The 56,771-nt window shown below is 63.2% G+C and carries 58 protein-coding genes, 1 tRNA gene and 5 pseudogenes (2 of these 64 only partly in view); 58 read left to right on the plus strand and 6 right to left on the minus strand.

What is annotated here, in order from left to right:
* Window positions 1-362: the 3' portion of a transcription elongation factor GreA gene (greA, locus tag U5S82_19335; GenBank protein MDZ7753736.1), read on the plus strand. Its footprint begins 115 nt before the window's first position; only the last 362 of its 477 coding nucleotides appear in the window; the start codon falls outside the window, past its left edge; it ends in the stop codon at window positions 360-362.
* A 25-nt stretch (window positions 363-387) separates the two neighbouring features.
* On the opposite strand, the gene U5S82_19340 is transcribed toward greA, so the two are convergent.
* Window positions 388-663 (minus strand): YhbY family RNA-binding protein, encoded by a 276-nt coding sequence (locus U5S82_19340; protein ID MDZ7753737.1) that lies wholly within the window; start codon window positions 661-663, stop codon window positions 388-390.
* Here U5S82_19340 and rlmE point away from each other — a divergent pair.
* The 3 genes from rlmE to glmM all read left to right on the plus strand — a co-directional run bounded on the left by rlmE (window position 662) and on the right by glmM (window position 4,793).
* A complete protein-coding gene (gene rlmE / locus U5S82_19345; protein MDZ7753738.1) occupies window positions 662-1,282 on the plus strand; it encodes a 23S rRNA (uridine(2552)-2'-O)-methyltransferase RlmE in 621 nt (206 codons plus the stop codon). The two genes, U5S82_19340 and rlmE, sit on opposite strands and share 2 nt — an antisense overlap.
* A 48-nt stretch (window positions 1,283-1,330) precedes the next feature.
* Window positions 1,331-3,256 carry an ATP-dependent zinc metalloprotease FtsH gene (gene ftsH, locus U5S82_19350; GenBank protein ID MDZ7753739.1) on the plus strand — a complete coding sequence of 642 codons (1,926 nt, stop codon included), beginning with the start codon at window positions 1,331-1,333 and terminating at the stop codon, window positions 3,254-3,256.
* Between the two features lie 184 nt (window positions 3,257-3,440).
* Window positions 3,441-4,793: a phosphoglucosamine mutase gene (gene glmM / locus U5S82_19355; protein ID MDZ7753740.1), complete on the plus strand. Its 1,353-nt coding sequence runs from the start codon at window positions 3,441-3,443 to the stop codon at window positions 4,791-4,793.
* A gap of 31 nt (window positions 4,794-4,824) precedes the next feature.
* Here glmM and U5S82_19360 read toward each other — a convergent pair whose 3' ends face one another.
* On the minus strand, window positions 4,825-5,244 hold the full coding sequence (locus U5S82_19360; protein ID MDZ7753741.1) for a thioredoxin family protein: 420 nt from the start codon (window positions 5,242-5,244) through the stop codon (window positions 4,825-4,827).
* 190 nt (window positions 5,245-5,434) lie between these two features.
* On the opposite strand from U5S82_19360, the gene tpiA reads away from it, so the two are divergent.
* The 30 genes from tpiA to U5S82_19510 all read left to right on the plus strand — a co-directional run bounded on the left by tpiA (window position 5,435) and on the right by U5S82_19510 (window position 31,488).
* Window positions 5,435-6,184, plus strand: coding sequence for a triose-phosphate isomerase (tpiA, locus tag U5S82_19365; GenBank protein ID MDZ7753742.1), 750 nt, complete (start codon window positions 5,435-5,437; stop codon window positions 6,182-6,184).
* Between the two features lie 4 nt (window positions 6,185-6,188).
* A complete protein-coding gene (gene secG / locus U5S82_19370; GenBank protein MDZ7753743.1) occupies window positions 6,189-6,641 on the plus strand; it encodes a preprotein translocase subunit SecG in 453 nt (150 codons plus the stop codon).
* Window positions 6,642-6,673: 32 nt separating this feature from the next.
* Window positions 6,674-6,758 (plus strand) — tRNA-Leu (locus tag U5S82_19375).
* Window positions 6,759-6,894: 136 nt separating this feature from the next.
* Window positions 6,895-7,251 (plus strand): NADH-quinone oxidoreductase subunit A, encoded by a 357-nt coding sequence (locus U5S82_19380; GenBank protein MDZ7753744.1) that lies wholly within the window; start codon window positions 6,895-6,897, stop codon window positions 7,249-7,251.
* Window positions 7,242-7,718 carry an NADH-quinone oxidoreductase subunit B family protein gene (locus tag U5S82_19385; GenBank protein MDZ7753745.1) on the plus strand — a complete coding sequence of 159 codons (477 nt, stop codon included), beginning with the start codon at window positions 7,242-7,244 and terminating at the stop codon, window positions 7,716-7,718. Before U5S82_19380 ends, U5S82_19385 begins: the two co-directional genes overlap by 10 nt.
* Before the next feature lie 130 nt (window positions 7,719-7,848).
* Window positions 7,849-8,556 carry an NADH-quinone oxidoreductase subunit C gene (locus U5S82_19390; GenBank protein MDZ7753746.1) on the plus strand — a complete coding sequence of 236 codons (708 nt, stop codon included), beginning with the start codon at window positions 7,849-7,851 and terminating at the stop codon, window positions 8,554-8,556.
* Window positions 8,549-9,802 (plus strand): NADH-quinone oxidoreductase subunit D, encoded by a 1,254-nt coding sequence (locus tag U5S82_19395; protein MDZ7753747.1) that lies wholly within the window; start codon window positions 8,549-8,551, stop codon window positions 9,800-9,802. Before U5S82_19390 ends, U5S82_19395 begins: the two co-directional genes overlap by 8 nt.
* Window positions 9,802-10,299, plus strand: coding sequence for an NAD(P)H-dependent oxidoreductase subunit E (locus U5S82_19400; GenBank protein MDZ7753748.1), 498 nt, complete (start codon window positions 9,802-9,804; stop codon window positions 10,297-10,299). Before U5S82_19395 ends, U5S82_19400 begins: the two co-directional genes overlap by 1 nt.
* Before the next feature lie 5 nt (window positions 10,300-10,304).
* Window positions 10,305-11,585, plus strand: a complete 1,281-nt coding sequence (gene nuoF / locus U5S82_19405; protein MDZ7753749.1) for an NADH-quinone oxidoreductase subunit NuoF — start codon at window positions 10,305-10,307, stop codon at window positions 11,583-11,585.
* 121 nt (window positions 11,586-11,706) lie between these two features.
* Window positions 11,707-14,088, plus strand: a complete 2,382-nt coding sequence (gene nuoG, locus U5S82_19410; protein MDZ7753750.1) for an NADH-quinone oxidoreductase subunit NuoG — start codon at window positions 11,707-11,709, stop codon at window positions 14,086-14,088.
* Window positions 14,089-14,112: 24 nt separating this feature from the next.
* Window positions 14,113-15,249: an NADH-quinone oxidoreductase subunit NuoH gene (nuoH, locus tag U5S82_19415; protein ID MDZ7753751.1), complete on the plus strand. Its 1,137-nt coding sequence runs from the start codon at window positions 14,113-14,115 to the stop codon at window positions 15,247-15,249.
* Window positions 15,246-15,734 (plus strand): NADH-quinone oxidoreductase subunit NuoI, encoded by a 489-nt coding sequence (gene nuoI / locus U5S82_19420; GenBank protein MDZ7753752.1) that lies wholly within the window; start codon window positions 15,246-15,248, stop codon window positions 15,732-15,734. Before nuoH ends, nuoI begins: the two co-directional genes overlap by 4 nt.
* An 85-nt stretch (window positions 15,735-15,819) precedes the next feature.
* Window positions 15,820-16,440, plus strand: coding sequence for an NADH-quinone oxidoreductase subunit J (locus U5S82_19425; GenBank protein ID MDZ7753753.1), 621 nt, complete (start codon window positions 15,820-15,822; stop codon window positions 16,438-16,440).
* A complete protein-coding gene (nuoK, locus tag U5S82_19430) occupies window positions 16,437-16,742 on the plus strand; it encodes an NADH-quinone oxidoreductase subunit NuoK (protein ID MDZ7753754.1) in 306 nt (101 codons plus the stop codon). The genes U5S82_19425 and nuoK overlap by 4 nt, the downstream gene beginning before the upstream one ends.
* Window positions 16,743-16,758: 16 nt before the next feature.
* Complete coding sequence (gene nuoL, locus U5S82_19435) at window positions 16,759-18,714, plus strand: NADH-quinone oxidoreductase subunit L (GenBank protein ID MDZ7753755.1); 1,956 nt, start codon at window positions 16,759-16,761, stop codon at window positions 18,712-18,714.
* Between the two features lie 15 nt (window positions 18,715-18,729).
* Window positions 18,730-20,247, plus strand: coding sequence for an NADH-quinone oxidoreductase subunit M (locus U5S82_19440; protein MDZ7753756.1), 1,518 nt, complete (start codon window positions 18,730-18,732; stop codon window positions 20,245-20,247).
* A 112-nt stretch (window positions 20,248-20,359) separates the two neighbouring features.
* Window positions 20,360-20,740 carry a four helix bundle protein gene (locus U5S82_19445; GenBank protein ID MDZ7753757.1) on the plus strand — a complete coding sequence of 127 codons (381 nt, stop codon included), beginning with the start codon at window positions 20,360-20,362 and terminating at the stop codon, window positions 20,738-20,740.
* Window positions 20,741-20,768: 28 nt separating this feature from the next.
* Entirely contained in the window at window positions 20,769-22,202 is a 1,434-nt protein-coding gene (gene nuoN / locus U5S82_19450) for an NADH-quinone oxidoreductase subunit NuoN (protein MDZ7753758.1), read from the plus strand.
* A gap of 227 nt (window positions 22,203-22,429) precedes the next feature.
* On the plus strand, window positions 22,430-23,095 hold the full coding sequence (locus U5S82_19455) for a hypothetical protein (GenBank protein MDZ7753759.1): 666 nt from the start codon (window positions 22,430-22,432) through the stop codon (window positions 23,093-23,095).
* Window positions 23,096-23,317: 222 nt separating this feature from the next.
* Window positions 23,318-23,821: a hypothetical protein gene (locus tag U5S82_19460; GenBank protein MDZ7753760.1), complete on the plus strand. Its 504-nt coding sequence runs from the start codon at window positions 23,318-23,320 to the stop codon at window positions 23,819-23,821.
* Window positions 23,822-24,061: 240 nt separating this feature from the next.
* Window positions 24,062-25,501, plus strand: a complete 1,440-nt coding sequence (locus tag U5S82_19465; GenBank protein MDZ7753761.1) for a hypothetical protein — start codon at window positions 24,062-24,064, stop codon at window positions 25,499-25,501.
* On the plus strand, window positions 25,471-25,860 hold the full coding sequence (locus U5S82_19470; protein MDZ7753762.1) for an HlyD family secretion protein: 390 nt from the start codon (window positions 25,471-25,473) through the stop codon (window positions 25,858-25,860). The genes U5S82_19465 and U5S82_19470 overlap by 31 nt, the downstream gene beginning before the upstream one ends.
* A gap of 340 nt (window positions 25,861-26,200) precedes the next feature.
* Window positions 26,201-27,169 carry a hypothetical protein gene (locus tag U5S82_19475; protein MDZ7753763.1) on the plus strand — a complete coding sequence of 323 codons (969 nt, stop codon included), beginning with the start codon at window positions 26,201-26,203 and terminating at the stop codon, window positions 27,167-27,169.
* Window positions 27,076-27,465, plus strand: a complete 390-nt coding sequence (locus U5S82_19480; GenBank protein ID MDZ7753764.1) for a hypothetical protein — start codon at window positions 27,076-27,078, stop codon at window positions 27,463-27,465. Before U5S82_19475 ends, U5S82_19480 begins: the two co-directional genes overlap by 94 nt.
* 10 nt (window positions 27,466-27,475) lie before the next feature.
* Window positions 27,476-28,033: a glycosyltransferase family 2 protein gene (locus U5S82_19485; protein MDZ7753765.1), complete on the plus strand. Its 558-nt coding sequence runs from the start codon at window positions 27,476-27,478 to the stop codon at window positions 28,031-28,033.
* Window positions 27,999-28,589, plus strand: a complete 591-nt coding sequence (locus tag U5S82_19490; protein MDZ7753766.1) for a glycosyltransferase family 2 protein — start codon at window positions 27,999-28,001, stop codon at window positions 28,587-28,589. Before U5S82_19485 ends, U5S82_19490 begins: the two co-directional genes overlap by 35 nt.
* Before the next feature lie 518 nt (window positions 28,590-29,107).
* Window positions 29,108-29,284, plus strand: a complete 177-nt coding sequence (locus U5S82_19495) for a hypothetical protein (protein MDZ7753767.1) — start codon at window positions 29,108-29,110, stop codon at window positions 29,282-29,284.
* 337 nt (window positions 29,285-29,621) lie between these two features.
* Window positions 29,622-30,176, plus strand: a complete 555-nt coding sequence (locus tag U5S82_19500) for a rhodanese-like domain-containing protein (GenBank protein ID MDZ7753768.1) — start codon at window positions 29,622-29,624, stop codon at window positions 30,174-30,176.
* 123 nt (window positions 30,177-30,299) lie between these two features.
* The gene (locus U5S82_19505) at window positions 30,300-31,109 is read left to right on the plus strand and encodes a bacteriohemerythrin (protein ID MDZ7753769.1); all 810 of its coding nucleotides are present in this window, start codon (window positions 30,300-30,302) and stop codon (window positions 31,107-31,109) included.
* A complete protein-coding gene (locus U5S82_19510) occupies window positions 31,030-31,488 on the plus strand; it encodes a GGDEF domain-containing protein (protein ID MDZ7753770.1) in 459 nt (152 codons plus the stop codon). The genes U5S82_19505 and U5S82_19510 overlap by 80 nt, the downstream gene beginning before the upstream one ends.
* A gap of 216 nt (window positions 31,489-31,704) precedes the next feature.
* On the opposite strand, the gene U5S82_19515 is transcribed toward U5S82_19510, so the two are convergent.
* Entirely contained in the window at window positions 31,705-31,917 is a 213-nt protein-coding gene (locus U5S82_19515) for a hypothetical protein (GenBank protein MDZ7753771.1), read from the minus strand.
* 1,170 nt (window positions 31,918-33,087) lie between these two features.
* On the opposite strand from U5S82_19515, the pseudogene U5S82_19520 reads away from it, so the two are divergent.
* The 22 genes and pseudogenes from U5S82_19520 to U5S82_19625 all read left to right on the plus strand — a co-directional run bounded on the left by U5S82_19520 (window position 33,088) and on the right by U5S82_19625 (window position 50,392).
* Window positions 33,088-33,249 (plus strand): annotated as a pseudogene (locus U5S82_19520) (nickel-dependent hydrogenase large subunit).
* A 219-nt stretch (window positions 33,250-33,468) separates the two neighbouring features.
* Window positions 33,469-33,579, plus strand: a pseudogene (locus U5S82_19525) (rubredoxin).
* Window positions 33,576-34,094, plus strand: a complete 519-nt coding sequence (gene hybE / locus U5S82_19530; GenBank protein MDZ7753772.1) for a [NiFe]-hydrogenase assembly chaperone HybE — start codon at window positions 33,576-33,578, stop codon at window positions 34,092-34,094. Before U5S82_19525 ends, hybE begins: the two are co-directional and overlap by 4 nt.
* A gap of 16 nt (window positions 34,095-34,110) precedes the next feature.
* A complete protein-coding gene (locus tag U5S82_19535) occupies window positions 34,111-35,286 on the plus strand; it encodes a nickel-dependent hydrogenase large subunit (protein MDZ7753773.1) in 1,176 nt (391 codons plus the stop codon).
* Window positions 35,287-35,367: 81 nt separating this feature from the next.
* Window positions 35,368-35,709, plus strand: a complete 342-nt coding sequence (gene hypA / locus U5S82_19540) for a hydrogenase maturation nickel metallochaperone HypA (GenBank protein MDZ7753774.1) — start codon at window positions 35,368-35,370, stop codon at window positions 35,707-35,709.
* A complete protein-coding gene (gene hypB / locus U5S82_19545; GenBank protein MDZ7753775.1) occupies window positions 35,709-36,614 on the plus strand; it encodes a hydrogenase nickel incorporation protein HypB in 906 nt (301 codons plus the stop codon). Before hypA ends, hypB begins: the two co-directional genes overlap by 1 nt.
* A gap of 10 nt (window positions 36,615-36,624) precedes the next feature.
* Window positions 36,625-36,855: a HypC/HybG/HupF family hydrogenase formation chaperone gene (locus tag U5S82_19550; protein ID MDZ7753776.1), complete on the plus strand. Its 231-nt coding sequence runs from the start codon at window positions 36,625-36,627 to the stop codon at window positions 36,853-36,855.
* Between the two features lie 13 nt (window positions 36,856-36,868).
* On the plus strand, window positions 36,869-38,023 hold the full coding sequence (gene hypD / locus U5S82_19555) for a hydrogenase formation protein HypD (GenBank protein ID MDZ7753777.1): 1,155 nt from the start codon (window positions 36,869-36,871) through the stop codon (window positions 38,021-38,023).
* Window positions 38,020-39,069: a hydrogenase expression/formation protein HypE gene (hypE, locus tag U5S82_19560; GenBank protein ID MDZ7753778.1), complete on the plus strand. Its 1,050-nt coding sequence runs from the start codon at window positions 38,020-38,022 to the stop codon at window positions 39,067-39,069. The genes hypD and hypE overlap by 4 nt, the downstream gene beginning before the upstream one ends.
* On the plus strand, window positions 39,069-40,781 hold the full coding sequence (locus tag U5S82_19565; protein ID MDZ7753779.1) for a hydrogenase maturation protein: 1,713 nt from the start codon (window positions 39,069-39,071) through the stop codon (window positions 40,779-40,781). Before hypE ends, U5S82_19565 begins: the two co-directional genes overlap by 1 nt.
* Window positions 40,782-40,870: 89 nt before the next feature.
* A pseudogene (locus U5S82_19570) lies at window positions 40,871-41,398 on the plus strand (nickel-dependent hydrogenase large subunit).
* A gap of 289 nt (window positions 41,399-41,687) precedes the next feature.
* Window positions 41,688-41,795, plus strand: a pseudogene (locus U5S82_19575) (toxin).
* Window positions 41,792-42,106, plus strand: coding sequence for a CopG family antitoxin (locus U5S82_19580; GenBank protein ID MDZ7753780.1), 315 nt, complete (start codon window positions 41,792-41,794; stop codon window positions 42,104-42,106). Before U5S82_19575 ends, U5S82_19580 begins: the two are co-directional and overlap by 4 nt.
* Window positions 42,107-42,171: 65 nt before the next feature.
* On the plus strand, window positions 42,172-42,453 hold the full coding sequence (locus U5S82_19585; GenBank protein ID MDZ7753781.1) for a type II toxin-antitoxin system RelE/ParE family toxin: 282 nt from the start codon (window positions 42,172-42,174) through the stop codon (window positions 42,451-42,453).
* A 14-nt stretch (window positions 42,454-42,467) separates the two neighbouring features.
* Window positions 42,468-42,782: a HigA family addiction module antitoxin gene (locus U5S82_19590; GenBank protein MDZ7753782.1), complete on the plus strand. Its 315-nt coding sequence runs from the start codon at window positions 42,468-42,470 to the stop codon at window positions 42,780-42,782.
* Between the two features lie 201 nt (window positions 42,783-42,983).
* A complete protein-coding gene (locus U5S82_19595; GenBank protein MDZ7753783.1) occupies window positions 42,984-43,430 on the plus strand; it encodes a transposase in 447 nt (148 codons plus the stop codon).
* Between the two features lie 1,031 nt (window positions 43,431-44,461).
* The gene (ltrA, locus tag U5S82_19600; GenBank protein ID MDZ7753784.1) at window positions 44,462-45,679 is read left to right on the plus strand and encodes a group II intron reverse transcriptase/maturase; all 1,218 of its coding nucleotides are present in this window, start codon (window positions 44,462-44,464) and stop codon (window positions 45,677-45,679) included.
* Between the two features lie 123 nt (window positions 45,680-45,802).
* Complete coding sequence (locus U5S82_19605; GenBank protein MDZ7753785.1) at window positions 45,803-46,819, plus strand: hypothetical protein; 1,017 nt, start codon at window positions 45,803-45,805, stop codon at window positions 46,817-46,819.
* Between the two features lie 160 nt (window positions 46,820-46,979).
* Window positions 46,980-47,711 (plus strand): hypothetical protein, encoded by a 732-nt coding sequence (locus U5S82_19610; GenBank protein ID MDZ7753786.1) that lies wholly within the window; start codon window positions 46,980-46,982, stop codon window positions 47,709-47,711.
* Between the two features lie 106 nt (window positions 47,712-47,817).
* Window positions 47,818-49,071 carry an ISL3 family transposase gene (locus tag U5S82_19615; protein MDZ7753787.1) on the plus strand — a complete coding sequence of 418 codons (1,254 nt, stop codon included), beginning with the start codon at window positions 47,818-47,820 and terminating at the stop codon, window positions 49,069-49,071.
* Window positions 49,072-49,106: 35 nt separating this feature from the next.
* Window positions 49,107-49,409 carry an ATP-binding protein gene (locus U5S82_19620; protein ID MDZ7753788.1) on the plus strand — a complete coding sequence of 101 codons (303 nt, stop codon included), beginning with the start codon at window positions 49,107-49,109 and terminating at the stop codon, window positions 49,407-49,409.
* Window positions 49,409-50,392, plus strand: coding sequence for a response regulator (locus U5S82_19625; GenBank protein ID MDZ7753789.1), 984 nt, complete (start codon window positions 49,409-49,411; stop codon window positions 50,390-50,392). The genes U5S82_19620 and U5S82_19625 overlap by 1 nt, the downstream gene beginning before the upstream one ends.
* Window positions 50,393-50,530: 138 nt before the next feature.
* Here U5S82_19625 and U5S82_19630 read toward each other — a convergent pair whose 3' ends face one another.
* The gene (locus tag U5S82_19630; protein MDZ7753790.1) at window positions 50,531-51,691 is read right to left on the minus strand and encodes an IS4 family transposase; all 1,161 of its coding nucleotides are present in this window, start codon (window positions 51,689-51,691) and stop codon (window positions 50,531-50,533) included.
* Between the two features lie 636 nt (window positions 51,692-52,327).
* On the opposite strand from U5S82_19630, the gene ltrA (U5S82_19635) reads away from it, so the two are divergent.
* On the plus strand, window positions 52,328-53,662 hold the full coding sequence (gene ltrA / locus U5S82_19635) for a group II intron reverse transcriptase/maturase (protein MDZ7753791.1): 1,335 nt from the start codon (window positions 52,328-52,330) through the stop codon (window positions 53,660-53,662).
* Window positions 53,663-53,838: 176 nt separating this feature from the next.
* Window positions 53,839-54,756 (plus strand): nickel-dependent hydrogenase large subunit, encoded by a 918-nt coding sequence (locus U5S82_19640; GenBank protein ID MDZ7753792.1) that lies wholly within the window; start codon window positions 53,839-53,841, stop codon window positions 54,754-54,756.
* Window positions 54,757-55,083: 327 nt separating this feature from the next.
* On the opposite strand, the gene U5S82_19645 is transcribed toward U5S82_19640, so the two are convergent.
* The gene (locus U5S82_19645; GenBank protein ID MDZ7753793.1) at window positions 55,084-56,463 is read right to left on the minus strand and encodes a hypothetical protein; all 1,380 of its coding nucleotides are present in this window, start codon (window positions 56,461-56,463) and stop codon (window positions 55,084-55,086) included.
* A 44-nt stretch (window positions 56,464-56,507) separates the two neighbouring features.
* Window positions 56,508-56,771, minus strand: a pseudogene (locus U5S82_19650) (sodium/proton-translocating pyrophosphatase); it runs 327 nt beyond the window's last position.

The raw sequence follows: 56,771 nt of genomic DNA on the forward strand, positions 1-56,771 counted from the left end.
ACGGCGACCTCAAGGAGAATGCCGAGTACCACGCGGCGCGGGAGCAGCAATCCTTCATCGAAGGCCGCATCGCCGAGATCGAGGGCAAATTGTCCCATGCCCATGTCATCGACGTGACGCAGGTGGATGCCAAGGGCCGGGTGGTGTTCGGGGCCACCGTGGAGCTGCTGGACCTGGCCACCGATGAAGAGGTGCGCTATCAGCTCGTCGGCGAGGACGAGGCCGATATCAAGGCAGGACTCATCTCCGTCGGTTCTCCCTTCGCCCGTGCCCTGATAGGGAAGCGGGAAGGGGACGAGGTGACCATTCAGACCCCTTCGGGACGGAAGGAGTACGAGCTGCTGGCGGTGGAGTACATCTGATCGCGGCAGGGCACTGGACCCCGGCTCAGGGGTCGTCCTGGCGCGCCCGGTACAGCACCGCCATGCGCCCCATGGTCTGTACCAGTTCGGCACCGCTGGCGGTGCACAGATGATCCGCCAGGGCGGCCCGTTCGTAACGATCAGACGAGGGCAACTTGACCTTGACCAACTGGTGGGCCTGGAGGGCCGCTTCCAACTCGGCCAGGACACCCGGCCCGGCACCACCGGCCCCCACGGTGACCACGGGGCGCATGCCATGGGCCCGGCCACGCAGGTCGTTTTTCTCTTTTCCTGACAGCATGCAACAGTCCCATAGCAGTAAGCGGTGGCTCAAGGAACACCAGGATGACATCTATGTCAAACGGGCAAGGAGCGCAGGTTACCGTTCGCGGTCGGTCTACAAGCTGCTGGAGATAGACGATCGGGACCGTTTGCTGGCGGCGGCGAAGGTGGTGGTGGACCTGGGGGCCGCACCGGGCGGGTGGTCGCAGGTGGCCTTGGAGCGTATCGGCGGTAAAGGACGGGTGGTGGCGACCGACATTCTTCCAATGGAACCTCTGGCGAGTGTCGAGTTCATACAAGGAGATTTCTGTGACGATGCCGTGCTGGCACGGATCGTCGCTACCGTGGGGGAATGCGGTGCGGATCTTGTAATGTCCGACATGGCGCCCAATATGAGTGGAGTAAGGAATGTGGATCAGCCCCGGGCCATGTACCTTTCGGAACTCGCCCTGGACCTGGCGCGGCGATTGCTAGGCGAGGGGGGTGATTTCCTGGCGAAGGTATTCCAGGGTGAAGGATTCGATGAGTATATCAGGGACATGCGCCGGGACTTCGACAAGGTCCTGACGCGGAAACCCAAGGCGTCCCGCCCGCGCTCGCGAGAGGTTTATGTGCTCGGACGGGGCTATGGTGTATAGTTTGGACAATAATCTTAGCCGCTGTAGAGGTCTAACACGTTGAATGACATGGCTAAAAACCTGATTCTCTGGGTGGTCATCGCGCTGGTGCTGATGTCCGTATTCAATAATTTCGGTCCCCGGCGCGTGGCCGCGGAGACCCTTCCGTACTCCGATTTCATCGCCCAGGTGAAATCAGGTCAGGTACAGAAGGTGTACATGGAGGGCCGTAACATAACGGGCGTTACCCACAGCAATGAGCGCTTTTCCACCTACAGCCCGGAGACCGACAACCGGGCGCTGGTGGGGGATCTGCTCGAGAGCGGCGTGACCATCGAGGCCAAGCCGCCGGAGCAGCAGTCCGTATTGATGCAGATCTTCATCTCCTGGTTCCCCATGCTGTTGCTCATCGGTGTATGGATATTCTTCATGCGCCAGATGCAGGGCGGCGGTGGCGGTCGGGGCGCCCTGTCCTTCGGCAAGAGCAAGGCGCGTCTGCTGGGAGAGGATCAGATCAAGATCACCTTCAACGATGTGGCGGGTGTCGATGAGGCCAAGGAAGAGGTGGTGGAACTCGTGGAGTTCCTCAAGGATCCGGGTAAGTTCCAGAAACTTGGCGGCAAGATTCCCAAAGGTGTGCTCATGGTGGGCTCGCCCGGTACTGGTAAGACCCTGTTGGCCAAGGCCATCGCCGGGGAGGCCAAGGTGCCCTTCTTCTCCATTTCCGGTTCCGACTTCGTGGAGATGTTCGTGGGTGTCGGCGCTTCCCGCGTGCGGGACATGTTCGAGCAGGCGAAGAAGCAGTCGCCCTGCATCATCTTCATCGACGAGATCGACGCGGTGGGCCGCCATCGCGGCGCCGGCCTCGGCGGTGGGCACGATGAGCGTGAACAGACCCTGAACCAGCTGCTGGTGGAGATGGACGGCTTCGAGGGCACCGAAGGCGTGATCGTCATCGCCGCCACCAACCGCCCCGACGTACTCGACCCGGCCCTGTTGCGCCCGGGCCGTTTCGACCGCCAGGTGGTGGTGCCCCTGCCCGATATCCGTGGCCGTGAGCAGATCCTGAAGGTGCACATGCGCAAGGTGCCCCTGGGCCAGGACGTCCAGGCCACCATCATCGCCCGCGGCACCCCCGGCTTCTCCGGCGCCGACCTGGCCAACCTCGTGAACGAGGCCTCCCTGTTTGCCGCCCGGGCCAACAAGCGCCTGGTGGAAATGGAAGACTTCGAGAAGGCCAAGGACAAGATCATGATGGGCGTGGAACGCAAGGCCATGGTCATGAGTGATGACGAGAAGAAGCTCACGGCCTACCATGAGGCCGGCCACGCCATCGTGGGTCTGTCGGTGCCGTCCCACGATCCGGTCTACAAGGTGAGCATCATCCCGCGCGGGCGGGCCCTGGGTATCACCATGTTCCTGCCCGAGGAGGACCGCTACAGCCTCAGCAAGGAGCGTCTGGAGAGCCAGATCTCCAGCCTCTTCGGTGGCCGTCTCGCCGAGGAGTTGATCTTCGGTGCCGAGCGCGTGACCACGGGGGCCTCCAACGACATCTACCGGGCCACGGAGATCGCCCGCAACATGGTCACCCGATGGGGGTTGTCATCCCGCCTCGGGCCCCTCACCTACAGCGAGGAAGAGGGCGAGGTGTTCCTCGGCCACAGCGTGACCCAGCACAAGACCGTGTCCGAGGAGACGGCCCACGTCATCGATGAGGAGATCCGTTCCGTCATCAATCGCAACTACGAGCGCGCGAAGCAGATCCTCGAGAACGGCATGGACAAGCTTCACGTGATGGCCGGTGCCCTCATCAAGTATGAGACCATCGATACCGGCCAGATCAAGGACATCATGGAAGGCAAGGAGCCCCGGCCGCCCAAGGACTGGTCGGACGACGGCCCCACCGGCAATGATGGGGCCGCCGTTGAGGACGGCAAGAAAGCCGAGGGCAAGCCTTCTGAGGGTACCATCGGTGGGCCGGCCAGCCTGCACTAGTCGCGGCACGTCCGTGAGCCCGCAAGAGCCCCCGTTGTTCGGGGGCTTTTTTGTTGTGCGATTCGCAAACACAGTCGTTGGCCGTGACGGCTGCGGCTCTTTCATGCATAAAGATATTCCGCCGGGAGTCCGCTAAATGTTGAGACCCGGCGTTGCGACGGGATTTGCAAGGGAGAATCGACAGGTGAGCAGTGAGCGCAAGTATTTCGGCACAGATGGTATCCGCGGGGCGGTAGGCACCTACCCCATAACACCGGAGTTCATGCTGCGCCTCGGCTGGGCGGCCGGTCGGGTATTGGCACGGGAAGGCCAGGGCAAGGTGGTGATCGGCAAGGACACCCGCATCTCCGGCTACATGTTCGAGTCGGCCCTGGAGGCGGGGCTTTCGGCCGCCGGCATCGACATCGCCCTGCTCGGTCCCATGCCCACGCCGGCCATCGCCTACCTGACCCAGACTCTCCATGCCCAGGCAGGGATCGTCATCAGCGCTTCCCATAACCCGTACTTCGACAACGGCATCAAGTTCTTCTCCGCCAGCGGCAGGAAACTCCCCGATGCGGTGGAGGAGGCCATAGAGGCGGAACTCGACAAGCCCATGGTCACTGTGTCCTCGAAGGACCTGGGTAAGGCGGAACGGGTCAGGGATGTGGACGGCCGCTATATCGAGTACTGCAAGAGCACCTTTCCCAATGGAGCCAGCCTGCGGGGCTTCCGCATCGTGGTGGATTGTGCCAACGGCGCCACCTACAAGGTGGCCCCCAGCGTCTTCGACGAGCTCGGTGCGGAGGTGATGAGCATCGGCGCGGAACCGGACGGCCTGAACATCAACGAGGATTGCGGGGCGACCCGGCCCGAGACCCTGTGTGCCGAGGTCCTGAAGCAGGGTGCCCATATCGGCATCGCGCTGGACGGCGACGGCGACCGGGTGATCATGGTGGACCACAACGGCGAGGTAGTGGACGGTGACGAGATACTCTTCATCATCGCCCGCAACCTGCACGATTTGGGCGAACTGCGGGGTTCGGTGGTGGGTACCCTGATGTCGAATCTGGGCCTCGAGGTGGCCCTCGGCGAACTGGGGCTGATGATGGAGCGCACCAAGGTGGGTGATCGCTACATCATCGAGCGCCTCGAGGATACGGGTTGGTCCCTGGGCGGTGAGAGTTCGGGTCATATCATCTGTCGCGATCGCACCACTACAGGCGATGGTATCGTTGCCGCCCTCCAGGTATTGGCGGCCATGGGGCGCACGGGCAAGTCACTGGCCGAGTTGAAGTCCGGCATGAGCAAGTTCCCGCAGGCCATGATCAACGTCCGGCTCGAGCAACGGCTGGATGTGGTGCGCCTGCCCGCGGTCGCTTCGGGAGTGCGCCAGGTCGAGGAGGACCTGGGCGCCGAAGGGCGGGTGTTGTTGCGGCTGTCGGGAACGGAGCCGCTGGTGAGGGTGATGGTGGAGGGGCGGCATGCCCCCGTGGTCCAGGCGGCGGCGGAGAGCCTCGCGGGCCTCGTGGAACAGGCCATCGCAGCCGGACCTTAGATCTCTGCGGCCCGCCCATGGACGGTAGCGGCTACGAGGTGCCTTCGTCGACTCCGGAGCGGGTGGTTCCTGGCGACGTGCCCAGGAGGGCGCGCAAGGCCCTTTCGGACTGCTTGCCCAGCATGGCCCGTTCAATCCTGCCCTCGTTCACCACGATGACGGATGGCACCGCGGAGACACCAAAGCGGCAGGTCAGCTCGTCGTGCTCGTCGATGTCGACCATGACGATGTTAGAAAAATCGGTCTCCAGGGCTTCTACGCGCGGCGTCATGGTGCGGCATGGGCCGCAATGGGAACTGTAGAAGTAGAAGAGGACGCGTTGGTCCGGCGGGGCGGTACCGGCCTCCAGCAGATCCAGGTATTCCGGCGCCGGTCGCCCCCGCAGGCGCCGGGTGTTGAGCCAGAAGCCGGCCTGCAGCACGGGAAACATCAGGATGATCCCGAACAACACATAAGGTATCCATTCCAGCATAAAGAATCTTAATAGCCTGTCAGTCAGGCTCCGAGTATAGTCAAGAATTGACCGCCAAGGCCAAATCCACTCTCCTAGGGGACGTATTTTTGCGGGAGATTGATTTTACTGCGGTCAGTCACTATTCTGCGCGGCTGTTTTCACGAATCAGAAACCGGGGGTTTCACCGATGCGCCAGCCATTTGTAGCCGGCAACTGGAAGATGAACGGTTCGCGTGATAGCGCGAAAAGCCTGGTGGAGGGCGTCGTGGCCGGCGTCCAGGGTCTCGGTGCCGAGGTGGCGGTGTGTCCCCCCTGCGTTTATTTGGAGCAGGTGGGCCGGCTCGTGGACGGCTCCGCAGTCAAACTGGGCGCCCAGAACATGGCCAAGGAGGAACCGGGGGCCTTTACCGGCGAGGTGGCCGGTGCCATGCTGCGGGACATGGGTTGTCACTACGTGATCCTCGGTCATTCGGAGCGCCGCAGCCTGTACGGCGAGGACGATGCCGTGGTGGCCGCCAAGACCGGCCGCGCGCTCGCCGACGGGCTCTCTCCCATCGTCTGCGTGGGGGAGTTGCTGGATGAGCGCCAGACGGGTACCACCGAAGTGGTGATAGGCCGGCAGTTGGACGCCGTACTCGACGCGGTGGGGGCGGCAGGCATCGCTCGCGGCGTCATCGCCTACGAGCCGGTGTGGGCCATCGGCACGGGCATGACCGCGACCCCGGAGCAGGCCCAGGAGGTCCATGCCTTCATTCGCGCTCGCGTGGCGAAGCATGATACGGGAGTGGCCGCCGGCCTGCGCATTCTCTACGGCGGCAGCGTCAAGGGCGATAATGCCGAGGGTCTGTTCGGCCAACCCGATATCGACGGCGGTTTGATTGGGGGTGCCTCCCTCAAGGTCGATGACTTCGTGGCCATCTGTCGGGCGGCGGACTGACGGCATGGATGTTTCGCTGACAATTTCGATCCTCACCGGCCTGCATGTGTTGCTGGCGGTGGGGTTGATCACGCTGATCCTCCTCCAGCAGGGCCAGGGAGCGGGGATGGGGGCCGCCTTCGGCAGTGGCGCCTCCGGTACGGTCTTCGGCTCCCAAGGGTCGGGTTCGTTCCTGACCAAGACCACGGCGGTGCTGGCCACCGTGTTTTTCCTCAACAGCATCGGGCTGGCCATGCTCGCCAGCGGCAGCGGTGGCGAGCGAGATTCCAGCGTTCTCGAGCGGGTGCTGGGACCGGAGGACGAGATACCCTCCGCGCCGCCGGATCGTGCGGCGCCTCCTGCGAGTGACGTCCCTGATGTCCCCGCCTCGGCTGCGGGGAACGGCGACGATGCCGGGGAAGGCTTCACCGACGATGTGCCTGCGGTGCCGGGTTCCGGCGACGGGAGAAACGAGTAACCCCCCGGGCCGTTCCTACGGGCAGGGGACAAGCCGATGTGGTGGAATTGGTAGACACGCTGTCTTGAGGGGGCAGTGGCGCAAGCCGTGCCGGTTCGACTCCGGCCATCGGCACCAACAACAGACGAGGATCGGTAGCCGCCGGTCCTCGGGTACTGGCGAGGGTTTGGGGGCCGGGCGCCGGCGATGGCCGCGAATGCCCACGAACCCGATGGGTGGAATTCAACAGAAGGATGTGAGCGCATAGGACATCATGGTTGAACAGTATCTACCAATCCTTGTTTTTATCGTCATTGGCGTATTGTTCGGCGTCGTGCCCCTGGCAATAGGGTTCGTGCTGGGACCGCGCCACCCCGACGAGGCCAAGACCTCCCCTTATGAGTGCGGCTTCGAGGCCTTCGAAGACGCCCGCATGAAGTTCGACGTGCGCTATTACTTGGTGGCCATCTTGTTCATCATTTTCGATCTCGAGATCGCCTTCCTGTTTCCGTGGGCGGTAGTGCTGGACGAGATCGGCATGGCGGGCTTCCTGGCCATGATGGTATTCCTCGGGATCCTCGTGGTGGGCTTCATCTACGAATGGAAGAAGGGGGCCCTGGAGTGGGAATAGAGGGGGTGCTCAAGGAAGGGGTGGTCACCACCTCGGCCGACAAGCTCATCAACTGGGCGCGGACCGGGTCGCTGTGGCCCATGACCTTCGGCCTGGCGTGTTGTGCGGTGGAGATGATGCACGCGGGGGCAGCCCGTTATGACCTCGACCGCTTCGGAGTCGTGTTCCGGCCCAGCCCCCGCCAGTCCGATGTGATGATCGTGGCGGGTACCCTGGTCAACAAGATGGCGCCCGCCTTGCGCAAGGTCTATGACCAGATGGCGGAGCCGCGTTGGGTGATTTCCATGGGCTCGTGTGCCAACGGGGGTGGTTACTATCACTACTCCTATTCCGTGGTCCGCGGCTGCGACCGCATCGTGCCGGTGGACATCTATGTGCCGGGCTGTCCGCCTACCGCGGAGGCCCTGCTGTACGGGATCCTGCAACTGCAGAAGAAGATCCAACGCACCAGTACGATCGCCCGCTAGTATCTCGAGGCATGTGTGTAACCAACGGATTCAGGAGTAGTACGTGGTGTCTGCGTGTCTGCGCGAGGGTTGCCGCGGCGCGCCGCCCACGAGCGACCAACAACGATGAATGGCACAGGACTTCAAACGAATGAGTGACAGCCGTCCCCAATTCGCCATCCGCCTGGAGGAGCGCTTCGCCGAGTTCTCTCCCCGGGTGGAGATCGGGGCGGCCGGCCAGTTCACCTTGACGGTCGGACAGGAACACTGGTTCGAGGTGGGCCAGGTGCTGCGGGACGAGCCGGACTTCGCCTGCGAGCAGCTCATGGACCTGTGCGGCGTGGATTACCTCACCTACGGCAAGGGTGAATGGGAGACCAGTGAGACCGCGACCGAGGCGGGTTTCTCCCGGGGTTTCGAAAGTGTAAGTTGGGAGGCATCCGGTATCGATCCGGGTCGCTTCGCCGTGGTGGTCCAGCTGCTGTCCCTGCGGCACAACCGTCGTCTGCGATTGAAGACGCTGCTGGACACGGATCCGCCGCGGGTCCAGTCGCTGGTGGAGATCTGGAACTCTGCGGACTGGTTCGAAAGGGAGGCCTTCGACCTCTACGGCATCCTCTTCGAGGGCCATCCGGATCTGCGGCGCATCCTCACGGACTACGGTTTCATCGGCCACCCCATGCGCAAGGACTTTCCCACCTCGGGCCACGTGGAGATGCGTTACGACGCCGTCAAGCAACGGGTCGTCTATCAGCCCATTACCATTGAGCCGCGGGTATTGGTGCCGCGGGTGATCCGCGAGAGCCGCCGTGCCTCGACGGCCGCCGGCGGCGGGAGCGAGGAGGCGCAGGATGCCTGAGATCAAGAACCTGACCCTGAACTTCGGCCCCCAGCATCCGGCGGCCCACGGGGTGCTGCGGCTGGTGCTGGAGATGGATGGCGAGGTCATCGAACGCGCCGATCCCCATATCGGGCTGCTGCACCGCGGCACCGAGAAGCTGGCGGAGAGCAAGCCCTACAACCAGAGCATCGGCTACATGGATCGTCTGGACTACGTGTCCATGATGTGCAACGAGCACGGCTATGTGATGGCCATAGAGAAGCTGCTGGGCATCGAACCGCCGCTGCGGGCCCAGTACATCCGCGTCATGTTCGACGAAGTGACACGGATCCTGAACCACCTCATGTGGCTGGGGGCCCACGCCCTCGACATCGGCGCCATGACGGTATTCCTCTACGCCTTCCGGGAACGCGAGGACCTCATCGACTGCTACGAGGCGGTGAGCGGCTCGCGCATGCACGCCACCTATTACCGCCCTGGTGGCGTGTATCGGGATCTGCCCGATGCCATGCCCCGGTATCAGGCCTCGAAGTGGCACAGCGACGCCGAAGTGGCGGCCATGAACGAGACCCGGCAGGGCACCCTGCTGGATTTCCTCGAGGACTTCACCGAGCGTTTCCCGGCCTGCGTGGACGAGTACGAGACCCTGCTCACGGACAACCGCATCTGGAAGCAGCGCACCGTGGGGATCGGCGTGGTATCGCCGGAGCGGGCCATGCAGCTCGGCTTCTCGGGGCCCATGCTGCGGGGTTCCGGCATCGAGTGGGACCTGCGTAAGAAGCAGCCCTACGAGGTCTACGATCGGGTGCGCTTCGATATTCCCGTGGGGGTCAACGGCGACTGCTACGACCGCTATCTGGTGCGCATGGAGGAGATGCGCCAGTCCAACCACATCATCCGCCAGTGCATCGCATGGCTGCGGGCCAACCCCGGCCCGGTGATCATCGATGACCACAAGATCATCCCGCCCTCGCGAGAGGAGATGAAGGAGGACATGGAGTCCCTGATCCATCACTTCAAGCTGTTCACCGAGGGCTACTGCGTGCCCGAGGGCGAGGTCTATGCCGCCCTGGAACACCCCAAGGGCGAGTTCGGCGTGTATATGATCTCCGACGGGGCCAACAAACCCTATCGGGTGAAGGTGAGAGCCCCGGGCTTCGCTCATCTGTCCGCCATGAACGAGATGGTCCAGGGCCACATGCTGGCCGACGTGGTGGCGGTCATCGGCACCCAGGACATCGTATTCGGGGAGATCGACCGCTGATGACGGCTACCACGGACACCATCCTGTCGGCCCACGCCCGGGAGGAGGTCGACCGCTGGCTCGCCCGCTATCCGGACGATCAGAAGCAGTCCGCGGTGCTGGCGGCCCTGCGGGAGGTGCAGCACGAGAACGGTGGCTATCTCACCACACCCCTGATGGATGCGGTGGCGGCCTACCTGGAGATGCCCACCATCGCCGTCTACGAGGTGGCGAGCTTCTACTCCATGTTCGAACTGGAACCCGTGGGCCGCCATAGCGTATCCGTATGCACCAACGTGTCCTGCATGCTGCGGGGGAGCGACGACATCCTTGCCCATATCGTAAACAAGCTCGGTATCGAGGTGGGCCAGAGCACCCCCGACGGGCGCATCTACCTCAAGCGTGAAGAGGAGTGCCTGGCGGCCTGTTGCGGTGCCCCCATGATGCAAGTGGATCACGTCTACTACGAGGACCTCACTCCCGCGCGGGTGGATGAGATCCTGGACGGACTGGAGTAGCGCGCATGGCCAACCAAGTCTGTTTCACCACCCTCGACTTCGATGAGCCCTGGAGCCTGGAGAACTACCGCAGGATCGGCGGCTACGAGGCCTGGGAACGCATCCTGCGGGACAAGGTGACGCCCCTGGATGTGATCGAGGAGGTCAAGAAATCCGGTCTGCGGGGACGCGGTGGCGCGGGCTTTCCCACCGGCCTCAAGTGGAGCTTCATGCCCAAGGGCAAGGTGGCCCAGAGCTACATCGTGTGCAATTCCGACGAGTCCGAGCCCGGCACCTGCAAGGACCGAGATATCCTGCGCTTCAACCCCCATGCCCTGGTGGAGGGCATGGCCATCGCCGGCTTCGCCATGGGCGCCACCGTGGGCTACAACTACATGCGTGGCGAGTTCCTGGACGAGCCCTACCTGCGCTTCAAGCAGGCCCTCGACGAAGCCTACGCGGCGGGCTATCTGGGGCGTGATATCCTCGGCAGCGGCGTGGATTTCGACCTCTACGACACCCTGGGTGCGGGAGCCTACATCTGTGGTGAGGAGACGGCGCTGCTGGAATCCCTGGAGGGCAAGAAGGGTCAGCCCCGTTTCAAGCCGCCTTTCCCCGCCAACTATGGGCTCTACGGTCGCCCCACCACCATCAACAACACCGAGTCCCTGGGCTCGGTGCCGGTGATCATGCGCAAGGGCGGCGAGTGGTTCAAAGGCCTTGGCTGTGAGAATGGCGGCGGCGAGAAGCTGTTCTCCGTTTCCGGCCACGTGGAGCGCCCCGGCAACTACGAGGTGTCCCTGGGGCTGCCCTTCCGCGAGCTGCTGGAACTGGCGGGCGGGATGTGGAAGGGCCGGGCCATCAAGGCGGTGATCCCCGGCGGCTCCTCGGTGCCCGTGGTGCCCGGCGAGGTGATGATGGAGGTCAACATGGATTACGACTCCATCGCCAAGGCGGGTTCCATGCTCGGCTCCGGTGCCGTGATGGTGATGGACGAGACCACCGACATGGTCCAGGTGCTGCGCCGCATCTCCCGCTTCTATTTCTCCGAGTCCTGCGGCCAGTGCACGCCCTGTCGCGAGGGCACCGGCTGGCTGTACCGCATGCTGACCCGCATCGTACAAGGCAAGGGCAGGCCCGAGGATCTCGAACTGCTGGACAACGTGGCCTACAACATAATGGGCCGCACCATCTGCGCCCTCGGGGACGCCGCCGCCATGCCCGTGCGCAGCTTCCTGGAACATTTCCGCCCCGAGTTCGAACACTACATCGACCATGGCCGCAGCCTGGTCAAGGACGCCGCTTGATGTCATTGGTCATTGGTCATTTGTCATTGGTCGTTAGGGGCACTACGTCGGGGGCGCCCCGAGCTGGTAGCGCGCTTTCACCATTCACCATTCACCATTCACCATTCACTCGCCTCTAAGCATGTCCGAAGACCTCGTCACCATCCATATCGACGGCCGGGAGCTCAAGGCCCGCCGCGGCACCATGCTCATCGAGGTGGCGGACGAGGCGGGCATTCACATCCCCCGTTTCTGCTACCACAAGAAGCTGTCGGTGGCGGCCAACTGCCGCATGTGCCTGGTGGAGGTGGAGAAGGCCCCCAAGCCCCTGCCCGCCTGCGCCACGCCCGTGAACGATGGCATGACGGTGCATACCCGTTCCGAGGAGGCCCTGCGCTCCCAGCGCTCGGTGATGGAATTCCTGCTCATCAATCATCCCCTCGATTGCCCCATATGCGACCAGGGCGGCGAGTGCGAGTTGCAGGACGTGGCCATGGGTTACGGCGGCGACGTGTCGCGCTTCTCCGAGCGCAAGCGCGTGGTGCCGGACAAGGACCTCGGGCCCCTCATCGCCACCGACATGACCCGCTGCATCCATTGCACCCGCTGCGTACGCTTCGGTGAGGAGATCGCGGGGATCCGCGAACTCGGCGTCACCGGCCGCGGCGAGGATCTGCGCATCGGCACCTTCATCGAGCGCAGCATGGACTCGGAGATGTCGGGCAACGTCATCGACCTCTGCCCCGTGGGTGCCCTCACCAACAAGCCCTTCCGCTTCAAGGCCCGGGCCTGGGAGCTGATGCAGCGCGCTGGCGTCGCGCCCCACGACTGCGCCGGCTCCAACCTGTTCCTCCACACCCGCGGCGGCCGCGTCATGCGCGTGGTGCCGAGGGAGAACGAGGCGGTCAACGAGACCTGGCTGTCGGACCGCGACCGTTACAGCTACCAGGGAATATATGCCGGGGACCGGCTCGAGCGGCCCGCCGTGAAGGTCAAGGGCAAATGGCAGGACGCCGACTGGGACGTGGCCCTGGAGACGGCCGCCGCGGGTCTGCGGGCCGTGGTGGAGGCCCACGGACCCGCGGAGCTGGGAGCCCTGCTGTCCCCCGCCGCCACCCTGGAAGAGCATTACCTCACCCAGCGTCTCATGCGCGGCCTGGGCTCGGGCAACATCGATCATCGTCTGCGCCAGGTGGACTTCGGTGACGCCGACAACGACCCGCTGTTCCCGGGGCTCAACCTCAGCTTCGCGGAACTCGAGGGGCGGGATGCCTTCCTGGTGGTGGGTTCCCATCTGCGCAAGGAGGTGCCCATCCTCAATCACCGCCTGCGCAAGGCGGTGCAGGGGGGCGCGCGGGCCATGTTCCTGAACCCCGCGCGCTACGATTTCAACTATGACACCGTCGTCAACCTCGGCATCAATACCGCCGATTGGAGCGCCAACCTGGCGGGCGTGGCCCGGGCCCTGGACAAGGACCTGCCCGCAGGTCCCCTCGGCGAGCTCATCGCCGCGGCCGAGGTGACCGATGATCATCGCGCCATGGCCGAGGGGCTGGAGACGGCGGAGCGGCCGCTGATCCTGCTCGGCGCCATGGCCCTGGCCCATCCCCAATTCACCACCCTGCGTGCCCTGGCGGGTTTCATCGCCCGGGCCACGGGTGGTGTGCGCGGTTACCTGCCCCCGGCCAACGGCGTGGGGGCCCATCTGGCGGGGGCCCTGCCCCTGCGCGACGCCGGCGGCGCGGCGGCCACCGTGGCCGGTCTCGACGCGGCGGCCATGCTGGAGCGGGGGCTCAAGGGCTTCGTCACCGTCGCCGTGGAGCCGGCGGCCGACTGCTGGGACGGCCGTCTCGCGGCGCGGCGGCTGCAGGAGGCGGAGTTTACCGTGTGCCTCAGCGCCTACCGTACCCCCGAGCTGGAGGCCCTGGCCGACGTGCTGCTGCCCATCGGCGTGTTCGCCGAGACCGCCGGCACCCACGTCAACGCCGTCGGCCTGTGGCAGCGCTTCGAGGGCGCGGCGCGCCCCGTGGGGGAGGCCCGTCCGGCCTGGAAAGTGCTGCGGGTGTTGGCCAACCGGCTCGAGTTGCCGGGCTTCGATTACACTGAGTGCGGCCAGATCCATGACGAGGTGCGCAAGCGGGTGGACGACCAACCGGTCCGCGCCGGGGATGCCCTGGGCGAACCGGGTGGCGGGGAAGACGGGGCGCTGACGCTGGGTCGGATCCCGGAACCTGCCATCTACGGCACGGACGCGGTGGTGCGTCGCGCCGGGGCGTTGCAGGATACCCTGGATGGGCGCTCGGCCCGGGAGTCCGTGTACCTGCACCCGGCGGACGCCGAGCGTCTGGGGCTGAGTGAAGGAGACCCCGCGCGCCTGACGATGGACGGTGGTGCGGGCGCCGTGACCCTCACCGCGCGGCTCGATCCGCGGCTCGCCGCGGGCGGGGTGCTGGTCTACATGGGTTCCACGGCCGCCGGCCTCGCCGGCCCGGCCTTCGGAGAGGTGAGCCTGGACAGGGGCTGATAGGCGATGGAATTCTTTACCGACATGTGGATGGCACTGCCCGAGGGCCTGCGCGCCGTGCTCGCCGCCAGCACCAAGATCATGATGGTGGTGGGGCCCCTGATGCTGGCCGTGGCCTACGTCACCCTGGCCGAGCGCAAGATCATCGGTTTCATCCAGGTGCGCATCGGACCGAACCGCGTGGGCTTCTTCGGCCACAGCCTGTGGGGCCTGGGGCAGCCCATCGCCGACGCCGTCAAGCTGCTGTTCAAGGAGATCGTGCTGCCCAGCGGCGCCAACCGGGTGCTGTTTCTCATCGCCCCCATGCTCTCCCTCGGTCCGGCCCTGGCGGCCTGGGCGGTGCTGCCCCTGAACGCCGAGTTCGTCATCGCCGACATCAACGCCGGCCTGCTCTACATCCTGGCCATGACCTCCGTCGGGGTCTACGGCGTCATCGTGGCGGGGTGGGCCTCCAATTCCAAGTACGCGTTCCTCGGCGCCATGCGCTCGGCCGCCCAGATCGTGGCCTACGAGATCGCCATGGGCTTTGCCCTGGTGGTGGTGCTGATGGCCGCCGGCAGCCTCAATATTCGCGACATCGTCCTGGCCCAGGAGGGCGGCGTCCTCGGCTGGTTCTGGGCCCCGCTGCTGCCCATGTTCGTGGTCTATTTCATCTCCGGGGTGGCGGAGACCAACCGCGCGCCTTTCGACGTCGCGGAAGGGGAGTCGGAGATCGTCGCCGGCTTCCACGTGGACTATTCGGGCATGGCCTTCGCCGTGTTCTTCCTGGCCGAGTACGCCAACATGATCCTCATCGCGGCCCTGGCGGCCATCCTGTTCCTCGGGGGCTGGCTGTCGCCCTTCGAGGGCACCGCCCTGGGCTCTCTGCCCCTGCTGGGCAACGGCATGCATTGGCTGCTGCTGAAGATCGCCCTGTTCGTGTTCCTCTATCTGTGGTTCCGGGCCACCTTCCCGCGCTACCGCTATGACCAGATCATGCGCCTGGGCTGGAAGGTCTTCATCCCCGTCACCCTGGTTTGGCTGGTGGTGGTGGGGGCGGCGGTCATGTATCCGCCCCTGTGGGGCTGGCTCACGGGCTTCGGGCTGGTGGCCGTGGCGTTGACCCTGCTGCTGGTGGTGGTGCGGGGGGCAGTGAAACCGAGCGGGGTGATCATGCCATGAACGGATTCCGCCATTTCTTCAAGAGCTTCATGCTGTGGGAACTGCTGGTGGGCATGCGCCTCACCGGACGCTACCTGTTCAAGCGCAAGGTGACGGTGCAGTACCCGGAAGAGAAGACCCCGATGTCGCCGCGCTTCCGGGGCCTCCACGCCCTGCGCCGCTATCCCAACGGCGAGGAGCGCTGCATCGCCTGCAAACTGTGCGAGGCGGTGTGCCCGGCCCTGGCCATTACCATCGACTCCGAGGTGCGCGAGGATGGCAGCCGGCGTACCACGCGTTACGACATCGACCTGGTGAAATGCATCTTCTGTGGCTTCTGCGAGGAGTCGTGTCCCGTGGATTCCATCGTCGAGACTCGGATCCACGAGTACCACGGCGAGAAGCGCGGCGACCTCTACATGACCAAAGACAAACTGCTGGCGGTGGGTGATAAATGGGAGGCCCAGATTGCCGCAGACCGGGCGGAGGACGCACGGTATCGCTGAAGGCGCGGGGTGCCGATAGGGTGTTTCGCAAACGACAACAGGGCGGGGGGAATAAAGGCGGCGCAGCGGTGCCGGCCTGATCAACATGAGTCAGCTAGTCATCTTCTTCGTCTTCGCGGCGATGCTGGTATTCGCCGGGGTCATGGTGATCACCGTGCGCAACGCCGTGCATTCCGCCCTGTTCCTGGTGCTCGCCTTCTTCTCCAGCGCGGCCATCTGGCTCCTCATGGAGGCGGAGTTCCTGGCCATCGTCCTGGTGTTGGTGTACGTGGGCGCGGTGATGGTGCTGTTCCTGTTCGTGGTCATGATGCTGGATGTCAACACGGCACGCCTCAAGGAGGGCTTCATCCGCTATCTGCCCGTGGGGCTGCTGGTGGCGGTACTCATCGCCTTCCAACTCATCATGGTGGTGGGAGGCGAGCGCTTCGGCCTCGAGGACTATCCCAAGCCGGTGCCCAAGGCCGCGGACTACAGCAACACCGAAGCCCTGGGGGCGGTGCTGTATACCGAGTATCTCCTCGCCTTCGAGGTGGCGGCGGTGATCCTGCTGGTGGCCATCGTGGCCGCCATCTCCCTCACCATGCGCCGGCGCGCCACGGTCAAGCATCAGAAGCCCGAGGTCCAGGTGGCGGTGCGTCGCGAGGACCGCATCCGCATCGTCTCGATGGCCTCCGAGCCCCGCGACGGCAGGGAGGACGGCTCGTGATACCCCTTTCCTATGTACTCATCCTGGCGGCCATCATGTTCTGCCTGTCCATGGCCGGCATCTTCCTCAACCGCAAGAACGTGATCATCCTGCTCATGTCCATCGAACTCATGCTGTTGTCGGTGAACATGAACTTCATCGCCTTCTCTCATTATCTCGGTGACAACGCGGGCCAGGTGTTCGTGTTCTTCATTCTCACGGTGGCGGCCGCCGAGTCCGCCATCGGTCTGGCGATCCTGGTGGTGCTGTTCCGCAACCGCCAGACCATCAATGTCGCCGATCTGGATACCATGAAAGGTTAGGGCAGTGACCATGGACATGTTCGACATCTATCTGGCCATTCCCCTGGCCCCCCTGGTGGGCGCCCTCATCGCCGGTCTGTTCGGCAAGGCCATCGGGCGCGCCGGGGCCCACTGGGTCACCATCATCGGCGTGGCGCTATCCACCGTGCTCTCCTTCGTGGTCTATAACCACCACGTGCTGGAGGGCGGCGCCGCCTTCAACGGCGCCGTCTATACGTGGGGGCTGAGTGACGGCATCGCCTTCCAGGTGGGCTTCCTCATCGATCAACTGTCCGCCACCATGATGGTGGTGGTGACCTTCGTGTCCCTCATGGTGCACATCTACACCATCGGCTACATGCACGACGATCCGGGTTACCAGCGCTTCTTCAGCTACATCTCCCTGTTCACCTTCTCCATGCTCATGCTGGTGATGTCCAACAACTTCCTGCAGCTGTTCTTCGGCTGGGAGGCGGTGGGGCTGGTGTCCTACCTGCTCATCGGCTTCTGGTTCGACCGGGAATCGGCCATCTATGCCAACATGAAGGCCTTCCTGGTGAACCGGGCAGGGGATTTCGGCTTCCTGCTGGGGATCTCGGCGGTGCTGATGTACTTCGGTACCCTGGACTATGCCGAGGTGTTTGCCCGGGCGCCCGAGTTCGTGGGTACCACCATGGAGATCATCCCCGGTGCCGAGTGGTCCCTGTTCTCGGTCATCTGCATCCTGCTGTTCATCGGCGCCATGGGGAAATCCGCCCAATGGCCGCTGCACGTGTGGCTGCCCGATTCCATGGAAGGCCCGACGCCCATCTCGGCCCTCATCCATGCCGCCACCATGGTGACCGCCGGCATCTTCATGGTGAGCCGCATGTCGCCGCTGTTCGAGCTCTCGGAGACGGCCCTGTCCTTCGTCCTCATCATCGGCGCCATCACCGCCTTCTTCATGGGGCTGCTGGGGCTGGTGCAGAACGACATCAAGCGGGTGGTGGCTTACTCCACCTTGTCCCAACTGGGCTACATGACGGTGGGCCTGGGGGCCTCGGCCTATGCGGCGTCCATGTTCCATCTCGGCACCCACGCCTTCTTCAAGGCCCTGCTGTTCCTGGGGGCGGGGGCCGTGATCATCGCCATGCATCACGAGCAGGACATGCGCCGCATGGGCGGGTTGCGTAAATACATGCCCATCACCTATGCCACCGCCCTCATCGGCTCCCTGGCCCTCATCGGCTTTCCGGGCTTCTCGGGCTTCTTCTCCAAGGATGGCATCATCGAGGCGGTGCACCATTCGGAGCTGTGGGGAGCCGACATCGCCTATATGGCCGTGCTGTCGGGGGTGTTCGTCACCGCCCTGTATTCCTTCCGCATGTTCTTCATGACCTTCCACGGGCGCGAGCGCATGGACGACCATACCCGGGAGCACCTCCACGAGGCCCCATGGGTGGTCACCGGGCCGTTGATATTGCTGGCCATCCCGTCGGTGATCATCGGTTGGTGGTGGGCCGAGCCCATGCTGTTTGGCGGCTATTTCGGCGAGGCCATTTTCGTCGCCCCCGAGCACGATACCCTGGCCCGCCTGGGGCAGGACTACCATGGGCTGGTGGCGTTCCTGCTCCACGGCATCATGGCGCCACCCTTCTGGCTGGCGGCGCTGGGGGTGCTCACGGCCTGGTTCCTGTACATCAAACGCCCCGATCTGCCGGCGCAGATCGTGGCGCGCATACGGCCCCTTCATACTATTCTGGTGGAGAAGTATGGTCACGACCGTTTCAACGACTGGTTCTTCGGCGGCGGCACCCGTGGCCTCGGTACCTTGTTGTGGCGGGTGGGGGATATGGGTCTCATCGACGGCCTGATGGTGAACGGATCGGCCCGGGTGGTGGGATGGTTCTCGGGGGTCTTCCGGCGCATCCAGACGGGGTACCTGTATACCTACGCCTTCGCCATGATCATCGGACTGCTGCTGTTGCTGCAGTTCGCCGTCGGCGGCCTGTGAGAGGGATGAGTAGAGATGCTGTTTGAAAAACTTCCCCTTCTGAGCCTGCTGGTGTGGCTGCCCATCCTGGGCGGGGCGTGGATCCTGGTCGCCGGCGAGAAGAATGCGGTGGGCGCACGGGTCATCGCCCTGCTGGTATCCCTCGCCACCTTGCTGCTGTCCATCCCCCTCTATACGGGCTTCGATACCACCACCCCGGCCATGCAGTTCGTGGAGAAGCTGCCCTGGATCGAGGCCTTCAGCATCAACTATCACCTGGGGGTGGATGGCTTTTCCATGCCCCTGATCCTGCTCACCGCCTTCACCACGGTGCTGGTGGTGATCTCGGCCTGGGAGGTGATCCAGTACAAGATCGGCCAGTATATGGCGGCCTTCCTCATCATGGAGGGCCTGATGATCGGCGTGTTCGCGGCCATGGACGCCATGCTGTTCTACGTGTTCTGGGAGGCCATGCTCATCCCCATGTTCCTGATCATCGGTATCTGGGGCGGGCCCAACCGCATCTACGCCACCATCAAGTTCTTCCTCTACACCTTCCTCGGCTCGGTGTTCATGCTGGTGGCGCTGCTCTATCTCTACGGCCAAGCCGGGAGCTTCGCCATCCATGATATGCACGCGGTCTCCATCGGCTTGTCGGCGCAGATTCTCATCTTCCTGGCCTTCCTCATCGCCTTCGCGGTGAAGGTGCCCATGTGGCCGGTGCATACCTGGCTGCCCGATGCCCACGTCGAGGCTCCCACCGGCGGCTCGGTGGTGCTGGCGGCCATCATGCTGAAAATGGGTGGCTACGGCTTCCTGCGCTTCAGCCTGCCGATCACCCCCGATGCCAGCCGCGAGTTGGACTGGCTCATGATCGCCCTGTCCCTCCTCGCCGTGGTCTATATCGGCTTCGTGGCCATCGTCCAGAAGGACCTCAAGAAGCTGGTGGCCTACTCCAGCATCTCCCACATGGGCTTCGTCACCCTGGGCTTCTTCGTGGCCTTCGCCATCCTGGAAAACACCGGGGATATTCGGGGGGCGGCCCTGGGCATGGAAGGGGGCATGATGCAGATGATCTCCCATGGCTTTATCTCCGGCGCCCTGTTCCTGTGCGTGGGGGTGCTCTACGACCGCATGCACACCCGCGAGATCGGGGCCTACGGCGGCGTAGCCAATCCCATGCCGGTATTCGCCGCCTTCATGATGCTGTTCATCATGGCCAACTCGGGCCTGCCGGGCACCTCGGGCTTCGTGGGCGAGTTCATGGTCATCCTGTCCAGTTTCCACGCCAGCTTCTGGTACGCCTTCCTCGCCGCCAGCACCCTGTTGCTCGGAGCCACCTACAACCTGTGGATGTACAAGCGCGTCATCTACGGCAAGGTGGCCAACGACGAGGTGCGGGGGCTCGGTGACCTGAGCGCCCGCGAGTTCCTGATCCTCGCGGTCCTGGGGGTGGTGGTCATCCTCTTCGGCGTCTGGCCCCAGCCCCTCCTCGAGGTCATGCATCCCACGGTGGAGCATCTGATTGGGCATATGGTGGAGTCGAAGCTTTGAGGGGAATGGGGCAAGGGAATAGTTAATAGTGAATAGTGAATAGTGAATAGGGAATAGGGAATAGCGGGAAGCCAAGTGGGCATGGGTAAGGTGAAGCTCAGGGGAGACCGGAATGGATGCCGATGTGAAGTGGAGACGCCACTATAGGCTTGAGGTATGGAAACAGGGGATCGTTCTCGTCAAGGCCGTTTACGACCTAACCCGACGGTTTCCCAATGATGAGCGATATGGTCTGTGCACGCAGCTTCGTAGGGCGGCCATATCGGTCCCGAGCAATATTGCGGAGGGTGTCGCGCGAACAAGCGACAAAGAGTTGTTGAGGTTCTTGGATATAGCAAGTGGCTCGCTCAGTGAAGTGGATACACAGCTTATCATTGCCAGCGAACTGGGATATCTGCGGAGAGATGATGAAATTTTTCAAAGAGTGGCCAATGAGTCCCGTCTCCTTGCTGGATTCATCAGGAGTGTCCAGGATGTCCGGAGACGTCCCTAAAGCTATTCCCTATTCCCTGCCTCCAGAAATGACCGCCTTCGTCGCCATCACTCCCGAGCTGTTCCTCCTCACCATGGCCTGCGTGGTGCTCATCGTCGACGCCTTCCTGCCCGACGCCTATCGGGCGGTGACCTACCAGCTGGCCCTCATGACCCTGGTCATCACGGGGGGGCTTACGGTGGCCCTGTATCCCGACGAGCCCCAGGTGGTGTTCCATGGCGCGGCGGTGGTGGATGGTATGGGCTCGGTGCTGAAGGCCTTCATCGCCGGCATCGCCTTCTTCGCCTTCACCTATTCCAAGGACTACCTGCGGGAGCGCAACGTCTTCAAGGGCGAGTACTACGTCCTCGGCCTGTTCGCGGTGCTCGGCATGATGATCATGGTGTCGGCCCACAGCCTGCTCACCGTCTACCTGGGCCTGGAACTGTTGTCCCTGTGCCTCTACGCCATGGTGGCCATGCACCGGGATTCCGCGGATGCCTCCGAGGCGGCCATGAAGTACTTCGTGCTGGGGGCCCTGGCCTCGGGCATGCTGCTCTACGGTATTTCCATGATCTACGGCGGCACCGGCACCGTGGACCTCGGGGAAATCGCCCAGGTGGTGGCCAGTGGCGACATCGTGGATGACACGGTGCTGGTGTTCGGGCTGGTGTTTCTGGTGGTGGGTCTCGCCTTCAAGCTGGGCGCCGTGCCCTTCCACATGTGGTTGCCCGACGTCTACCACGGCGCCCCCACGGCCGTGACCCTGTTCATCGGTTCGGCGCCCAAGATGGCGGCCTTCGCCATGGTGATGCGGGTGCTGGTGGACGGTCTCGAAGGCCTGCAGGCCGACTGGCAGGCCATGCTGATCATCCTCGCCGTCCTGTCCATGGCGGTGGGCAATGTCATCGCCATCGCCCAGACCAACCTCAAACGCATGTTCGCCTATTCCACCATCGCTCATGTGGGCTTTCTAATCCTCGGGATCCTTGCGGGTACCGAGGCGGGCTACGCCGCTTCAATGTTCTACGCCATCGTCTATTCCATCATGAGCCTCGGCGGTTTCGGCATGATCGTGTTGCTGTCCCGGAGCGGCTTCGAGGCCGACCGCCTGGAGGACTTCAAGGGCCTCAACGAGCGCAGCCCGTGGTTCGCCTTCATCATGATGGTGTTCCTGTTCTCCATGGCCGGCGTGCCCCCCTTCGTGGGCTTCTGGGCCAAGTGGTCCGTGCTGCGGGAGGTAGTGGCGGCGGACATGGTGTGGCTCGCCGTGGTGGCCGTGGTGTTCTCCATCATCGGCGCCTTCTACTACCTGCGGATGGTCAAGCTGATGTACTTCGACAAGCCCGATGACGCCAGTCCCATCACCGCCGGGGGTGACCTCCAGGCCGCCGTCAGCATCAACGGCCTCGCGGTGCTGGGCCTCGGCCTCTTCCCCGGGGCCCTGTTGGCGCTGTGCGTGTCCGCCATGGCGGCGGGCTAGTCGGATGTGCTGTCAGCGACCCCTGTGCCGTTACGGGCGGGTTCTTCCCGGATCGCAGGCGGCTGAAGAGCCCCGCTCTTTGGCGGGGCTCATGGCGCTGTCCTTCGTGGTTTCGCCTTTTCCGCCCTCCAGGGCACCCTTCCCTGTCCGCACGGCTTCGAACCCCTTTGTGATCTGCCCGGTTTGCGGGATAGTGGGCGCAGTTCACGCCTGTAGCCGAGGCGGCCGTGGAGCAGGCGCTGCGGGAGACCGAGCGCCGCGGCCTGCGCAGCATCGCCCTGGTGCCTCTGGACAACCGCCATGGCGACCCCGGCATCGGCGTGTTCCTGGACATCCCGGCCTGCCAGCCCTCGCGGCGGCTGGAGCCCGTGAGCCTGGAACGCATCTGGCTTCCCATGCCGAACAGAGACGACCGTGCGAGGCCCTGCTCGAGGGATCAGGTTCCTAAGTTTCTTTGCTCTCAGGCCGCTAAACTGGGTCAAGTAACCGACGATGAAACAGGCGCTTGGAGTGACGGAGCTCGAGCAATTCTCGGGGAGAACCTCGTCGCCCTGGGGAGCGGCCTGCCGGGGTATACGCCGCGGTGCCCGCACGGGCGCGACGCTGGTCCCCTCGCCCTGGCGGTGACCGTGGCCGCCGCTCCCGCCGCCGATCGGGCGGGGGCCACGGCGGTGTTCCAGTTCGACGGCGATCTGCGTTTCGAGCCGGCGGCCGGCCCGCCGGCGGTGGCTGCCGAGATGCCCGAGGCCGAGGCCCTGTGGGGCCGCGTTGGCACTGTGGAGCGGAGGGTACGCGAGCTGCTGGCGGCAGGCCGGCGTGGCCCCGGTGGGGGACTTCTTCCGCCTCGACTGCGCGCCGGCCGATCCCGAGGCCGTGCTCGCCCGGAGCTATGAGACCGAGGCCCGGCGCCGCGCCGACGACCCCTCGCTGGCCCTGCGCCGGTGCGTACAACTACCGTGACGAGAAGGGCGGCGGCGGCACCGCCTTCTTCGACGACGAGAGTTCCGACCAGGACGCCTACCTGGAGCTGTCCTGGGAACTCCTGGGCAACGGCCGGCGCCAGCGGGAGGTGGAGTCGGCGATCTTCCCAGGACCGGGCTGCCGGTCGCCCGCATGTGTCCGCCGCGGAGCGCCGGCGCGAGCGCGATGCCCTGTGCCGGCGCCACGAGCTGCCGGCCTTGTTCCGGTCCGTGCGGGGCCGCCTGCTGCGGGACAAGCTGGCCCTGGTGGAGCCGCTGTACGCCGCCAACCGCGACGCCTATTTCGGGGGCGGCCGGCTGTTGGACGACGTGCTGGCGGTGGAATCGGAGCAGGCGGAGGTGGCGGCCCCCGCGCCGCCCTCCACCGCCTCGAAGGTGACGCCGTCGCGCCTGGACTGGAGCGGGCCACGCCACCCCTACATGGCCCTCGACCTGGACGCCGTGGCCGGCGCCCTGGCCGGGGACGGCGCCCTGCTCCAGACCAACCTGCTCCAGCGCCAGGTGGCCAAGCGGCAGTCCCGCATCGACGATCTCGATCGCCTGCGCCTGTTCTGCGCGCCGAGGCCGGGGACCTCCAGAGTACGCGGCCCTCGACATGGTGGCCGGGGTGCGCTTCACCGTGCCCCTGGACGCACCTGACGAGCCGTTGCTGAGGCTCAGGCTCCAGGAGATCGACGAGCGCACCCGGCTCGCCGCCTGGGAGCGCCGGCTGGATCTGGAGGAGGCCATGCCGCCTCAGGACCAGGCCGTGCGCGCGCGCAACGCCAGGATTATCGCGTGTTGCGGGCCCTGGAGCGGGTCCGGCGCTCCCTGGCCTAGCGCCGTCTCTACCCCGGCGAGGCGGACCTGTACACGGCGCTGACCCGGGCCATCGACCTGGTGGATGCGACCCTCGAGGCGGTGACCGCGCGGGAGGAGGTCTACCGGCGCGTCAACGAGGTGCTGCGCCAGGCCGGCCTGGCCTTCGAGCCCCGCTTCGTCAGCGTGGTCCGTTCCAAGGGCCCCGGCTACCGTGCCCGCACCGGCGAGCGCAGCCTCTACGCGTGGTCGCGGTCTTTCAACACCGTCCCCAACGCCGTTATCCACGAGCTGGCGGCGGCCAAGGGCCTGGACGAGCTGCTGGTGTCCGCCGGCCGCGCCGTCGACGGCGCCAAGCTGCGCCGGCTGCTGGAGTCCGCCCGCGAGCGCGGCACCCGGGTGTCGCTGGTGCTGGCCCACAACCCCTGGGCGCTGCCGGCCAACCATGCCGCCGCCGTCGCCCGGGCCCTGGAAACGGCGCGGCTGCATCCGGACATCCATCTCGACGTGGAGCCCCACACCCTGCCGGGCTTCGATGCCGAGCGCGAGCGCCATCTCCATGACTTCGTGGCCCTGGTGGGCAAGGTGCGCGCGGCCCTGCCGGACGGGACCCGCCTGAGCGTGGCGGTGCCGGTGTTCTGGGACGTGGCCTCGGCTGCCGCCCGCCTGCGCGGGGCCTGCGTGAACGGCGTCTACCTGATGGCCTTGCGGATCCCAGAGCCCGGCGCGTATCGTTCGCCGCATCGGGCCCGTTATCGATGCCGTGGGGACGGGGCCGCTGGTGGTGGTGTTGCGCACCGCGGACTTCGCCGACGAAGCGGCCCTGGAGCGCGCCTTCGATCACGTCGCTGCCGCCACCGGCATCCGCCGCTTCGGCATTCACAAGCTCGCCGGCTACCTGGAGCTGGTGGAGTCCGGTCGGTGAAGCTGCGCAACCGCAAGAGCCATGTCACCCGCCTGGCCGAGGGCGAGGCCCCGGCGAGCCGCGGCTCGTGGGCCACCAAGTGGTTCTACTACCTGCTGCTCATCGCTATCGCCGGCTATGCCGGCTGGCACCTGCTGCACTACATCCTGTACCTGGAGGTACGGGGCCAGATCGAGGTGGAGAAGACCCGCCTGGCCTCACCCCGCGGCGGCATCGTGGAGCGCATCGCGGTGCTCGAGGGGCAGCGGGTGGTGGCCGGCCAGGCGCTGGCGGTCATCGGCCCGGAGGAGGCCTGCCCGCCGCAGGCCCCACCGAAGCTCGACAGGCTGGAACTCGACCTCGCCATGGACCGCAGCCGCTGGCCCTGCTCGAGCGGGAGCTGGCCGAAAAGGGAAGCCGCCTCGCCGCCCTGGACCTGCGCCGGGCTTTGGAACTGGACGAGGAGCGCCGCCGCGAGGCCCACGACCTGCGTCGTGAGCTGGATGAACTCCGGGCCGACGCCCGGCTGCTGGAAAGCCAGATCGGTCTCAAGGCCGAGAATCTGCGGGCGGCCCGTGCCGAGGTGGTGGAAACTCCACCGGAGTGCCTGGCTCTAACCGTCCGGGCGCCCTTTGCCGGCCGCGTCACGGCCGTGCTCCTGCGCCCGCACGAGTACCTGCGCCGCGGTCAGGCCCTGTTCATGCTCAGCCCGGATGAGGGCCCGGTGCGGGTGGAGGCCTACCCGGAGCAGGAGGACACCACACGCTGGTACGAGGGCGCGGTGGTCAGCGTGCTGCTGCCCGACGGCAGCCGCACCCTGGGTCGGGTGGCGGAGCTGCGCTCAGCGGCCTACGACGGCACACCGCGAGCGCGAGGACTACGTGCCGGTGGAATCCCGGCCGCGGGTGCACGTGCTGCCCCCCGACGACGGCACGGCGGAAGCTGGCGGGGTTTCGACCGCATGGAGTCCACGTGAGGCAGAGCGATGGAGGCATTCGGTATTCGTATCCGACAAGTCCCGGCTGGCGGCGCGGGGACATCCCCACCGTGGCCCACGACAAGCTGGGGACATCAACGGCGACGAGATCCGGTATTGGCTGGTGGACGGGCGTAACCCCGGGTCCGCCAGGAGACCCTGCGCGCCATCCGCAGAACCCGGCGCCCCACGTCTACCTCAAGCCCGTGGTGCTGCTGGTGGCAGACGGGACCCCGGACGACGCCTTCCTGGGCCAGGCCGATGCCTGGTTCCCCTTCGCCGACATAGGCGCGACCTCCCGCGGGACAAGGCCCGGGCGTTTCAGGACATTCGCCGCTACATGGCCGGCCTGCCCGGTGCCGAGAACGCCACCGATACCAACCTGGCCTTCAAGGTGCTGCGCTTCATGGCCAGCCGCGACCTGGATCTGGCCGCGCTCATGACCGCCGACCACCGCGCGGGTTTCGTCTATCCGCCGCTGGTGCCCTTCTTCGCCGCCGAGGACGATGCCACCCTGAGGGTGCTGGACTTCCTGGACGAGCAACGCCTGGTGCGCGGCGAGTTCCAGTCCAAGGCCCACTTCTGTCACCACTGCGGCAGCGCCTTCCTCAACTTCCTCGAGACCTGCCCTCATTGTGGCTCCGCCGATCTGCTGGTGGACGAACTCATCCACCACTTCAAGTGCGCCCACACGGCGCCGTCCCGCGACTTCCGCCAGGGCGAGCAGCTGGTGTGCCCCAAGTGCACCCGGCGGCTGCGCCATATCGGCGTGGATTACGACAAGCCGTCCATCGTCTACACCTGCAACCAGTGCAGCCACGCCTTTCAGGACCCCGTGGTGGACACCGCCTGCTACCATTGCCAGCGCTCCGCCGCGCCGGAGCACCAGGTCCACCGCGAGATCAAGCGCTACACGGTCTCGGCCATCGGGAAGAACACCGCCATGTACGGACTGGATACCCTGTTTTCGAGCCTGCTGGAGTCTGAGTTGAACCTCCAGGGCTACGATACCCTCGGTGCTTGCTTCCGGGTGAAGCGGGCCCGCATGGCCGCTACCAGAAGTCCGCCAGCTCGCTGCTCATCGTATCCCTGGCCGACCTCGACCAGGTCTACCTGGAGGCCGGCGCCCGCGCCGAGGAGATCTTCGGCGAACTGGGCCAGCTGTTCCGGGCGGTGCTGCGGGACTCCGACGTGCTCACCGCCCGCAGCGAGTCGGTGTTCATCATCCTGCTCACCGAGACCGATGTGGTGGCTGCCGAGCGGGCCCTGGAGCGCCTGCGGGAGCGGCTCACCGAACTGCTGGAGGTGAACCTGGGCCGTGACCCCAACATAAAGGCCCAGATGCTCGCGGTGGCGGAGGACCTGGACCTCGACGACGCGGTGGAGCGCTTCTTGAAGACCCAGCTGTTCCTTGATGATGTCCGCTCGTTTCTCGAGGATCTGACCTGGCTGGAGGCGCTCTACTACTTCTGGCCCTTCTTCCTCATCGACTTCTTCCGTTACATGCTGCTGGAGCTGGTGTTGGTGCCGGCCTTCCTGGTGGCGTCGGCGCAGCCGCCGCGAGCGCGCCCGGCGCCAGGCGGCGCGGGCCCGGCTTTTCGGTGACCGGCCGCTGGTGTCGGTGATCGCCCCGGGCAAGAACGAGGGCCCCCACCTGCCGCGGCTGCTGGACTCCCTGGCGCGCCAGACCTACCGCACGGTGGAGACCATCGTGGTGGACGACGGCTCGGACGACGATACGCCCGCCATCTGCCGGCGCTACGAGCGTGCCGGCAGGCTGTCCCTGTTCATCAGGAACGAGGTGCGCGGCGGCAAGGCCTCGGCCGCCAACACGGCGCTCAAGTACGCCAAGGGGCGGTTCGTGATCCACGTGGACGCCGACTCGTGGCTTGCCCCCGATGCCCTGGAGAGGATCCTCATCCCCTTCTACCTCGACCCCGAGGTCGGGGCGGTGGGCGGCGATATCCGCGTCAGCAACGTGCATGCCACCTTCGCCACCCGGCTGCAGACCATCGAGTACATGAAGGCCCTGTCCACCGGGCGCACGGTGGCCACCATGCTCGGCATCCTGCGCATCATCGCCGGTGCTGACGGCGCCTGCCGTCGCGACACCCTGGAACCGGGTGGGGGGCTGGGACGTGGGTCCGGGGCTGGACGGCGACCTGGACGGTGAAGATCGGGAGATTGGGATCGCAAAGGTCCTGCACGAGCCCACCGCGGCCTGCTATACTCACGTGCCGGACTCGTTCCGCAAGCTGGCGCGCCAGCGCTACCGCCGGGACCGCTCCATGGTGCGCTTTCGGATGCGCAAGCACCGACGACATCCTGCTGCCCTCGGCGAGCTTCCGGCTGCGCAACTTCGTATCGTCGGGGCGAGAAACATTTTCTTCAACGTCCTGATGAACCTGAAGTGGTGGGTCTACATCTTCCAGATCATGCTCTTCCACCCGACCCAACTGCCGGTCATCTTCTTCATCAACTACGTGCTCTACACCCTGGCCAACGTGGTCGAAGGTGGCCGCGGCGTTTCTGCTGTTCGGGCGCTGGCTGCGGCCGGTGGAGGGCCGCATGTCCCTGTTCGTACCCCTGGTGCCGTTGTATACCGGCATCTAGCTCCGCATGGTGCGCACCTTCGCCTGTGCTCATGGAGTTCGTTCACCGTGTCTCCTACCTCGACCGCTGGAACTTCCGTGGAAGGTGGGCGGGCGGACGCGCGCGAGCGGCTTTGATGTGTCCCGCGTATTGGGCCTGCGCCAGCGTTTGACGAACGTCGCACAAGGTCGCCCTCTTGTACGTCTCCAGTGTCGCCTGTCGGGAGCCCTCGAAGGGGCACAACTGGGGCGCAATCCGCCGTGACGATCGCCTGCAGCCGCCCGCTGCGGCACGGCGGGCAGGGATAACTGGCGTCTTCGTGTTGTGCGGCGCCGTCGTTTTGCTCCGGTGAGATGGGGACGGCCAGCGCCTCACGGCGCTGTGCGAGCTGCTCCTTGCGGCCCCGGTTGGCCAGCAAGCCGAAGTGGCGGATCCGCATCAGTGTCATCGTCGTCCCTTCTCGCAGTCAGACCCATATCGGGCCAACTGAGGGTGTTGACGACAGAAGAACCGCCGGCGTGTATGGAAGGGGAGCTACCGCGTAGTGGTTTAGTTCAGCGAACCTTATGCAGATTTAATGCAGCCATTAGCGATTTAGTTTGAAATGGCAAAAAATCTAATAACTAAACCTGATCTTATATTCCCACCGCAAGGAGTGCGTTATGAAGAGACTGAATGGTCCGCTTCCCTGCCGGTCCTCGGCGGGTTCCGCCAGGCGGAGACGGTGGAAGGCCGCATCGCCGCTATGTCTAACAAGGCCGGCACCCTCCAGATTAACGTCAAGGGCAAGGGCCAAGTGGTGGTACGCACGCGACGGCAACACCCGGTATGAGAACGCGGCCGGTTTCAAGGACCTCGGGCCCCCGATTTGGTGGAGGTGCAGCGGGAGGAGGGCAAGCCCGCCTCCAGCGTCGAGAAGATTCGGTCCTTGGCCTGCCCCCCGGTGTGGAGATTCACGTCAAAGAACTCCTGGGCATCATCACGGATGGGCAGCCCCATCAGTTGTCGACACCCGTCCCCACGTATCTCTTCGCAATGGCCCATATCCCGGGCGCCGGGTCCACCTCCCCCGAGGATGAGGACTTCCCTGGCAGGCTGCCCGCGGACAAGGATATGCTGCTGGTGTTCTATGGCCGCGGTCCCACGTTTCCCGACACCGGCGGGCGGCGGTGGAGCAGGCCGAGGCCGCCGGCCACACCAACCTCAAGGGCTATCTTGACGGCCTGCCGGGCTGGAGCGAGACCAGGTTGCTGCTGCTTTCAGAGGCCTCCTGGCTGGCGATGCACTCGCACCCCCGGCACGTGGTGCTGGACGTGCGGCCTCAGGCCGCGAGCAGCCGTTCCCACATCGAGGGTGCCGTGGCCATGCCCCTGTCCGAGTTGCAGGCCATGAGTCGGCGCTTTATCGAGGGGCAGGAGTCGCCCCGGCTGCCGGGGCTGTCCGACAGGGGCGCGCCGGTCATCGTCTACGCCGACAACCACACTTCCCGGGAGGCCGTGCGGGCCTACCGAGCTGCTGCGCGAGTGGGGCTACGACAGGGCCGCCGTGTTGAAGAACGGTTTCACGGGCTGGGCGGACCGCGGGTCTGCCCACGGTATCAGGCCCCGCCGCCACCCCGAATCGTCTATGAGAATAACCTGGCCCCGGCGCCATCCATCCCGAGGGAATCCGGGGCTGCCCATTCGCCCCCTCTGCCCGTGCGGGCCGTTGCTGGGTTACCATGACCTTTCATACTCAGTGTGGAGATGTGCCAGGGGCGATCGCGACCCTGATCATCGTCCTCTGACGCATCACCCTGGCGCCACAGAGCGGCGCGGGGCAGCCACGCAGACGCCCGGTGTAGACCAATGGCACAGACCTTTCAGTGGACAGAGCGTTTCGAAACCGGCCTGACGGAGGTGGATGATCAGCACCGTCACCTGGTGGATATCATCAATGCCATCGGTGAGCGGGTGCGCGAGAACCTGGAGGTCCCGGTCGATGACATCGCCGCCCTCTACCGGGATCTGCGGGACTATGCCGTCTACCATTTTGCCGAGGAGGAGCGGTTGATGGTGCAGGAAGGGCTCGACGGCGGCCATGTGGAACAGCATCAGGCCCAGCACCGCTACTACCTGGCAGAGGTCGAACGTCTCTACGGCCGGTTGTCTGCCGAGGCAGTTGCCGAGATCCGTTCCATCCTGAAGTTCCTGACGTCGTGGCTGGTCTACCATATCCTGGGTACCGACCAGGCCATGGCCCGCCAGATGGAACGCATCCATGCCGGCATGACGCCGCGCCAGGCATTGCTTGCCGAGGCCGATGAACGACGGGATGCCACCGAGCCGCTGCTGGCCGCCCTAAATGGGCTGTTCGAGCAGGTGGCCGAGCGCAACCGGGAGTTGGAGGCGCTGAACGAAGATCTGGAACACCGCGTCGCCACGCGCACCGAGGAACTCGCTGGTCTGGTGGCGCGGCTGGAGGCGGAGAAGGTGGAGTCGCCAGCGCCTCGGGGCGGCCCTGGCCGAGGCCAACCGGCACCTGGAGGACGTGGCGAATACCGATGTCCTCACCGGCCTGCCCAACCGTCGTCATGCCATGGCACAGATGGAGCGCCTGTGGGGAGAAGCGGTTGCAGAAAATGGGCCTCTCGCCGTGATCATGATCGATGCCGATGATTTCAAACCCGTCAACGATACCTTCGGCCACGATGCCGGCGACGAGGTGTTGATAAGGGTCGCGAGGGAGTTGCGCCATGCCGTGCGCAGCGATGACTTGGTGTGCCGTATGGGTGGCGACGAGTTCCTCGTCATCTGTCCCCGTACCCCGCTGGAAGGCGCCGAGCAGGTGGCGGCCAACGCCTGGCGCCGCATCAGTGCCCTGCGCGTGCCGGTGGGCGATGGTGAGTGGCGGGGCAGTATCAGTGCCGGGGTCGCCGTGCGCCACGCCGGGATGCGTGGTGTCGCCGATCTGATCAAGGATGCCGACGAGGCCGTCTATGCGGCCAAGGCCGCGGGCCGCAATTGTGTTCGTTCCAGTCCCGGGGAAGCGGTCTGATGCCTGGAACGATTGGGCAAGGACTCGGTGCCCCCGGATGGATTTGAGGTCTCTCGAAGCGACTCCGGAGGCGCGTCCCTCGACGGTCTTCACGTTATCTGCACGGGTCTGTTTGGGCCAGTCCTTGTGGCGGAACCGCTCCAGCTTGTCCGGCTCTTGGATGATGATGGTGCTGTCCCTGGTTGGCTGATCCAGCCGTGGTTGCGAATTCGGAGATCACCGGCCGCGGGTCTCTACGGTGACGCCCACGGCGGCAGCCAGATCGGCTCGGCGCGCCGGGAGGCCGGTGATGGGCTGGAGGGGTTCCTCCGTGGAGTGACGTTGGAGCAGGTAGTCCGCCACCTGGGAGCGCGCGCCCTGGAGGGACATCTGCCGGATCTGCCCGATGAGGTAGTGGGACCGCCGGCTCAACTGGACAGCATGGTCCAAGTGAGTTCCGGGTGCTGGTGCAGATATCGGGTGAAGCCGAAGGCATCGATGCGCACCAGCAAGGCGTCACCACCGCCAGTGCCGACACCGGGTAACCCTGGCCGGAGAACATGGCGGCCTCGGCGAAGGATTCCGTAGGCGAGATGAATTCGATGATCTTCCGCTGGTCCCGGTTGTTGGTGACGAAGAGTTTGACCAGGCCGGAGACCACGATAAAAAAGGCGCCGCAAGGCGCTCCCTCATGGAAGATAAAATCGTCTTCCGCGTAATCGACCATCCGTGACATGCGAGCGATGGCCTCCCGGTGCGCGGGGTCGAAACTCGCCAGCAACGGTGTTTCTCCAAGTATCTTGTTCAGTTCTCCCGGCATGGTCTAATCCTCGTATCTTCGGAGGGGCGCTATATACGGGGCCTCGAACACACATTGAATCGCAATTTGCTGATTCACGTTGATCCCGGTCAAGGTTTTGTCCCCCAAATTAATTGGGCTCTTCAGGGAAATTTGGGTAAAAACGTAGGAGGAAATCCCTTAATCGAGTCTAGAAATTCGGCTCCTGCACTGGATTCGTGGGTGTGGCGAGAAGAATTTCCTCTCGCCAAGATCGCCAAGTACGCCAGGGGAGCGGCAATTCTTTTCCAGCCGATTGACGATGCGGGTGATGCCGTGCCTTTTGCGCGCTTCGCCGAATTTGAGTCTCGGTACTCGAATGGAATCGAGACTTGCCTTTCAACCTCTAAGCCTCCCACTGGCGTCTTCCGTCACGTTCCCAATCCCTTGGTGTTCTTGGCGAGAGCCTTCTTCTTTTGTGCTATTTCGTGTCTTTCGTGGTTACAGTTCTTCGCCTTAGATGGTCCGGTTCATGGCAGGCAGGACGAGTAACATGATGGTCGCCACCTTTCCAGTTCGGTGCCTGGAACGTGAGACGGCTTTCCGATGCCTCGTGTCGCGTCGTTTCCTGTGTTCGACAAACGATTGAAATATATTGTTTTTTCATAGCTGGCACTGCCCTTGCAACAGCCCCTCCACAACCAACGGGACGGCCGTGAGCCGTCCCTCTCAGGAGGGGTGGACGATGACAGAGACCTTCAACGAGGTGACGCGCCGCCAGGGCATCACCCGGCGCAGTTTCCTCAAGTATTGCAGCCTGACGGCCGCGGCCCTGGGGCTGGGGTCGGAATTCACGGGGCGCCTGGGCCTTCGTGGAACGGATCTGCGGCGTCTGTACCGGCTGCCACGCCCTGGCCTCGGTGCGGGCAGTGGAGGACGCTCCCCGGGTGGTGGACATCAGCCACCTCCAAGAGGCCGATCGGGACCTCATGGACCAAGTGCTGGCCGTGGGGGAGGTGAGCGCGCCGCGCGACGGCAGCCCTCGGTGGCGGGCCCAGGATTCGGCGCCGGCCGGGTATGGCGGTGGAATACCTGGATGAAGGGAGCGGGTGGTGAGGGATACCGTGGGAATTGGGGCCATCCCCGGCCAGGTGAGGAGCCATACCTCTCGCCGCCGCGGCCCCCGCCGTGCCCCTGGACCCGGAAAAGGTGCCCGCCGGCGACCCTACTGGCAGGTGCCCCCGGCACCCCCTTCGGCGGCCGTGCCGGATCACTGGACCTGCCCCAACTGCGACGGTGCCAAGGCCGACTTCATGGTGGTGGCCGGCTCATGAGCCGGGATTCGTCCATGGCGGCGGTCTACCTCGCCGCCGGCCTGGAGGCGGCTTTTCGGCGCATTCAGCGGGAGCGCATGGCGGGCCAGCCCTTCATCAACCCGGGGCTCACCGTGGAGGCGGTGGGCTTCCGGCCCTGGGATCGGTCCTGTCTGAGGGTGCTGGTGACGCCGTGGTCCATGAACCTCATGCTGTTGCCGGTGGAAGGGGAGCAGTGGGCGGATCGCCGCCCGGGGGAGCAGGGGCTGGTGCGATTCCCGTCGGGGACCCATGAGTTTATCCTGGGCGAGGAGGCGGGCATCGGCCGCTATCGCATGTGTTCCCTGTTCTCGCCGGTGCTGGAGTTTCCCCATCAGGCGGTGGCGGTGGCCACGGCCCGGGCGGCCCTGGAGCAGTTGCTGGCACCGCCTGCCGAATCCCGTCAGGGGCGCCCGAGGCCCGCGCCTGGCGGCGCGCCTCGTGCGGCGCCGTTCCGGGTGAGTCGTCGCGAATTCCTGCGCGCCGCACTGAAGTGAACGCACGAGGAGCCCCGTGGGCATCGAAGGCCAGATCACCATCGCCCTGCGCACCGGCCATGGCCGCGTGGTGGGGGTGGATATCCGCTCCAGCCGGCCTCTCCACGCCCCCCGGATCTTCGTGGGACGCTCCCCGGCGGCGGTGCTGGAGACCCTGCCCATGATCTACAGCCTGTGCGCCACCGCCCAGGCCGCGGCCGCGCGCCAGGCCCTCGGCGCCGCCCTCGGGCGGGCCCCCGACGCGGCCGCCGCGGCCGGGCGCCTGCTGGTGGACGTGGAGACGGTGCGCGAGCACACCCTTGGAATACTCCTGGGCTGGGCGGAGTACCTGGGGGAGGGACCCGATCCGGCGGCGGCCACCATGGTGCGGCTGCTGCCGGCGGTGCGGGAAGCGATATTCGCCGAGGGCCGGGCCTTCGCCCTGGATGCCACCGTGGCGGTGGATCACCAGGCCCTGGACGCGGCCCTGGGAGAGATGATGGCGGTGCTGGAGGAGCGGGTCTTCGGCCTGCCGGTGGCGGCGTGGCATGGCCTCGCCACGCCGGGGGAACTGGCGGCGTGGGCGGGGCAGGGCACCACCGTCGCCGCCCGGGTGGTGGCCGCGGCCATGGACGACCCGGCGCCAGGGACTACGGCCGAGGGGGTGCCCCTGCTGCCGGACCTCGATGACGCCACCCTGGGGGCGCGCTTGCGCCCCGCCGGCGCCGATGCATTCATCGCCAGGCCCCGGTGGCAGGGCGCCCCGGCGGAGACCTCGTCTCTGTCCCGCCGCCGTGCCCACACCCTGGTGGCCTGCCTGCTCGAGAGCCACGGCGATGCTCTGGCCACGCGCCTGGTGGCCCGGCTGGCGGAGTTGTCCGCCCTCGCCATCGGCCTCGAGACCGCCCTGCCCGGGCTGGCGGATGCGCCGTCGGCGGCCGCTGGCGAGGGCCGTGTTAGGGGTGAGGGCATCGGCCAGGTGGAGGCGGCCCGGGGCCGGCTGGTGCATCGGGTCGAGCTGGCGGCGGGCGCCGTGACTCGTTACCAGGTATTGGCGCCCACGGAGTGGAATTTCCACCCGGAGGGGGCGGCCGCTCGGGCCCTCACGGGGCTCGCCTTCACGGACCAGGACGACCTGCGGCGGCGCGCCGCCCTGACCATCCGCGCCCTGGACCCCTGCGTCGGCTTCGAGCTGGTGGTCGATGGGGGGTAAAGGCCCCGCTTTTGTTGCCGGTAATGGGATATGTTTGGATCTACAGTGAATATCCTACCCGCGACGGGTCCGGGAGTGGCCATGCATGAGATGTCCCTGTGTGAAGGTGTGCTTCAGGTGATCGAGGACAATGCACGCCAGCAGAATTATGAGAAGGTAAGCGCCGTGTGGCTGGAGATAGGCGCCCTGGCCGGCGTAGAGGTGGAGGCCATGCGTTTCTGCTTCGACGCCGTGACCCGGGGCACCATCGCCGATGGCGCCCGCCTGGAGATCCTGGACACCCCGGGCACGGCCTGGTGCATGGGCTGCATGAAGGCCGTGACCGTCAGCGCCCGTTACGACCTCTGCCCTTCCTGCGGCGGGGCCCAACTGCATGTGACGGGCGGCGACGAGATGCGAATCAAAGAGCTGGAGGTGGTGTGATGTGCAATGTATGCGGATGCGGCGAAGGCGAGGTGAAAGTGGAGGGCGAGGCCCATGGCCATGGGCACGACCATGATCATCCTCACGACCACGGCCATCCCGGCCACGACCACGGTCATGATCATGACCACGACCACGTGCACCGCCACGACCATGTGCACGACTATGGCCAGGGCCCGGCCCATGCCCATGCTCCCGGCATGAGCCAGGGCCGCATGGTGCAGATCGAGCAGGACATCCTGGCCAAGAACAACGAGTATGCCGCCGCCAACCGGCGCTACTTCGCGGATCGCGGCGTGCTGGCTCTCAACCTGGTGTCCAGCCCGGGTTCGGGCAAGACCGCCCTGCTCACCCGCACCATCGCCGATGTGGGGGACGAGTTCGCCATGGCGGTCATCGAGGGCGACCAGCAGACCGCCAACGACGCCGACCGCATCCGCGCCACCGGCGTCAAGGCCATCCAGATCAACACCGGCAAGGGCTGTCACCTGGACGGCCACATGGTGGGCCACGCCCTGGAGCACCTGGCGCCGGAGGCGGGCTCCATGGTGTTCATCGAGAACGTCGGCAACCTGGTGTGTCCCGCGGCCTTCGACCTCGGGGAGGCCGCCAAGGTGGCCATCCTCTCCATCACCGAGGGGGAGGACAAGCCCATCAAGTATCCCGACATGTTCCATGCCTCGGACCTGGTGCTGCTGAACAAGATCGACCTGCTGCCCTACCTGCAGTTCGACGTCGAGGCCTGCATCGCCAATGCCCGGCGGGTCAATCCGCGGGTCAAGGTGCTCAAGGTGTCGGCCACCAGCGGCGAGGGCATGGAGGCCTGGTACCAGTGGCTGCGCGCCCACCGCCAGATCGCCCTGCTCGAGGCCGCCGCCCCGGCGGCCGCGGCGGCCACGGTCTGAGGGCGCCGTCATGTGTCTGGCGATGCCGGCGGAGGTGGTGGAGATCGACCCGTCCGGGGCCGATGCGGTGGTCTCCCTGGGGGGGGTGCGCAAGGCGATCTCCCTGGCCCTGGTGGACGGGGTGGCGGTGGGGGATTTCGTGCTCATCCACGTGGGTTATGCCCTTAACACCGTGAGCCGTGAGGAGGCGGAGAAGACCCTGCAACTGTTCGCCGAGGCCGGGCTCACCGGCGCCCCATGAAGGTCATAGACCCATGAAGTTTATAGACGAGTTCCGCCAGGGGGACCTGGCCCGCACCCTGGCCGGCGCCATCGCCGCCGAGGCCGACCCCGCCCGCAGCTACCACATCATGGAGTTCTGCGGCGGCCACACCCACGCCATTTTCCGTTACGGGCTGCAGGACCTGGTGCCGGACAACGTGCGCTTCGTCCACGGCCCCGGGTGCCCGGTGTGCGTGCTGCCCATCGGGCGCATCGACGGCGCCATGGCCCTGGCCGAGGCCCACGACGTCATCCTCTGCAGCTACGGCGACATGCTGCGGGTGCCCGCCAGCGGCCGGCGCAGCCTCATGAAGGCCAAGGCCGAGGGCGCCGACATCCGCATGGTATATTCCACCCAGGACGCCCTGCGCATCGCCCGGGACAACCCCGGCCGGCAGGTGGTTTTCTTCGCCATCGGCTTCGAGACCACCACCCCGCCCACGGTGGTGGCCATCCGCCAGGCCCGGGCCGAGGGCCTGGCCAACTTCTCCGTCTACTGCAACCATGTCCTCACCCCGGCGGCCATCCAGAACATCCTCAGCTCCCCCGAGGTGCGGGACATGGGCACCGTGTCCATCGACGGCTTCCTCGGGCCTTCCCACGTCTCCGCCATCATCGGCAGCCAGCCTTACGAGTTTTTCGCCGAGGAGTTCCAGCGTCCGGTGGTGATCGCCGGCTTCGAGCCCCTGGACGTGATGCAGTCCGCCCTCATGGTCATCCGCCAGCTGAACGAGGGCCGTTACGAGGTGGAGAACGAGTACACCCGGGTGGTGACCCGGGAGGGCAACCCCAAGGCCAAGGCCCTGGTGGCCGAGGTGCTGGAGATGCGCCGCACCTTCGAGTGGCGCGGCCTTGGCCTGGTGCCCTACAGCGGCCTGCGCATCAAGGCGGACTATGCCGAGTTCGACGCCGAGGCGCGTTTCACCATCCCCGAGCAGCGGGTGGACGACGTCAAGGGCTGCGAGTGCCCGGCCATCCTGCGGGGCGTCAAGCGGCCCACGGACTGCAAGCTGTTCGGCACCGTGTGCACCCCCGAGAACCCCATGGGGTCCTGCATGGTGTCCTCGGAGGGGGCCTGCGCCGCCTACTGGTCCTACGGCCGTTTCCGGGAAGCCGCCGCGGCCACGCCGGGCTACGCCGTCTCATGACCGCCGACATCCGGCGTTTCCCCCTGCGCCTGGACATCCGCCGCGGCGCCGTGGACATGAGCCACGGCAGCGGCGGGCGGGCCATGGCCCAGCTCATCGAGGAGCTGTTTCACCGGCATCTGGGCAACGAGTTGCTGCTCGCCGCCAACGACCAGGCCGCCTTCGAGGTGCCTGCGGGGCGCCTGGTGATGAGCACCGACGGCCACGTCATCTCGCCGCTGTTCTTTCCCGGCGGTGACATCGGTTCCCTGGCGGTCCACGGCACCGTCAACGACATCGCCATGGCCGGCGCCGTGCCCCTCTACCTGGCCGCCGGCTTCATCCTCGAAGAGGGTTTTCCCCTGGCGGATCTGGACCGCATCGTGGCCAGCATGGCGGCGGCGGCCCAGGCGGCCGGGGTGGCCGTGGTCACGGGGGATACCAAGGTGGTGGAGCGGGGCAACGGCGATGGCGTGTTCATCACCACCACCGGCGTCGGGCGGGTGCCCGCGGGCGTCAACATCGCCGGCGACCGCGCCCGGCCCGGGGACGCGGTGCTGGTGAGCGGTACCGTCGGGGACCACGGCGTGGCCATCATGTCCAGCCGCGAGAACCTGGAGTTCGATACCGCCATCCGCTCCGACAGCGCGGCCCTCCACGGGCTGGTGGCGGCCATGGTGGCCGCGGTGCCGGACATCCACTGCCTGCGGGATCCCACCCGGGGCGGTCTGGCCAGCACCCTCAACGAGCTGGCCCACCAGTCCCGGGTGGGCATGCAGTTGCGGGAGGCGGCGGTGCCGGTGCGCGGCGAGGTGGCCGCCGCCTGCGAGCTGCTGGGGCTCGATCCCCTGTACGTGGCCAACGAGGGCAAGCTGGTGGCCATCTGCGACGGCGCCGACGCCGAGGCCCTGCTGGCGGCCATGCGTGCCCATCCCCTGGGGGGCGACGCCGCCATCATCGGCGAGGTGGTGGCGGATGACCATGCCCTGGTGCAGATGGAGACCGCCTTCGGCGGCCAGCGGGTGGTGGACTGGCTGGCCGGCGAGCAGCTCCCCAGGATCTGCTGATGCGGGTGCTGTTCCTGTGTCATGCCTTCAACAGCCTGAGCCAGCGGCTGTTCATCGAGTTGCGCGCCATGGGCCACGAGGTGTCGGTGGAGCTGGACATCAACGATGCCGTGACTGGGGAGGCGGTGGTCCTGTTCCGGCCCGACCTGGTGGTGGCCCCCTTCCTGAAACGAGCCATCCCCGAGGCGGTGTGGCGCGCCGTGCCGTGCTTCGTGGTCCATCCCGGGGTGCCCGGCGATCGCGGGCCGGCGGCCCTGGACTGGGCCATCATGGAGGATGCACCCACCTGGGGCGTCACCGTGCTCCAGGCCACTGCGGATATGGACGCCGGCCCCATCTGGGCCAGCGCCGCCTTTCCCATGCGCCCGGCCACCAAGTCCAGCCTCTACCGCAACGAGGTGACGGCGGCGGCGGTGGCCGCCGTGCGGCTCGCCGTGGAACGCTTCGAGGGCGGTGGCTTCACGCCCCTGGACCAGGACGACCCCGGGGCCCGGCTGGCGGGGCGCAGCCGCCCCGCCATGGGCCAGCAGGAGCGGGCCATCCACTGGGAACGGGACGACACCGCGACGGTGCTGAGGAAGATCCGCGCCGCCGATGGCATGCCCGGGGTGCGGGACCGCGTGGCCGGGCGGCTGGTGTACCTCCACGATGTCCGTGCCGAGGGCACCCTGGGGGGGCGCCCCGGCGAGCTGGTGGCACGCTCGGGGCCGGCGGTGTGCAGGGCCACCCGGGACGGCGCGGTGTGGCTCGGCCACCTGCGCGACCCCCAGGGGGAATTCTCCTTCAAGCTGCCGGCGATGCGGGTGCTGGGGGATGCGGCGGCGGACCTGCCCGAGGTGGCACCCACGGCCCGCAGCGGCTATCGGGACATGTACTGCCGGCGGCGCGGGCCCGTGGCCTACCTGCACTGGGATCTCTACAACGGCGCCATGGGGGTGGACGCCTGCGAGCGCCTGGGGCGGCTCTACGCCGAGGCCTGCCAGGGCGAGACCCGGGTGGTGGTGCTCATGGGCGGGGACGACTTCTGGTCCAACGGCATGGACCTCAACCTCATCGAGGCCGCCGCCAGCCCGCCCCAGGCCTCGTGGGACAACATCAACGCCATCAACGACCTCGCCCATGCCATCATCACCACCGGGGATACGCTCACCATTGCCGCCCTGGGGGCCAACGCCGGCGCCGGCGGGGTGTTCCTGTCGCGGGCCGCGGATCGCGTGTGGGCCCGTCACGGCGTGGTCCTCAACCCCCACTACAAGGACATGGGCAACCTCTACGGCTCGGAGTACTGGACCTACCTGCTGCCCCGCTACGCCGGTGCGGACAAGGCCCGGCGCATCAGCGCGGCGCGGCTGCCCATGGGGGTGGAGGAGGCGCGGGCCCTGGGACTGGTGGATCGGATGATGACCGGCGCCCCGGAGGACTTCCGGGCCGAGGTGGGCCGCCGGGCCCTCGAGCTGGCCAACGCCCCGGACTTCGAGGAGCGGCTTGAGGCCAAGGCGGCGCGGCGCCGGGCGGACGAGGCCGAGCGGCCCCTGGCGGACCATCGCCGGGACGAGCTGGCCCACATGCATCTCAACTTCTTCGGCTTCGACCCCAGCTACCACGTGGCGCGCTACAATTTCGTCCACAAGGTGCCGAAGTCCCATACCCCCCTGACCATCGCCCGCCATCGCCGCCGCGACTGGCGGTTGCCGGCAGCGGAGCCGGCCTAGTCATGGAGCCCCTGGTGCTGGTGGTGGACGACGAGGTGCGCAGCCTGGAGACCCTGGCGCGTATCCTCGACGAGGACTTCGAGGTGCGTACCGCCCCCGACGCCGACGTCCCTGATGGCTACACCTGGTGCAAGGCCCCGCGCCTCGGGGGGGCGGTGATGGAAGTGGGGGCCCTGGCGCGCCAGGCCGTGGACGGCCATCCCCTGATCCACGACCTCCTCGCCGGCGGCCAGAGCAACGTCAGGGCGCGGGTGGTGGCACGGCTGCTGGAGGTGGCCCGCACCATCCCGGCCATGGAGGCCTGGGCCCGCGCCCTGCGCCCCCGGGAGCCCTTCTGTGGCCACGGCCTCCTGGCGGAGGATGGCCGTGGCTACGGCGTCACCGAGGCGGCCCGGGGCAGCCTCGGCCACTGGTTACGGGTGGAAGGGGGGCGTATCGTCAACTACCAGATCATCGCCCCCACCACCTGGAACTTCTCGCCGCGGGACGCCGGCGGCACCCGGGGCGTGCTGGAACAGGCCCTCCTCGGCACCCGCGTCGATGACGGCAGGGACACCGTGGCGGTGCAGCACGTGGTGCGCTCCTTCGACCCGTGCATGGTGTGCACGGTCCATTGACCACGGAGAAAAACCTTTTAACGTGAAAGTCGCGAAGCACGTTCTCCCCCTCTCCCTCTGGGAGAGGGATGGGGTGAGGGAACGAACATGGCGATACGCGCTCCTCTTTCATCATCTTGGGCGGTGCGTATCGCCATGAGAGTTAACCACGAAATACGCGAAAGACGCGAAATGTCATGGGTGATCAGGGTGCCCCTGCCTTCGGGCACGCCTTGAGCCATCTGGGCCTCGTTCGTATGCCCTATGGTGTGATGGGCGACCAGGGCGTTTCCGGCGCTCATTATTTAAGGAATATGTTCACCTCATCCCGTATGTAGAAAGCGATGAGGAGGTATTTTTGAAAACAATCATTCCCAGCAGAAAATTTACCAAGCTATACCTTGGAGGTGAATCATGACCAAAGGTAAGTTATCTAAAGAAGAGAAGGCTCTGCTTGATGCCGTCGAGACTGGAGAGTATGAATCAGTATTAACGGAATCTCGAAAAAAAGAATTAGAGGCAATTGCCAGCAACACGTTTAAAAAAGACAAAAGGATAAATATTCGAATCTCAAACAGAGATTTAACTGCTATCCAGTCAAGAGCATCGGAAGAAGGTATTCCGTACCAAACTTTTGTGTCGAGCATTATTCACAAATACATTTCGGGCTCACTGCAAGATCTCACAGCTAACAAGCAAATGCAGCCGACGCAAAAAACGCGCGGCTGATTTGGGCGTTATGCGGTAACAAATCATCGAATGACACGCGTCACGTGACGGACTACACATGACGCATGTTCAAGATATTTTCGGATCGACGTACCCAGGAACTGTACGCCACAGGCAAGGCCAAACGGTTTCCGGCAGATGTTGCCAAACGGGCTGCGCGCAAGTTGGAGTACGTCGACTTGGCTACGCGGCTGGATGACCTGAAAGTTCCGCCTGGCAATCGCCTTCATGCACTGGAAGGTGACCGAAAGGGACAATACTCGATCTCGATCAATGACCAGTGGCGCATCTGCTTCCGGTTTGTGGACGGCGACGCCTATGATGTCGAAGTTTGTGATTACCACTGAACGAGGTGAGAAAGATGAGCATTCCGAACACAACCAGGAGCAAGCGACGGCCTACCCATCCGGGCGAGATGCTGCGTGAAGACTTTTTGCCGGATTATGGGCTGACTGTTTCCGGTTTGGCTGAAGCTGTGGGCGTCTCGCGACAGTCGATTAATGAGGTGCTGCGAGAGCGCCGGAGTGTCAGTCCGGAAATGGCTCTCCGGCTGGGACGGCTGTTCGGTAATTCTCCAGAATTCTGGCTGAACGCCCAACGGGCTGTGGATCTGTGGGATGCCGCGCAGGCAATTAAGAAAGATATGGCGCGTATCAAGCCGCTAAATGCCGCATAACAAGCCCATCCAGCCGATGCCAAAAAACGGTGCGGCTGATGGGCGGCGTTGAACTAAACCGCTACGCGGTAGCTCCCCTTCGATAAACGCCGGCGGTTCTTCCGTCGCCAACACTCTCAGTTGACCCGATGTGGGTCTGACGGAGAGGAGAGACGACGATGACAGCCTTGCGTCAGCAGATGATTGATGCCATGCGCCAGCGTGGCTTTTGAGTGGGTGGTCTACACCAAACACTGTCTCGACCATACCGCCACCGTCGTCGACTACCTGGCCCGTTACACCCACCGCATCGCGATCACCCCAGCGCGGATCCTCGCGGTCGACGACGAACGGGTGACCATCCGGTACAAGGACTACCGCGACCGTGACCGACATAAGACATTGACCCTGGAGGGCGAAGAGTTCGTGCGCCGCTGCCTGATGCATGTCCTGCCGAAAGGGCTGATGCGCATTCGTCACTTCGGCTTCCTGGCCAACCGCGGCCGCCGGGAGAAGCTCGCCCGGATCCGTGAGGCACTGGCCGTCCCCGTCCCACCGGAGAAGGACGATGGCACCGCACACCACGACGGTGTCGACTATGCCTGCCCGCAGTGCCCGACCGGGCGGCTGTACGTAATCGCGCAGATTGCGCCCAGTCGAGCATCCTGAAGACCGCCCGACACGCGACACTGAGGCTGTAAAACAGGATAAAGGCCTGCGGTCTTAACCGAGGTGGGACGGCCCCGCAGCGGGGCCGCGGTTGCGCTCGTCCGGACATTGGATTTTGCCGAGAAATGGCGAGAGAATAACCACCCATCGCACATCGCAGGGACCGAAGACATGGACGAAGACGCCTCACCGGCCACGACCACCGCCCCAATCTGCGCCACCGCCGGCGCATCGCACCCACCCCGCGCCATACATTTCCCTATAGATCAGTCCGTGCCGGTCTGATGGGCGGCTTAGTCCAACAGACATTTATTCGCCATGCTGCGCACGGCGGATAAATGCTTATAAGTTATCGCGCCGAGCAAAGCTCGGCGTCTCTTGCGGGGTGGAAGTCCCCGTCGGGCAAGGGTTAGCCACCCACCCGTATCGAGTGTTGATCTCAATGAGGAGCGGGGCAACCCGCGAACGATAAGTGAGGTAAGCGTACACAGAGAATCCTGTAGGCCGTAGGGGTGGTCGCGCACCCTGAAGTGCTGGTACAGCTTCGAAATAAGCTTATTGCGGATGTCGACAGTTTTAACTTGCTGGAAGACAACACGAAGCGCCCGGAATGGCTTGGGTGTGGAGGTCCGCCGGAGTCCACAGGCCGTGGCATGCAGGAAGAGAGGCGCCGTAGAACTCGGGAAGCCCCGCAAGCTCCTGAACGAGGTGAAGCCATGAAACCGACAGAGCTGGGACACGCAAGGGTGAAGAGCCTGGACACGGCGTATGCTCCGGTGGAGGGGCCGAACAGGGAACGGACAGGCAGGCCGGGAACGGCCGCATGCGAACGGGGTGTCTTATCGGGCATAGTAGTCGGAGGTTGGGAAAGCCAGCCACAAGGCGAAGGACCCGACGGGAGTACGCAGCCCGCAAAGGAAACTCGTGCCGGACACGTTGGATCGGATCAACATGAGCCCACCTCACTGCGGGGAATAGCCAAACGGGCGAAAGCCTGTAAACACCATCGCTTTCGCGACCTTTACCGGGAAGTGAATGCCGAACTTCTGCTGCATTGCTGGCAGGCACTGAACAAGGATGCTGCCAGCGGTGTGGATGGACTGACGGCGGCGGCCTATGGTGAGAACCTGATGGCCAATATTGCTGACCTGGCGGAGCGTGTGAAAGCTAAACGCTATCGAGCAAAGCTCGTACGGCGTGTTTACATCCCCAAGGAGAATGGAAAACAAAGGCCGCTGGGTATCCCGGCGCTGGAAGACAAGCTCGTGCAACTGGCCTGTGCCAAGCTGCTGACGGCGATCTACGAAAGCGACTTTCTGGATAGCAGTTACGGCTACCGGCCGGGTCGAAGCGCCAAGGAAGCAGTGTGTGACCTCACGTTTCGTCTGCAATTCGGGAGCTATGGCTACCTGGTCGAGGCGGACATACGGGGGTTTTTCGATCACATGGACCACGACTGGCTTCTGGAGATGTTGTCGTTACGGATCGACGACCGCGCCTTTGTGCACTTGATCCGGAAATGGCTGAAAGCCGGGATACTGGAGACCGATGGACAGGTACTCCATCCCGGAGCGGGCACCCCGCAAGGCGGGATCATCTCCCCGGTGCTTGCCAACCTCTACCTGCATCACGTGCTGGACCTCTGGTTCGAACGTGTATTCAGGCCCCGTTGCCGGGGCGAGGTAATGCTGTGCCGATATGCCGATGATTTTGTCTGTGCGTTTCGTTATCAGGAAGATGCGGAGCGGTTCTTCGAGATGCTACCGCTACGGCTGGGAAAGTTCGGCCTGGAGGTGGCGCCGGAGAAGACGCGGATCGTGCGCTTTAGTCGATTTCATCTGAGCATGGAACGCCGGGTCACCTTTCTGGGTTTCGAACTGTACTGGTTCCGGGACCGCAAGGGTAAGCCGCGCGTCATGCGTCGAACCGCTCGCAAGAAGTTGCAAGGCGCGTGTCGTCGCATCAAGGTGTGGATTAAGGGCAACCGGCATCTGCCGGGCAGGGAGTTTGTACGGGGACTGAATCGTCGCCTGGTGGGGCATTACAACTACTACGGTCTGCGGGGCAACTCGCGGTCGTTATGGCGGTTCTATCAATGGGCCATGGAGTGTGCATTCAAGTGGCTGAATCGGAGAGGCGGGAAGCGCAAGAGTTTCACCTGGCAGGCATTCGCCGGTGCCGTGGAAAAGCTCGGAATCGCCAAACCCCGCATTACCGAACGGCCCTCTGCACGGCGGGTGTTTGCATGAAGCCTATCGACCGCGCGAAAGCGAGTACAACCGAGGAACCGGATGCGGGAAAACCGCACGTCCGGGACTGTGCCGGGGGCGCCGGGTAACCGGCGTCCCTACGGCGGAGGCATTGGGGGGTGGATGAGCCTAGTACAGTTTCCGAGTCGGTGCGACGAGAAGTCGGTCTTTGCATTTTGCTCCGAGGTCGAATCCCACTCTGGTAGAGAAATCGTCACCATAGATTTCTCGTCTATGGGACGGATTGAGCCATTCACGATGGTTTATATCGCGAACCGGATTCGGGACTTCAACAGGAGTAACCGGGGAACCAGAGTTAGGTGCCGCGGATTTCGCGAAAAAGACTACGCCGCGAACATGGCGTTCTTCCGAGCCTTCGGGTTAAAGCACGGGAGAGAGCCGAGCGAGGTCCCAGGCAATGATCGATTTGTTCCCTTCACCATCCTGAGAACAAAAACGATCGTTGACGAGGCATCCCGGGAGTGGGAGGTTCCTCAGGAAATTGTTGAGCGGCGTGCGGAGCACTTGGCGACGGTCCTGTCTCGGAACGAGTCGGAGAATCTTCTGGACGCCCTGACGTTCTCCATCCGGGAGATAATGAGAAACGTAGTTGAGCACAGCAGATCAAAGGCCATCGAGTACTGCGCCCAGTACTGGCCAACGTACCACCGCGTTGAGATCGCGATACTAGACAACGGCATGGGCCTGAAGGAGTCGCTTTCTTCGAACCCCTACGTCGAGGTGGAATGCGACTCGGACGCAATCCAACAGGCACTGATGCCGGCCATCTCCAGTAAGAACTACGCTGGCGCCAGAATCAACACAAAAGACCCTTGGCACAACTCGGGATTCGGCTTGTACATGAGTAACCGGATCTGCAGGTTAGGCGGAAGCTTCCTGATATGCAGCGGCGACCACGCAATAAGACTGGATGAGAACGGCAAGGAACATATAGACCTCGGGCACCACTGCCAAGGGACCGCTGTAAGGATGGTTCTGAACACAAGTAAGCTAGCCTCACTCAGCGGCATGTTGCAGCAGTTCCGCTCGGAAGGGTATGAAGTAGCTAGGCAGATAAAAGGCGTCGGTGTTTATGCGGCCTCGGCGGCATCCCAGATGCTATCACGAGACTTTCAGTAGTCACCCTTGTCTAGTTACTGGTGTCGCAGGCATGACTAATAGCCTAACCAAGCGGTCGAGCCGACGCAGAAAGCGCTGTCGCGTTTTCTGCGCAGCTCACCGCTGCCGTTGGGCTTATACCACTAACAGATACATTAAAAGACTAAATTAGGAGTACATCATGTCCATATTTGAAAATCTTAGCACAGTTCTTAATGTGTTATTTCTCATCATGGTGGGAGTGTGGGTGCCTTTATTCTTCTATTATTATTTTAAACGTCTTGATCGTCGTAAGGAGCAACATCTTTTAAGAGAAATGGAAGAATTTAAGTACGATAGAGACAGAAAATACAGATATATGAGTAACAATGATGCTGATATTGAAAGGTATATTCCAAAACTCTTAGAGGAAATACCTTACAGAACATCAAAGGAAGTGTCTCAAGTAGTGTCTGAACAAATATATAAAATAATAAAAGATGGCCTCCAAGAACAATCATTACAGCTTACAAACAAGATTGATAGTTATCAAACCAATGAAAATAGCCATTTCACAAGTAATAAGCAGCTTATTCGGGAGATAGCTCATTCATTAAATACTCCACTTTCACAAATTGAAGCATCAGCTGAAATTCTTGCAACTTCATTCGATCTTGACAGTAAGAATTCCAAAACAATTAATTCAATAAAATCAAGTGTCGATTTATGCAAGGCTTTTATTTCAGCATACCGTCAGATGATTTTAGTAACTGGTTATAGCGGAGGTTGGGAACCGAAATCTATAAAAGAATCTATATTGTCAGCTTGCGAAATTTATTCAGAATCAGTTAATGCAAACTTAGATATTAAGGTCGAAGTGCCTAATAAAATAGGCTCTTCAGGAAAATTTGTGGGTAAAAACGTAGATAACTAGCACTCCAGGGATGCAAATTTAGATTTTATTAGGGGAAGCGCATCCTGCTCCCTAACTCTGAGATGATGGAAGTACGACCAACCGTCAATCAGAAAAAGGAGCGAGGATGCAAGTCAAGACTATCCTTAATCGAGTCCAGAAATTCAAATCTTTTGTGTACGGCGCCATCCGTTGGGTAGATGGCACGGAGGTGCCGACAATCGAGGCCGAACTCCACCCTCGCGGTAATGGGCGGCCGGAGTGCTCGAGGTGCGGCCGGCGCAGGCCGGGTTACGACACATTGCCGGTTCGAAGATTTGAGTTTATTCCGGTGTGGGGTATTAAGGTGTTTTTTCTCTATGCGCCACGCCGCGTCGACTGTCCAAGCTGTGGCATCGTGGTGGAGCGGATGCCTTGGGCCGAAGGCAAACATCGCCTGACCGAGGCCTATGCCTGGTTTCTGGCGAGCTGGGCCAAACGCCTGAGCTGGAAGGAAGTCGCTGAAGCCTTTCGCACCAGTTGGGACCATGTGTTCTGCTCGGTCGAGATGGCTGTCACCTGGGGCCGGGAACATAGAGACCTGTCGGGCATTAAAGCTATTGGTATCGATGAGATCCAATGGCAGAGGGGCCACAAGTACCTCACGCTGGTTTACCAGATCGACGTTGGCTGTAAACGGTTGCTGTGGATCGGCAAGAAACGGAAGGTCAAAACTTTGTTGGGATTCTTCCGGTGGCTTGGCAAGGAACGAACCGCCGATTTGCGCTATATCTGCAGCGATATGTGGAAGCCCTACCTGAGGGTGATCGCCAAGAAGGCGGGAGGTGCACTCCACATCCTGGACCGGTTCCACATCATGGCGCACTTGAGTAAAGCGATCGATGAGGTGCGGGCCGGGGAGGCCAAGGAGCTGAAGAAAAGAGGCTACGATCCGGTACTGACGAAGACCCGCTGGCTGCTGCTCAAGCGTCCGGAGAATCTGACGGAGAAACAGGAGACCAAACTGGCGGATCTGCTGCAGTACAATTTGAAGTCGGTCAGAAGCTATCTGCTCAAAGAGGAGTTTCAGCTCTTCTGGTCGTATCAGTCGCCCTATTGGGCCGGTGAGTTCCTGGATAAGTGGTGTACGAAAACGATGCGTTCCAAGATTGAGCCGATGAAGAAGGTGGCCCGCATGCTGAGAAACCATCGGCCCCTGCTGCTGAACTGGTTCCGGGCAAAAAAGCAGTTTTCGAGCGGCATTGTCGAAGGTTTCAATAACAAAGCGAAACTGACCACCAGAAAAGCATATGGCTTCAGGACTTATCATGCGGCAGAAATCGCTTTATATCATGCGCTTGGAGCATTACCTGTCCCGGAAACCGCCCACGAATTTTTCTGACGAGGCATAAAATAAAAGGTTATTCGAATAATTATATTGTAGCACTACTACTGCCATTGATAGAGAATGCCGCAGAGGCAGCAAAACCAGGTACAGAACTCGATATCAATTTTCATCAGAAGAACGGGTACAATGTTATTAGGGTAACTAACACAACAGAATTATTGCCCGGCGGCAAAGAAATATTTGACGCTGAATTTTCAACTAAAAATGGACACCACGGCCTTGGTTTAAGCACTGTCAAGAGTCTTCTTGAAAGCATTGAGGGCGCTTTAATTGATTACACGATAAATGGAGATAAAATAACTTTCGAGCTTAAGCTAAGAGGTGCAGAATAATGAGCATAGATATTCTTTTTGTTGATGATGACAAAAAAGCTGCTGAAACATTTGCTCAACTTGTCGAGGCGAAAACCAATTTAAAGACTGAGTTCACCTCTGATCCTGAGGAGGCTCTTTCCTTATTAAAAGAATATCCTATTAAGGTTGTTGTTCTTGATCAAGAGATGCCGCTAAAAAAAGGAACAGAGCTTTATAAGCAGATGATAAATATTGATAACAATATTAAAGCAATAATGTTAACTGGTGAAGCCACAGCAAGTGAAGCTGGTGAGTCGCTAAAATTAGGTTATAATTGTTATCTTGAAAAGGGAAATATATCTGAACTGCCGAAGGAAGTTTTGAATCTTGTCGCGTTATATGAATTGCATCTAATAGCAAAGCAACCAAGCCAAACTCGTAAACTAATATTCACGCAAAGAAAAGGAATATTTCTTAAAACGAGGATCGATTATTTTTTAATATCTTTCGAGGTCATTGATGCTAATTATATACAACCCGATTCATGGAAAACTGTAGTTACAATAAATGCCGGAGAAAAAATTCGTCACAAGGAAACAATAGAGGTGTGTCACAAAATCACTATTGACAAAGAATCTGAGGCAAAGCTTAAAGGAACACTAGAACTCAGCCATGACGCTGTTGTGAAGTTAAAGTCAAAATTGGAGTCTTCTCTTTCTGAAAAATATAAATTCAGTGAATCCACAGAACAAAAAAAGCAGATTGAAATCGAGAAAGAATACAGTTTACCTCAGGAAGATTCCGATCCACAAAAACTTGCTGTTAAGTCAAGGCATTACCTTATTGCACCAGTGTATGTAAAATATAGGCTATTTCTCTTATTAAAATGTAAAGAATCCAATCTCTCACAGATATTTCCATTAGATATTACTAAAGAAACAAACAGGGTTGCTACAAAACAAATTGACTATTTAAGTGATGGCACAAAAACAGAATTGACCACCGGATTTATAAACAGCTAATTCGCGGTAGCCCAACCATTCACTGGTGCGGACGCAAAAAACCGCGCCGCACAGTTCAAGCGTTAGGCCGCAGGCCAAAGTCCGTCTACGAAGCAAACAATAGGGGACAGACCCCTTAGGCATCCCCTCATTTTTAACTCAAATAATGCCGAAGGCATCGCGGAACACGCGTTGCTCGTGGAGGAGTTCAGTGAACTTCTCGAATAACGGGCGCAATCGCTCCTCAGGCCAGTTCGGAATATGTTCGTAGAGCATCAGTCCCTGGCGAAACAGCGAGTGGGTACGCCGCTTGACGGTATTTGCCTTCAGCCACCGATCGTAGCCCAACGCCTCCCCTGCGGCACCGAGCAGCGATAGCAAGGCGATGGCCAGTGCACTGAGCAGCAACAGCCGGTCGCGGCGCTCCGGGCGACTGATCCGCAGCGAAGACATCCCCATGCCGAAGCGCAGATCCTTGATGTCGCGGAAGCTCGTTTCAATCCCCCAGCGCTTGGCGTAGTAGCCGATGAGCGTCTTCGCCGTCGCCTCGCGGTCACTGGCAGCCAGGCACCACGGCTCCTTCATGTCCTTGGCCTGCACACAAACGACCGTGGCCACGGGCAGGGCCTGGGAGTCGGTCAACGTCGCATCGCGCAACGTGCGCGCCCGGCCATGGGTACCCACCCACTTCGCTGCTTTGCGCCGCTCGCCCTTGGCGTTGGTGATGTAATACTGGTTGCGCAACCGCACCACATAGCCGAAACCCAACTCCTCGCTCAGCAGCTTCAACAGCTTGCAGTCCGCAAAGCCCCGATCGGCCACGATCGTCACCGCCACCGCCGCGGGCAGCACCTCATAGAGCCGCCACAGCAACGCATCCTCGTAATCCGTCTGCCGCCCCTTGAGGGTGGCGGCCTCCACCGTCTGCCACAGCAGCGGTGTGGCACGCCCATGCCGGGTCAGCATCGACAACACCAGCGTCTCGTGCCCATCTTGGGCAAAGCTCGTCCAGTCCAGCGCCACCACCACCTCGGTACGTGCGCCGATGACATAGGGCACCCACCGCGCAAAGAACCCATCGAGTTTGATACCGCGGTTGCTCAACAACCGGTCCACCTGCTTCACACCATGCTTGCTCAGCGTTCCCTGGGCATGCGCCAGACCCTGACCGATGGCGTGCACTGCCAGCGAAGCGCTGGTCAGCACCCCCCAGGCCCCGTTCGCCAGCGACAGCACGCGCTTGGCGTGCAGGTCGCCGTCGAAAAGCGTATCAATGAACTCGACGATGTCATCCTGCCGAAGCGCCTGTGCTGCTTTCATCGCCGGTCCTCATGGTGATTGTGAGGACTCGAACAATGATCTTCAGATCAATAAGTTGCAAGTCATTTTTGAGCTTAAAAATGAGGGGATCCCTGAGGACCGACCCCGGTTTTCACAGCAAGAAAACCGTGGTCTGTCCGTATGCCGTAACAGGCTGATTAACTAGCGGGTTAGAGTCCCGCCAAAGGAGTTGCTCGTACACCTTTGTAGTGTCGCGGAGCGGCGTCCGGGTAACCGGGGGTCGTAAGTTACGTAGATGCAAAACCGCAGGCCGCAGCGCAAGCGAACCGAGATGTAGCCTCGTGAACAAAGTGAAGATGCCGACCCGGTGGACAGTCGGGGAAGGCCGCTGTTGGTGGGAGGAGACAACGAGAGCGTCCCACTGAGTCTTCCGGGGTAGTACGGGTGACATGTGGTGGAAGTTGATTGGTCCCAGTGCGGGAGGCCCGCGGCGGTGGCAGGTGAGAACTGCCGACGGTGGCGTATAAGGCCAGTCCGAAGTCGTCATCGACCGTCGTGGGAGTCGGAGGGGTTCATAGTACCGATTGAGGGTCTGGGACAACATAACCCGACCTGAGGGAAGGGACCCTACTTTGTGCACGCAACCGAAACGCAGAGGGTCAGGAGATTGCGGCGATGTCGCTAACAACTCCGGAAAAGATCAGGACGCTGCAGAGGAAGCTCTACGTCAAGGCCAAGCAAGAGCCGGCGTTTCGCTTCTACGCCTTGTATGACGAGGTCTATCGGGCAGACACTCTCGGTCACGCCTATGATCGTGTCAGGTCCAATCGGGGCGCGCCAGGAATCGATGGTGTGACCTGTGAGGCCATCGAGGCGGGGGTCGGAAGAGACGCCTACTTGGCGGAATTGCAACGGGAACTGGAGCAGAAGACGTACGGCGCGGACGGCGTGCGTCGGGTCTGGATACCCAAGCCGGATGGCAGTGAGCGCCCATTGGGGATCCCCACAATCCGGGATCGGATCGTACAGATGGCGCTCAAGCTGGTGGTGGAGCCGATCTTCGAGGCTGATTTCTGCGAGCACTCCTATGGATTTCGCCCGCAGCGTTCGGCCCATGATGCGGTGAAGGCCGTCACCGACGGCCTGTTTCAGGGAAAGACCCAAATCATCGATGCGGATCTATCGAAGTATTTCGATACGATCCCGCACGCCAAGCTCATGGCCGTGGTTGCCGAGCGCCTTGCCGATGGGGGCGTCCTCGCCCTCATTCAGCAATGGCTCAAGGCCCCGGTCATCGAAGAGGATGGGCGAGGCAAGCAACGCCCGAGTGGCGGTAAAGGGAATCGGAAAGGGACGCCGCAAGGCGGGGTTGTTTCCCCGCTGCTGGCCAATCTTTATCTACATCTGCTGGACCGGATTTGGGAACGGCACGACTTGGAACGACGGTTAGGGGCGCGCCTCGTGCGTTACGCTGACGATGCCGTGATTCTGTGTCGTGGGGACACCGCGCCGGCCATGGCGGTGCTTGAGACGGTGCTGACACGCCTGGAGTTGACGCTCAACCGGGAGAAAACCCACGTGGTCGATGCCCGCCGACAGGCGTTCGACTTTCTTGGCTTCAGCATCAAATGGGCCCGCAGCCGACGAACCGGCAACGGCTACCCTCACGTTGAGCCGAGCCGCCGCGCCGAACGAAGGATCAAGGCGCGCATCAAGGAACTCACCGCGCGGCGCCGCACCCCGGTGCCGATGCCGCGTATGATCACGGAAGTGAACCAAGTGCTACGCGGCTGGTCGGGCTACTTCCACTACGGCAACTGCACCAAGGCTTTCGGACGCGTCTGGTGGTTCACTGAGGAACGCGTGCGTACCCAACTGCGGCGGCGTCACAAAGTGCGCACTCGCACGCGCGGTTACGAACGCTTTCCCTACGCCCACCTCCACGACGCCCTTGGATTACCCAAGCTATCCCACAAAGCAGGCTGGCGCTCAGCGCATGCCTTGGCGTGAAGCACATCGGAAAGCCGTGTACGGGAGAACCGTATGCACGGTTTGATGAGGGAGGGCTGGCCCTGGTGGCTAGGGCCCGGCTATTTAGGCACCGCCAAACGAAAGGGGCGGGAACCGCTAAGCCGGACCTACGGGCGTTAGGGCCTGCTCTCTACTCTACCCTATTGTGTCTCGAGGTGGTACGCATCCTCGGCCTGCTCCATGGCTTCCGGCGTTTCCTCGAGGACACCCTGTTCGGCGACCGCCTGGAGGCGGTGGCCGCCCTGGACTCGGCGGCGGCCCTGGACTCGGCGGCGGCCCTGGACGAGTGGCGGGACGGGGCGGCGGGCCGTGGCGACATGGGCCGCTTCCTCGACGTGGCCGCTGCCCTGGGCCTTAAGGACCTGGGCACCGCGCCGGGGGCACTCCTGAGCTATGGGGCCTACCACGGCGACACCGGGCCTCTGTTCTCCCCGGGGGTGTGGCAAGGCGGGGCGGCGGCCCTGGACCTGGATGCCATCACCGAGGACGGCAGCCGCAGCTGGCTGGCCGGCGGGCCCTCCCCCGCCCATCCCTACGACGGCGCCACCGTGCCTGACGCCGATGCCCGTGATGGCTACACCTGGTGCAAGGCCCCGCGCCTCGGGGGGGTGGTGATGGAGGTGGGCGCCCTGGCGCGCCAGGCCGTGGACGGCCATCCCCTGATCCGTGACCTCCTGGCCGGCGGCCAGAGCAACGTCAGGGCGCGGGTGGTGGCACGGCTGCTGGAGGTGGCCCGTACCATCCCGGCCATGGAGACCTGGGCCCGCGCCCTGCGCCCCCGGGAGCCCTTCTGCGGCCACGGCCGCCTGGCGGAGGATGGCCGCGGCCACGGCGTCACCGAGGCGGCCCGGGGCAGCCTCGGCCACTGGTTGCGGGTGGAGGGGGGCCGTATCGTCAACTACCAGATCATCGCCCCCACCACCTGGAACTTCTCGCCGCGGGATGCCGGCGGCACCCGGGGCGTGCTGGAACAGGCCCTCCTCGGCACCCCCGTCGATGACGGCAGGGACACCGTGGCGGTGCAACACGTGATGCGCTCCTTCGACCCGTGCATGGTGTGCACGGTCCATTGACCATGGAGAAAAACGTTTTTAACCACGAAAGACGCGAAAAACCACGAAATGTTGTGGGTGATGAGGGGGCTCGTGTTCCTTGCCATGCTTTGAGCCATCGGGGCCTTTTCTATATGTCGTATGGCAGGGAGGGTGATCAGGATACGGGCGGGTCGGGCCCTGATCTTTTTTCTTTCGTGATATTTCGCGTATTTCGTGGTCATCTTCTTTTGAACCACGAAAGACGCGAAAGGCGCGAAAGAGAAGAAGAATATTAGTTTCGCCTGAATGACCTTGCTGCCGTTTCCACTGATCTCTATCTCCGCGCTTTGACTCAACCAGACAGCTTCACTCCAGGTGCCAGGCGCAACCTGCCCAATGCTCTTCGTAGCGCTTCCCGAAGTCTTTCATCTCGCGAATGTTGGACAAAGGTTCACGGCAGGCCCGGGCGCAGGTAGAAACGATATCCCGGTAGAACTCCGGAGCGACAGCCCTGATACCGTCATAATTCATAAGCAAGTCCGGAAGGCGCTTCGTGATTTTTGCTCCACGGGGTGCCATCACAATGCTCGGGGGTTCACCGTATGTGTTGATCAAAACGTATCGCCAACTTGGGTCTGCGGCTCCCTGGCGAGGGACAATCTCACACGGGTGTGCATCTCCACCGCCTGAAATGCCTTCATAGATTTCCTTGAGGGCCAGTGGTTTGTTGGCTACCAGGACACAAGGTCCGGCCCCTACATAACTGCCCATCCTTTCGTCGTATTCGATGCCGAGCAAGGTTTCCAGTTCAAAACGCGCATGCCGGTCAAGGGACGCCTTTCCCGAGGTGAACCACTGAAGTTCCCGCAGGGTGATGCCGGCACACCTGGCAATCTCTGCAGGCGGATTGGGCCAGCACGCCACGAGATGCTTGGCGATTTCGGCCGCGTTGTCATAGTCACTGTCGGCCCAGAAATCGTCATCCTCGACGATATCCTCCGGCGACTTTTCACCTGTCAGCAGCCAAGTACTGCCATCAAACCCATTGAGGTTGAAATATCGGGGCTGATCGGGCGGCAGGGAGGTCTCCCAGGATGACAGCCATGGACCGGGTTCCCAGTCGAGTCCACGAGTCGCTGTTGGCACCGGCGCTTGCGCCGGTAAGGCCAGCCACTGCTGGATTTTGAATTCAACCTCGCGGCTGTTAACGCCTCTGTGACCATCCCCTACACGAAAATCGTGGTCAACTTGAGCGTATCGGCAAAGGGCCTGGATGGATCCTGCAAGAGACCGGTCTTTTCCGTCGTGCTTCCTCGGCAGCCACCGGCTGGAGTCCTGGGCTGAGCGCAGGGAAGCTGGAAGGGATTTCTCCTTGGCATCGGCGACCTCGACACGGACGCCGATTTTTGCCATTTCCCCTACCAGTCCAGGGCTGGCTGCCGCGAGGTGGCGGTTGATCCGCAGGATGTCCGGTCGGCCACGCAAGCCCTCGGCGTTACGCCACGCTTCCAGAAGAACATCCCGGAACGGCCTGGGCTGGTCGACTGGAGTGAAGGTCATCCACCGAATGGGCAACCCGGCAACGGTCAATCCATAGAGTAAGAGCGGGCTGAGCCCGTATCGTTCTGCATCCTTGATCTTGATCGGGTCCCCCACCGACACAATGCCATGCTCCGGATGGTGGAAAAGGAACTTGGCTATCGCAACGTAGAAATGATGCTCTCTTGGTGATGGCTGCGTCTGCATTATTTATGCTCCCTCCAGGAGAGATGCGAACTTTACCCGAGAACTTTCAGCGGATCACCGACCGTGTCACCAATCACTGCTGCCTTTTGCGCTTCGGTGCCGTTACCGCCGTGGTTGCCCTTCTCGATGTACTTCTTGGCATTGTCCTAGGCGCCGCCGCTGTTCGAACTCGAAATGGCCAGCACGCCGCCGGAAACCAGCGAGCCAGCTAACAGCCCGGCGGTCGCCTCTATGCCGAACAGGAACTCGGTGACCAAGGGCGCCTCCATGATCAGAATGTTCGGCGGTACCATTTCCTTCAGTACGGC

It is taken from the genome of Gammaproteobacteria bacterium (assembly GCA_034522055.1).
Taxonomy (GTDB): Bacteria; Pseudomonadota; Gammaproteobacteria; order JAABTG01; family JAABTG01; genus JAABTG01.

Coding starts and splice junctions, on each gene's coding strand:
- rlmE (MDZ7753738.1), top strand. CDS start 662: ATGCAACAGTCCCATAGCAGTAAGCGGTGGCTCAAGGAACACCAGGAT.
- U5S82_19340 (MDZ7753737.1), bottom strand. CDS start 663: ATGCTGTCAGGAAAAGAGAAAAACGACCTGCGTGGCCGGGCCCATGGC.
- ftsH (MDZ7753739.1), top strand. CDS start 1,331: ATGGCTAAAAACCTGATTCTCTGGGTGGTCATCGCGCTGGTGCTGATG.
- tpiA (MDZ7753742.1), top strand. CDS start 5,435: ATGCGCCAGCCATTTGTAGCCGGCAACTGGAAGATGAACGGTTCGCGT.
- secG (MDZ7753743.1), top strand. CDS start 6,189: ATGGATGTTTCGCTGACAATTTCGATCCTCACCGGCCTGCATGTGTTG.
- U5S82_19380 (MDZ7753744.1), top strand. CDS start 6,895: ATGGTTGAACAGTATCTACCAATCCTTGTTTTTATCGTCATTGGCGTA.
- U5S82_19390 (MDZ7753746.1), top strand. CDS start 7,849: ATGAGTGACAGCCGTCCCCAATTCGCCATCCGCCTGGAGGAGCGCTTC.
- U5S82_19395 (MDZ7753747.1), top strand. CDS start 8,549: ATGCCTGAGATCAAGAACCTGACCCTGAACTTCGGCCCCCAGCATCCG.
- U5S82_19400 (MDZ7753748.1), top strand. CDS start 9,802: ATGACGGCTACCACGGACACCATCCTGTCGGCCCACGCCCGGGAGGAG.
- nuoF (MDZ7753749.1), top strand. CDS start 10,305: ATGGCCAACCAAGTCTGTTTCACCACCCTCGACTTCGATGAGCCCTGG.
- nuoG (MDZ7753750.1), top strand. CDS start 11,707: ATGTCCGAAGACCTCGTCACCATCCATATCGACGGCCGGGAGCTCAAG.
- nuoH (MDZ7753751.1), top strand. CDS start 14,113: ATGTGGATGGCACTGCCCGAGGGCCTGCGCGCCGTGCTCGCCGCCAGC.
- nuoI (MDZ7753752.1), top strand. CDS start 15,246: ATGAACGGATTCCGCCATTTCTTCAAGAGCTTCATGCTGTGGGAACTG.
- U5S82_19425 (MDZ7753753.1), top strand. CDS start 15,820: ATGAGTCAGCTAGTCATCTTCTTCGTCTTCGCGGCGATGCTGGTATTC.
- nuoL (MDZ7753755.1), top strand. CDS start 16,759: ATGTTCGACATCTATCTGGCCATTCCCCTGGCCCCCCTGGTGGGCGCC.
- U5S82_19440 (MDZ7753756.1), top strand. CDS start 18,730: ATGCTGTTTGAAAAACTTCCCCTTCTGAGCCTGCTGGTGTGGCTGCCC.
- U5S82_19445 (MDZ7753757.1), top strand. CDS start 20,360: ATGGATGCCGATGTGAAGTGGAGACGCCACTATAGGCTTGAGGTATGG.
- nuoN (MDZ7753758.1), top strand. CDS start 20,769: ATGACCGCCTTCGTCGCCATCACTCCCGAGCTGTTCCTCCTCACCATG.
- U5S82_19475 (MDZ7753763.1), top strand. CDS start 26,201: ATGGCCGGCCTGCCCGGTGCCGAGAACGCCACCGATACCAACCTGGCC.
- U5S82_19505 (MDZ7753769.1), top strand. CDS start 30,300: ATGGCACAGACCTTTCAGTGGACAGAGCGTTTCGAAACCGGCCTGACG.
- U5S82_19510 (MDZ7753770.1), top strand. CDS start 31,030: ATGGCACAGATGGAGCGCCTGTGGGGAGAAGCGGTTGCAGAAAATGGG.
- hybE (MDZ7753772.1), top strand. CDS start 33,576: ATGAGCCGGGATTCGTCCATGGCGGCGGTCTACCTCGCCGCCGGCCTG.
- hypA (MDZ7753774.1), top strand. CDS start 35,368: ATGCATGAGATGTCCCTGTGTGAAGGTGTGCTTCAGGTGATCGAGGAC.
- hypB (MDZ7753775.1), top strand. CDS start 35,709: ATGTGCAATGTATGCGGATGCGGCGAAGGCGAGGTGAAAGTGGAGGGC.
- U5S82_19550 (MDZ7753776.1), top strand. CDS start 36,625: ATGTGTCTGGCGATGCCGGCGGAGGTGGTGGAGATCGACCCGTCCGGG.
- hypD (MDZ7753777.1), top strand. CDS start 36,869: ATGAAGTTTATAGACGAGTTCCGCCAGGGGGACCTGGCCCGCACCCTG.
- hypE (MDZ7753778.1), top strand. CDS start 38,020: ATGACCGCCGACATCCGGCGTTTCCCCCTGCGCCTGGACATCCGCCGC.
- U5S82_19565 (MDZ7753779.1), top strand. CDS start 39,069: ATGCGGGTGCTGTTCCTGTGTCATGCCTTCAACAGCCTGAGCCAGCGG.
- U5S82_19580 (MDZ7753780.1), top strand. CDS start 41,792: ATGACCAAAGGTAAGTTATCTAAAGAAGAGAAGGCTCTGCTTGATGCC.
- U5S82_19585 (MDZ7753781.1), top strand. CDS start 42,172: ATGTTCAAGATATTTTCGGATCGACGTACCCAGGAACTGTACGCCACA.
- U5S82_19590 (MDZ7753782.1), top strand. CDS start 42,468: ATGAGCATTCCGAACACAACCAGGAGCAAGCGACGGCCTACCCATCCG.
- U5S82_19605 (MDZ7753785.1), top strand. CDS start 45,803: ATGAGCCTAGTACAGTTTCCGAGTCGGTGCGACGAGAAGTCGGTCTTT.
- U5S82_19610 (MDZ7753786.1), top strand. CDS start 46,980: ATGTCCATATTTGAAAATCTTAGCACAGTTCTTAATGTGTTATTTCTC.
- U5S82_19615 (MDZ7753787.1), top strand. CDS start 47,818: ATGCAAGTCAAGACTATCCTTAATCGAGTCCAGAAATTCAAATCTTTT.
- U5S82_19625 (MDZ7753789.1), top strand. CDS start 49,409: ATGAGCATAGATATTCTTTTTGTTGATGATGACAAAAAAGCTGCTGAA.
- U5S82_19630 (MDZ7753790.1), bottom strand. CDS start 51,691: ATGAAAGCAGCACAGGCGCTTCGGCAGGATGACATCGTCGAGTTCATT.
- ltrA (MDZ7753791.1), top strand. CDS start 52,328: ATGTCGCTAACAACTCCGGAAAAGATCAGGACGCTGCAGAGGAAGCTC.
- U5S82_19645 (MDZ7753793.1), bottom strand. CDS start 56,463: ATGCAGACGCAGCCATCACCAAGAGAGCATCATTTCTACGTTGCGATA.